The organism is Streptomyces sp. NPDC091387 (assembly GCF_044756945.1).
GTDB lineage: Bacteria > Actinomycetota > Actinomycetes > Streptomycetales > Streptomycetaceae > Streptomyces.
In genome coordinates this window covers 113,459-171,129 of sequence record NZ_JBIVTZ010000012.1, presented here as the reverse complement: position 1 = coordinate 171,129, position 57,671 = coordinate 113,459, and the positions used below count along the sequence as shown (strand labels likewise).

Sequence of the window (57,671 nt, the reverse complement as noted above, 5' to 3'; positions counted from 1 at the left end):
CCGCCGCATCGCCGCACTCCTGGAAACCCCCGTCATCGAGGCCGACCGGCGCCGCCAGGACATCCGGCTCGCCGAGAACATCGACCTCATCTGGCAGACCGACGAACTCCGTGTCGTCCGCCCGGAGCCCGCCGACGAGGCCCGCAACGCCATCTACTACCTCGACGAACTCCACGCCAACGCCGTGGGCGACGTCCTGGAGGACCTGGCCGCCGAACTGGAACGCGTCGGCGTCGAACTCCCCGCCGGCACCCGCCCGCTCACCTTCGGCACCTGGATCGGCGGCGACCGCGACGGCAACCCCAACGTGACGCCCGCCGTCACCTGGGACGTGCTGATCCTCCAGCACGAGCACGGCATCACCGACGCCCTCGAACTCGTCGACCAGCTCCGCGGACTCCTCTCCAACTCCATCCGCTACACCGGAGCCACCGACGAGCTCCTCGCCTCCCTCCAGGCCGACCTGGAACGCCTCCCCGAGATCAGCCCCCGCTACAAGCGGCTGAACGCAGAGGAGCCCTACCGGCTCAAGGCCACCTGCATCCGGCAGAAGCTCGTCAACACCCGCGAGCGCCTCGCCTCCGGCACCCCGCACCGCCCCGGCTGCGACTACCTCGGCACCTCCGAGCTCATCGCCGACCTGGCCCTCATCCAGACCTCGCTGCGCGAACACCGCGGCGGCATCGTCGCCGACGGCCGGATGGACCGCACCATCCGCACCCTCTCCGCGTTCGGCCTCCAGCTGGCCACCATGGACGTACGCGAGCACGCCGACGCCCACCACCACGCGCTCGGCCAGCTCTTCGACCGGCTCGGCGAGGAATCCTGGCGCTACGCGGACATGCCGCGCGACTACCGGCAGAAGCTCCTCGCCAAGGAACTCCGCTCGCGCCGCCCGCTCGCACCCACCCCGGCCCCGCTCGACGCCGCGGGCGAGAAGACCCTCGGCGTCTTCCACACCATCAAGGAAGCCTTCGAACGCTTCGGCCCCGAGGTCATCGAGTCCTACATCATCTCGATGTGCCAGGGCGCCGACGACGTCTTCGCCGCCGCAGTCCTCGCCCGCGAGGCAGGCCTCCTCGACCTCCACGGCGGCTGGGCCAAGATCGGCATCGTGCCGCTCCTGGAGACCACCGACGAGCTCAAGGCAGCCGACGTCATCCTCGACGAGATGCTCGCCGACCCCTCCTACCGCCGCCTCGTCTCACTCCGCGGCGACGTCCAGGAGGTCATGCTCGGATACTCCGACTCCTCCAAGTTCGGCGGCATCACCACCTCCCAGTGGGAGATCCACCGCGCCCAGCGCCGGCTGCGCGACGTCGCCCACCGCTACGGCGTCCGCCTGCGCCTCTTCCACGGCCGCGGCGGCACCGTCGGCCGCGGCGGCGGCCCCTCGCACGACGCGATCCTCGCGCAGCCCTGGGGCACGCTGGAGGGCGAGATCAAGGTGACCGAACAGGGCGAGGTCATCTCCGACAAGTACCTCATCCCCGCGCTCGCCCGCGAGAACCTGGAACTGACCGTCGCGGCCACCCTCCAGGCCTCCGCACTGCACACCGCGCCCCGCCAGTCCGACGAGGCCCTGGCCCGCTGGGACGCGGCCATGGACACCGTCTCCGACGCCGCCCACAGCGCCTACCGCAAGCTCGTCGAGGACCCCGACCTGCCGACGTACTTCCTCGCCTCCACCCCGGTGGACCAGCTCGCCGACCTGCACCTGGGATCGAGGCCCTCCCGCCGCCCCGGCTCCGGCGTCTCCCTCGACGGCCTGCGCGCCATCCCGTGGGTCTTCGGCTGGACCCAGTCACGGCAGATCGTCCCCGGCTGGTACGGCGTCGGATCCGGCCTCAAGGCCCTGCGCGAAGCCGGTCTCGACACCGTCCTCGAAGAGATGCACGAGCACTGGCACTTCTTCCAGAACTTCCTCTCCAACGTCGAGATGACCCTCGCCAAGACCGACCTGCGCATCGCCCGGCACTACGTCGACACCCTCGTCCCCGACGAGCTGAAGCACGTCTTCGACGCCATCGAGGCCGAGCACGCGCTCACCGTCAGCGAAGTCCTCAAGATCACCGGCAACACCGAACTGCTCGGCACCAGCCCGGTGCTCCAGCAGACCTTCGCCATCCGCGACGCCTACCTGGACCCGATCTCCTACCTCCAGGTGTCCCTGCTGGCCCGCCAGCGCCAGGCAGCTGAACGCGGCGAGGAACCCGACCCGCTGCTCGCCCGCGCCCTGCTGCTCACCGTCAACGGGGTCGCGGCCGGACTGCGCAACACCGGCTGATCACGCCGCCGCGGGTGCGGTCCCGTCACAGGGCGAAGAACGTCGCCACCAGCAGGACCGCACCCGCGATCCCGGCGCCCCACGCGATCCGGGGCAGCCGGAGACCGCCGCCGATCAGCAGCGCGGCGAGCACCAGCGCACCGCCCAGCGGCACCCACGCGTGCAGGAAACCCCCCGTCCCCGTCCGCACCACCTCGAAGGTGCCCGGCTTCACGACGACGGGGAAACGGTCCCCCTTCTTCGCCGCCACGGACTTCTCGACCGACACCCGGGAACGCCCGGACCCGTCGTCGGTCGGCGTGTAAGGCCCCGTGCAGACCTCGCTGCCGCACCCGGTGACCGTCATCGTTCCGTGCTCGCGGCCCTTGGCCAGCACGATGTGATGCGCCGTGTCCCACGAGGACAGCACACCCGCCACCAGCAGCAACAGGACGACACCGCCGAGCGCGGCGCCGCGGCCGAAATGCAGGGCACGTTGGGAGGAGCTGCGCTTCATGGGGGCCGATCCTTGGCCAGCGCCCCGCACCCGGTCAAGCCGTGGCCGAAAACAGCATGATTACCGGTGGGTTTGTCGGGGTTCGCGCCCGTCGGAGCTCAGGAGTTGTACGCGCTCTGCGCGCGCTCCAGACCCTCCGCCAACAGGCACTCCACCGAATCCGCCGCCCGGTCCACCAGGAAGCCCAGCTCCTTGCGCTCCGTGGACGAGAAGTCCTTCAGAACGAAATCGGCGACCTGCATCCGGCCCGGCGGACGCCCGATCCCGAACCGGATCCGGTGGTAGTCGGGACCCATCGACTTCGTCATCGACTTCAGCCCGTTGTGACCGTTGTCGCCACCGCCCAGCTTCAGCCGCAGCGACCCGTAGTCGATGTCCAGCTCGTCATGGACCGCCACGACATGGTCGAGCGGCACCTTGTAGAAATCGCGCAACGCCGTCACCGGGCCGCCCGACAGGTTCATGTACGACATCGGCTTCGCCAGCACCACCCGGCGGCTCAGCGGACCCGGCGGACCCATCCGGCCCTCCAGCACCTGCGCCTGGGCCTTCGGCGCCCGCTTGAACTTCCCGCCGATCCGCTCGGCGAGCAGGTCGGCGACCATGAAGCCCACGTTGTGCCGGTTCGCCGCGTACTCGGGGCCGGGATTGCCCAGGCCCACGATCAGCCAGGGGTCGGTGGCGTCGGACATCGCGCTGGGTCTCCTCGCGTACGGGTGGCTCGCAGACAGGGAAAACGGGGCGGCGGATCCCCCCGGAGGAAGACCGCCGCCCCGTCAGTCAAGCAGGTGGGGCGAGGCTCAGGCCTCGGTGCCCTCGGCGTCGCCCTCGGCGGACGGCTCCTCGGCCTGCGCGGCGACGACCGCGAGGACGACCGCCTCCGGGTCGGCCTCGGCCAGCACGGAACCGGCCGGCAGCGGGATGTCCTTGGCGAGGATCGAGGCACCGGCGTCCAGGCCCGCGATGGAGACCGTGACGGAGTTCGGGATGTGGGTGGCCTCGGCCTCGACGAGCAGGGTGTTCTGCACGTACTCCAGCAGGTTGCCGCCCGGGGCCAGCTCGCCCTCGACGTGCACCGCGACCTCGACGTTGACCTTCTCGCCGCGCTTCACGGTCAGCAGGTCGACGTGCTCGATGTTGCCCTTGATGGCGTTGCGCTGCACGGCCTTCGGGATGACCAGCGCGTCCTTGCCGTCGATCTCGAGACCGATCAGGACGTTGGCGGTACGCAGCGCGAGCTGAAGCTCGTGGGCCGGCAGCGTGATGTGGACCGCTTCGGCGCCGTGGCCGTAGATGACGGCGGGCACGAGGCTGGCGCGACGGGTGCGGCGGGCAGCGCCCTTGCCGAACTCGGTACGGACCTCGGCGTTGAGCTTGATCTCGGCCATGACTGCACTCCTCGTAAGGTGACAAAACTCCGGTTGGTCACCCGGCCCACGACAGGCCTGCTACGAAGAGCGCGTCGATAACGGACCGCCGTACCTATGAGTACGGCCTCCCTCGCCGAGCAACTCGCTGAGTCTACCCGGCGGGGAGGCCGCACCCCAAAGTGGATCTTCTGTGACGCTTTTCGGCTGCTGCCGGCGCCTACTGCTCCTCGAAGAGGCTCGTGACCGAACCGTCCTCGAAGACCTCGCGCACCGCGCGGGCGATCGTCGGCGCGATCGAGAGCACCGTGATCTTGTCGAGCTCCAGCTCACCCGGCGTCGGCAGGGTGTCCGTGAACACGAACTCGCTGACCTTCGAGTTCTTCAGCCGGTCGGCGGCCGGACCCGAGAGCACCCCGTGCGTGGCCGTCACTATGACGTCCTCCGCACCGTGGGCGAACAGGGCGTCGGCAGCGGCGCAGATCGTGCCGCCCGTGTCGATCATGTCGTCGACCAGGACACAGACCCGGCCCTCGACGTTGCCCACGACCTCGTGGACGCTGACCTGGTTCGGCACGTCCTTGTCGCGGCGCTTGTGCACGATCGCCAGCGGCGCGTCCAGACGGTCGCACCAGCGGTCGGCGACCCGGACCCGGCCGGCGTCCGGCGAGACGATCGTCAGCTTCGAGCGGTCGACCTTCGCACCGACGTAGTCGGCCAGGATCGGCAGCGCGAAGAGATGGTCGACCGGACCGTCGAAGAAGCCCTGGATCTGGTCGGTGTGCAGGTCGACGGTGAGGATGCGGTCCGCACCCGCCGTCTTCATCAGGTCCGCGATCAGACGGGCCGAGATCGGCTCACGGCCGCGGTGCTTCTTGTCCTGACGGGCGTAGCCGTAGAACGGCACGATCACCGTGATCGAACGGGCCGACGCGCGCTTCAGCGCGTCCAGCATGATCAGCTGCTCCATGATCCACTTGTTGATCGGAGCCGTGTGGCTCTGGATCAGGAAGCAGTCGGCGCCGCGGGCGGATTCCTGGAATCGGACGTAGATCTCACCGTTGGCGAAATCGAAGGCCTTCGTCGGCACGAGGCCGACACCCAGTTGGTGTGCAACCTCCTCGGCCAGCTCGGGGTGGGCGCGGCCGGAGAAGAACATCAGTTTCTTCTCGCCGGTCGTCTTGATCCCGGTCACAGCACAGTCTCCTCAGACGTGTTCCTGGCGCTGCACGCAGATGTCCCGATGTGCAACGAGCCAGCCGAAATGGGGTGAGCATCTATCACGGTACGCCGTGCGCGACGCGCCTGTTTCCGGTCAGCTTTCGCCGCCGGTCTCCTCCGTCGCGGCCTGGGCCGCCTGCGCGGCCGCGCTGCCCGGACGCTTGCGCGCCACCCAACCCTCGATATTCCTTTGCTGGCCACGGGCCACGGCCAGTGAACCGGACGGCACGTCCTTCGTGATGACCGACCCGGCCGCGGTGTAGACGCCGTCCCCGACCGTGACGGGAGCCACAAACATATTGTCCGACCCGGTACGGCAGTGCGAGCCGATCGTCGTGTGGTGCTTGGCCACACCGTCGTAGTTCACGAACACGCTCGCGGCACCGATGTTGGTGTGGTCGCCGATCGTCGCGTCACCGACGTACGACAGGTGGGGGACCTTCGTGCCCTCGCCGATCGTCGCGTTCTTCATCTCCACGTACGTACCGGCCTTGGCCTTCGCGCCCAGCCGCGTGCCCGGCCGCAGATACGCGTACGGACCGACCGTCGCGCCCGCACCGACCTCGGCCCCGTCCGCGACGGTGTTGTCCACCCGCGCGCCCGCACCGACGACGGTGTCCTTCAGCCGCGAGTTCGGGCCGACCTCGGCGTCCTCCGCGAGATGCGTCGTCCCCAGCAGCTGGGTACCCGGGTGCACGATCGCGTCCCGCTCGTACGTCACGGTGGCGTCGATCAGCGTCGACGCCGGGTCCACCACGGTCACGCCGGCCGTCATCGCCCGCTCCAGCAGCCGCTGGTTCAGCAGCCGGCGGGCCTCCGCGAGCTGCACCCGGTTGTTGATCCCGAGGATCTCCCGGTGGTCGCCGGCGACCGAGGCGCCGACCCGGTGCCCGGCCTCGCGCAGGATGGACAGCACATCGGTGAGGTACTCCTCGCCCTGGCTGTTGTCCGTGCGGACCTTGCCGAGCGCGTCCGTGAGGAGCTGCCCGTCGAACGCGAACACCCCGGAGTTGATCTCCCGGATCGCGCGCTGGGCCTCGGTGGCGTCCTTGTGCTCGACGATCTCGGTGACCGCGCCGGTCGCCGGGTCGCGGACGATCCGGCCGTAGCCGGTCGAGTCGGGAACCTCGGCGCTCAGCACGGTGACGGCGTTGCCGTCGGCGGTGTGGGTGGCGGCGAGCGCGGTGAGCGTCCCGCCGGACAGCAGCGGGGTGTCGCCGCAGACGACGATGACGGTGCCCGCGACGGTCCCGCCGAGCTCGTCGAGCCCGACGCGCACCGCGTTCCCGGTGCCCTTCTGCTCGGCCTGGTAGGCGGTGCGCACCTGGGCGTCCGCGGTGGTGAGGTGGGCGGTGACCTGCTCACTCGCGTGGCCGACGACCACGACGAGGTGCTGGGGCTCCAGCTCGCGGGAGGCCGCGACGACATGTCCGACGAGCGAGCGCCCGGAGATCTCGTGCAGAACCTTGGGGGTCTTCGACTTCATGCGGGTGCCCTCACCCGCTGCGAGGACGACGACGGCTGCCGGGCGTTCGGAGCTCACGGATATGCCCTTCGGCTTCGGGTGGTGGACATCCGCAGGATACCGGGGGGTGTTGGGCCGGACATGAGTGCGGGCCCCGACCGGTTGGTCGGGGCCCGCACGCCGAGCTCCCCCACCAGGACTTGAACCCGGACAAATAGCACCAAAAGCTACTGTGCTGCCAATTACACCATGGGGGAATAATTCCGACTTAACCGGACATTGGCCCGGGTCGCCGGATCGGCACCCAACACTATGCCGTACCAAGCCCCTTCTACGCGACGACAGATTTCGGCGCTCCCGCTCACGCGGATGACGAGGCGGGCACGGGAGGCATCGCGGGCGTTCTCGCGAACCGGTCTTCCGTGCGACGTGCTGTCCGGGTCACCCGAAAACGAGGTGCGCCCGCCCGTACGCTGGATGCCATGACCGCAACGGGGGCAGACCGGGAAGCGGCGGGACCGACCACCCGCGGCTACTGGTGGTGGGAACGGCGACGGAGTGTCGCACTGGATGTGGGGCTGGCGCTGTTCTCGGCGCTGGAGTGTGCGCTGGAAGGGGTGGAATTCGCGGGGGACACCGGGCTGCCGGTGCCTCTGGGCGTGGTTTTCGGGTTCTTCGCGGGGGCCGTGCTGCTGGTGCGCCGGCGGTGGCCGATCGCCGTGGTCCTGGTGTCGGTCGCGACGACACCGGCCGAGATGGGCTTCCTGATGGGCCTGGTCGGCCTGTACACGCTGGCCGCGTCCGACGTGCCGCGGCGGATCACCGTGGTGCTCATGAGCATGTCGCTGGTGGGCACGTTCATCGTCACGTACGTGCGGCTGCGCCAGGGCGTCTCGGCCAGCGCGGACTTCGGGCCGGGCGACTGGTACGTCCCGATGCTCTCCCTCTTCATGGCGGTGGGGCTCACCGCGCCGCCCGTGCTGTTCGGCCTCTACATAGGGGCCCGGCGCCGGCTGATGGAGAGCCTGCGGGAGCGGGCGGACTCGCTGGAGCGGGAGTTGTCGCTGCTCGCGGACCGGGCCGAGGAGCGGGCCGAGTGGGCGCGTACGGAGGAGCGGACGCGGATCGCCCGCGAGATGCACGACGTGGTCGCGCACCGGGTGAGCCTGATGGTGGTCCACGCCGCGGCGCTCCAGGCGGTCGCGCCCAAGGACCCGGCGAAGGCGGTGCGCAACGCGGCGCTCGTCGGGGACATGGGGCGCCAGGCGCTGACCGAGTTGCGCGAGATGCTCGGGGTGCTGCGCACGGGGGAGCCGATGGTGGCGCGGGTGACCAAGGTGCCGCTCGCCTCCGTCGGCCGGGTCGCCGCGGTCGTGCCGGAGGACGGGCCCCGGCTGCACGAGGTGGAGACGCTGGTCGGGGAGTCCCGGGCGGCGGGGATGACGGTGGAGCTCTCGGTGGAGGGCGAGACGCGTCCGTACGCGCCCGAGGTCGAGCAGACGGCGTACCGGGTCGTGCAGGAGGCCCTGACGAACGTGCACAAGCACGCGGCCGGCGCGAAGGCGTGGGTGCGGCTGGCGCACCGGGAGGCGGAGGTCGCCATGCAGGTGGAGAACGGCCCCTCGGACTCGGCCACCGCGGACGCCGGGCTGCCCAGTGGGGGCAACGGGCTCGTGGGGATGCGGGAACGGGTGCTGGGCCTGGGCGGGGTCTTCGTCTCCGGCCCGACGGACGCCGGTGGCTTCCGGGTCTCCGCGGTGCTGCCGGACGCCGACGGGGCCGGCGCCTGAGGGCACGTCCCGGCCCGGCACGTATCGGCAGGTCCCGGCCCGGCCCGTCCGGCGTTCGAGGCGGACGGGCGTGCGGGTGACCGGCTCTGAGGCGGGCTCAGCCCGAGGTCAGGCGTTCCGGCTGGGCGCCCGTGACCAGGGTGGACAGGGCCTGGTCGATGTCCGGCCCGAGGTACCAGTCACCGGTGTGGTCGACACTGTAGACGCGCCCCTCGGTGTCGATCGCGAGCACCGCCTGCCCGTCCCCCTCGTCTCCCAGCGGGGCGACCTCGGTCTCCAGGGCGCGTCCCAGGTCCGCCAGGGTCCGGGCCAGGTGCAGGCCGCGCAGGGGGTCGATCCGTACCGCAGCCGGTGCGATCTGGCGGCCGGGCGCGGTCGCGGTGAGGTGCAGGCCGCCGAATTCGGCCCAGGCCTCCACCGCTGCCGGGAAGACGGCGTGCTGGTGGCCGGCCGGCGAGGCGTGCGCACGCAGCGCGTCGGCCCACTCCTCGGCCTGCCGGATGTCCCAGCGGCCCGGCTGCCATCCGGCGGTGCGCAGGACCGCGTCGACGGCGACGGGGAAGCGGGTGGAGCCCTGGCGGTCGAGGTGCGCCGGGCCCGCCTGTTCGGGGAAGTCGTTTCTGTCGGCCATGGGGGGCGCGGTCAGCCCTTCTCGGCGGTGGTCGTGGTGAGGTCGACGGGGCGTACGCCGAAGTGGGCGAGCATCACAGAACAGGACCGGCAGGGCGGGGCGTAGCTGCCGTGCAGGGGGTCGCCGTCCTCGCGGATGCGGCGTGCGGTGAGCCGGGCGTGCTTGAGCGCGCGGCGGGCCTCGCCGTTGGTGAGGGGCTTGCGCTGGGCCCGCTTGGAACGGCCGGACTCCGCGGCGGTGAGGTGCCGGGAGAGCAGTATCGCTTCGGGGCAGCGGCCGGTGAAGCGTTCCCGCTGGCTGCTGGTGAGGGTGTCGAGGAAGTCCTGGACGAGGTGGTGCAGTACGGGCGCCTGGTCGCCCTTGCCCGCGGTGCAGGTGAGCGTCTCACCGCGTACGGACAGCGCTGCGGCCACGGCGGGCAGGATGCCGTCGCGGCGGTGGGTCAGACGGGGCGCGTGGCTGCTCTCGGTGCTGCTCCAGCTGAGTCGTGGGTCCCCGGATGTGACGGTGTGTGCAGAGTGTGCGGTGTGCATGGTGCGTTGTCCCTCCCGTGCCCGCAGCGGCTGCTGCCGAATGTGCACGCCCCCGTGTATGCGGTGACAGCCTGCCAAATGTGTCGGGTCGTGTGAAAGCTGGGTCGGGAAAACGTGTGCGCGTGTCGCCCGGGAGGGGCCCGTCCGTCGCTCATTCGGCACATCGTTGTGACGGTTCGTGACGGAAGTGGCGGGCGGCCGGTGGGGCGGGACCCCTTCTTGCGGCACCGCATAGGCTGTGCCTGGACCGCCCCCATGGGCAGGTCGGTCCTCATCAGCCAGACGCAGCAGGGGGCAACCGCCATGACGACAGGTCGGCTCGGGCAGCAAGCCGCGCCACCGAACGGGGCCTACGCCGGGCAGTTCGTGCACTTCCCGGATCCTGTCCGGGCGTCCCGCCACCCCAGAGGTGTGCGTATGGACGGGAACGGCTGTCCGGAGTTCGCGCCGTACGCGCGCGCCGTCGCCGAGATCGCCGAGCCCCCGCAGGGCTTCGGCGTCGACGAACTGCGGCTCACGGACTACGTGTCGGCGAACGCGGCACTGGCGGCCAGTGGCCATGAGCTGTGGGACACCATCCCGGCGGTGGCCACCCCGCACGGCTGGACCTGGCACCACGTGCCGGGCGGCCGGCGGATGGAGCTGGTCCCGGTCGAGGTGAAGGCGCTGCTGCGGCATCACGGCGGTCTCGCGACGACCGCGGTGGACCAGAACAAGCGGGGTACGCGTCCGCTCCAGGAGACGCGGCCCGCGCACTTCCGGCTCCCGAAGGGGGCCGTGGCGGTGAGCGAGCAGCAGGTCCAGGGTGTCGAGGAGGACCTCGGCTACCGGCTGCCCGGTGCCTACCGTTCGTTCCTGAAGGCGGCGGGCGGTTCGGCCCCGGTGGGTGCGGCGCTCGACGCGGAGCTCGGGCTGCTGGTCGACCAGCCGTTCTTCACGGTGCGCGACGAGGCCGCCGTGAACGACCTGGTGTACGTCAACAAGTGCCTGCGGGACCATCTGACCAAGGACTACCTGGGGGTCGGTTTCGTCCAGGGCGGCATCCTCGCGGTGAAGGTCCGGGGCCAGGGCATCGGTTCGGTCTGGTTCTGCGCGTACGACGACGCGCGGGATCAGGACGGCTGGAGCGTCCAGGAGCGGGTGGACCGGCTGCTGTTGCCGTGCGGTGCGGACTTCGATGCCTTTCTGCAGCGTCTCGCGGGCAATCCGCCGGAGCTGGAGACGGTGGCGAACCTGATGGTGGACGGTGGCTTCGCGCGCGCCGTCCCGGTGGAGGGGTGAGCGCGGTGGTGACCTTTGCGCAGGCGCAGGAGCGCGCGGACGAGTGGGTCAACGGTGACGTCGCGGCGTATCAGCACCGCGAGGTGCGGGTGCGTGAGTTCGAACTGGGTTTCGTGGTGTGGTCCGAGGACCGGGTCGACGGCCCGGTCTCGGACGGCGGCCGGCAGCGGCTGGTGATCGCCCGGGACAGCGGTGAGGCGACGTTGTGGCCGGGACTGCCGGTCGGTGAGGTGATCCGGCGGTACGAGGAGGAGTACGGCGCCCCGGATGTGGCGCCGGCCGCCCCGGAGCCGCCGCAGCGCATCGACCTGAATCAGACGTCGTTCCTGTTGAGCCCGCCCGAGTGGCTCCAGGAGGCGGCGGACAAGCTCGGTATTCCGGACCGGCGGGCGGACCGTGCCGGGGAGCGGGTGCCGCCGCAGGCGGCCGCCCCCGTCCCCGCCGCTCCTTCTCCTCTTCCGCCTCCTGCTCCCCTTCCCCCTTCGCCGTCTCCCTCCCTTCCTTCTCCTCCTTCTCCGTCGGGCGGGCCGGGTGCGTACGAGCCCACCGCGTACGAGGGGGTTCCGGCGTCCTCGCCGCAGCAGCCGGTCGGGGCCACGCCGTGGGCGGGGACCGATACCAACGCCGGTTCCGACGAGGGTGAGGTGGGGCTGCCCGCCACGGTGTTCGCGCCGCCGCTCTCGGGCGCGGACGACGAGGGTGCGCCGCCCAGGGTGGTGCCGGCCGACGCGCCGACCGCGCTGATGTCCGGCGGCAGCCAGCTGCCCCGGACGGCGATCGTGCCCGGTCTCGACTCGCGGGGTCCCGGTGCGGGGGACATCTCGCAGGAGGCCACCAGCAAGGCGGAGGTCTCGCCGCGGGGCGGGCGTGGTGGGGGTTCGACGACTCCGCCGCCGCCCGGTGCCCCCGGCATTCCGGGTGCGCAGCTGCCACCGCCGCCCTCGGGACCGGGTGCGCCCGGCGCCCCGGCGGGCGGGTACATGCCGACGCAGCAGGGCCCGCCCGGCGCGCCCCGGCCGCCCGGCCCGCCCGGCCCTCCCGGGGCGGCGCCGCCCGGTGGCGACGTGCACCAGGCGGCCACGATGTTCGCGGCTCCGGGCCAGGTCGGTCCGCCGATCCCCCAGCCGCCCGGTCCGCCCGGTGTCCCGGGTGCCCCGCAGCCTCCCGGCCCGCCCGGTCCTCCTGGTCCGCCCGGGGCCACGCCGCCTCCCGGCGTCGGTGCGCACCATGCGGCCACGATGCTCGCGGGTCCGGGCCAGGTCGGTCCGCCGGCTCCGCAGCCGCCCGGTCCGCCCGGTGTTCCGGGTGCTCCGCAGCCTCCCGGTCCGCCCGGTCCGCCCGGTCCTCCCGGCGCGACGCCGCCTCCCGGTGTCGGTGTGCACCACGCCGCGACGATGCTCGCGGGTCCGGGGCAGGTCGGTCCGCCGGCTCCGCAGCCTCCGGGTCCGCCCGGTCCGCCCGGTGCGCCGATGGGGGGCGCCCCGGGTCCGGTGCCGCCGCCCGGTCATACCCCGCCGCCCCCGGCGTACGGGTATCCGCAGGCGCCCGTCGGTCAGCCGACGGTCGGTCCCGGCTACCAGGCCGTGCTGCGCTACCGAGGCCCCGACGGCAGCGAGCAGCAGCTGATCCGCCGTTCGGCGCCCGGCACCCCGCACCCCGAGTGGCAGATGCTGCATGAGCTGCGGGCCATGAACGTGCCGCCGCAGCAGGTCATCGAGCTGCACACGGAGCTGGAGTCCTGTGAGCTTCCGGGTGGTTACTGCGCCCGGATGATCCGGGAGACCTGGCCGCAGGTGCGGATCACCAGCGTCGCCCCGTACGGCACCGATCACGCGAGCCGGCAGCAGGGCATGCAGCATCTGCTCACCCACCAGGGCGAGCTGCACCAGGTCGCGGACGGTCCGGCGCGTCCGGCGCCGGTCCGGGCGCCGCTGCCGCAGCTGCCGCCCGCGCTGCCGGTGCCGGCGGAGGCCGTCGCGGAGGAGCTGCTGCAGACCTTCGGTCCGCAGGGCGTGCTGCGCTTCGATCAGCGTGCGGTGTCCCGGCAGGGCGTGCCGGAGGTCGTGGCGCGGACCCTGGTGTGGGCGGGGCTGCCCGCCGACTTCGGGCCGTTCTTCTGGGCGCAGCCGGGGCAGCCGGTGGTGCCGACGCTGGCCGAGCTGGCCGCGCAGCGCCAGGTGCGGCCGGCGTCCGACGCGGGGTCGTACCTCGTGATGGGTTCGGACTTCGGCCGGGCGATCTGTGTGCAGTACGGGACGGCGAACATCGTGGCCGTACCGGTGGAGGCGGGGCCCGGCGGGCAGTCGGTGCCGCCGCAGTTCGTGAACACCGGGCTGCCGGAGTTCACCCGTTCGCTGGCCCTGCTGGGCCGGATGTGGCGGCTGCGGTACGGGCTGAACCCGGAACAGGCCGGCCGCTGGACGGTCGACTTCCAGGCGCAGCTCGTCGCGCTGGACCCGGCGGCGCTGGCGTCGCCGGAGAGCTGGTGGTCGGTGCTGCTGGAGCAGATGTGGGACGGCTTGATCTGATCGTCCGGCCTGCGTGGTACTTCCTCGGGCGTGGCGCCCTGTTCCCTGCTGGGGGACGGGGCGCCACGCCTTTGGCGTCTGTGATGCCCGTCGCTTCCGTCCGGAAAGCGCCGAAAGGATTCCGACTTCTCAGCCAATTGCCGCATCCTTGGCGTATTGCTCGATGCTCGGGTCGGGTCGGAGAGTCGGAAAGAGGCGTCAAGGATGAGTTCTGCACCGGTGCCCGCGCACGGCTTCGTGGGCGTGCGCGGACGGGGTTACCGTCCGGAGCAGGTGGACCGCAAGGTGGCCGAGCTGTCCGCCGAGCGGGACGGGGCCCAGGAGCAGGTGGCGCGGCTGACGGCGCTGGTGGAGACGCTGATCGCGGAGTCGGCCCGGCTGGACGAGGCCGTCGCCGTGCTGGCGCCGCAGGACTACGCGTCGCTGGGGGAGCGGGCGCAGCAGATCCTGGCGCTCGCGGAGGGCGAGGCGGAGACCGTGCGGGGTGCCGCGCTGGAGGACGCGCAGTCCTTGGGGGACGCGGCGGACGCGGCGGCGCGGGCCTTGCGCGAGTCGGCCCGTGCGGACGCGGAGGCGATGCGGGCGGCCGCGGTGGCCCATGCCGAGCGTGCGCTGGCCGCGGCGGAGGGCGCGGCCGGTGAGGCGCTGGCCGGGGCGCGGCAGGAGGCGGGGGCGGTGCGCGAGGAGGCGGACGCCGCGATGGAGGCGACGCGCAGCCGTACCGCGAGTGTGCTGGCGCATCAGGAGCAGGAGCACGCCGAGCGGTGGAAGGTGGCCGGTCAGGAGCTCGCGGACGCCGAGTCGGCGCAGTCCGCGGAGCACACGGAGCTGATCGGGCGGGCGGAGACCGCTCTGGCCGAGGCGCGCCGGGCGCTGGCCGAGGCCGAGGAGGCCGCGCGGCACGGCCAGGAGGACGCGGAGGCGCGGGGTGCGGAGCTGGTCGCCGCCGCCCGGGTGCGTGAGGAGCGGGTGGTCCGGGAGACGGAGCGGGTGCTGCGGGAGCACGAGGAGGGCCGCGAGGAGGTGCAGGCGCACATGGCGCATGTACGTAGTTCGCTGGCCGCGCTCACCGGTCGGGTGACCCCGGCGGAGGACTGAGGGGTCCCGCTCCGGCCCGTCAGGGGCGCGGCCAGGGCTTCTTGGAGAGCTGCTCGATGCCGCTGTTGAAGCGTTTGAGGTAGCCGGCGAAGGTGGCGATGTCCTCCTCCGGCCAGTCGTTCATGACCTGGTCCAGGGCGCGCACGACGCGTTCGCGTTCCTGGTCGAGGAGTGCGGCGCCCCGGTCGGTGATGCGGAATTTGCGGGCCATGCCGCCGTCGGGGTCGGGGATGCGTTCGGCCAGTCCGGCGCGGGTCGCCGCGGCGGTCTGCCGGTTGAGGGTGGAGGCGTCGAGGCCGAAGGCGGCGCTGAGTTCGCCGTTGGACATGGGGCCCTGGATCCGGATGCGGCTCAGCAGGATGTAGGCGCTTCGGTCCATGAGCGCGTACTTGTGCCGTCCGCCCCGGTGATGGGCGAGGTCGTGTCGCCCGAGCAGCATCTGCTCGTACTCCACTTCGTCCGTGGGCCTGGACATGTCCGCGGCCTCCTGCTCCTGCTCCGGGGGGCGATCGTGCGTCGGTTTCCGAACGCCGGCCCATGCTCTCATGCGGCGTGCATCAGCCATGTGGTGTGTATGACACATTAGGCATGTACGATGCACATCGCTATTCGGCGCACGAGACGACGACCCCAAGGAGTTCCACCTCATGGATGCCCCCCAGCCGACAGCCAGAACGGGCGGTGTGGTCGCGACTCTCGCCTTCGCCGGCACCGTGGCGGCGGTCATGCAGACCCTGGTCACCCCGCTCATCGCGGAGCTGCCGCAGCTCCTCAACACGACGTCCTCCAACGCCACTTGGGTGATCACGGTCACCCTGCTGGTCTCGGCCGTGTGCGTGCCGGTCTCCGGACGGCTGGGTGACCTGCTGGGCAAGCGCCGGATGCTGCTCGTGTGCGCGGTGCCGCTGTTCGTCGGTTCCGTGGTGTGCGCCCTCGCGTCCACCGTCGTCCCCATGATCATCGGACGCGGTCTGCAGGGCATGGGCATGGGCATGGTGCCGCTCGGCATCGCCCTGCTGCGTGACGTGGTGCCGAAGGAGAAGCTGAGCTCCTCCATCGCCCTGGTCAGCGCCTCCCTCGGCATCGGCGGCGCCCTCGGCCTGCCGATCGCCTCCGCGGTCGCCCAGTACGCGAGCTGGCGGGTGCTGTTCTGGGGCTCCGCCGTGCTGGCCCTCACCATCGCCGCACTGATCTGGTTCCTGATTCCGGACGTCCCGGCCGGTGCCAAGGGGCAGCGCTTCGACGTGCCCGGCGCCCTCGGTCTCGCCGTCGGTCTGGTCTGCCTGCTCCTCGCCGTGTCCAAGGGCGCCGAGTGGGGCTGGGGCTCCTCGACGACGGTCGGCCTGTTCGCCGCCTCCGTCGTGGTGCTGATCGGCTGGGGGTTCTGGGAGCTGCGGACCAAGGACCCGCTGGTCGACCTGCGCACCACGGCCCGCCCCCGGGTGCTCATCACCAACCTCGCGTCGCTCTTCGTCGGTTTCGGCATGTACGCCGGAATGCTGATCGCGCCGCAGCTGCTGCAGTTCCCCGAGGCCACCGGCTACGGCCTGGGGCAGTCGATGCTCGCGGCGGGCCTGTGGATGGCCCCCGGCGGCATCATGATGATGATCGTCTCCCCGTTCGGCGGAAAGCTCACCGACGCCCGCGGCCCGAAGTTCACGCTGATCTCCGGTGTGCTGGTCATCGCCGCCGCCTACGGCCTCGGCATCCTCCTGATGGGCTCCGCCTGGGGGCTGATGCTGTTCCTCATGGTCAGCAGCAGCGGCGTCGGCCTCGCCTACGGCGCGATGCCCGCCCTGATCATGAGCGCGGTCCCGGCGTCCGAGACGGCCGCCGCCAACGGGTTCAACACCCTCATGCGCGCGCTCGGCACCTCGATCGGCGCCGCCGTGATCGGTGCGGTCCTCTCGCAGATGACCACAGAGGCGGGTGGCTTCACCCTCACCTCGGAGGCCGGGTTCCGTACCGGCCTGATGTTCGGCTGCGCCGTCGCCGTCATCGCCGCGGCCATCTCGGCCTTCATCCCGGCCGTGCGCGGGTCCGGCGCCACGGGCGAGGAGACCGACGCTGCCGCCTCGCCGGAGGCCGTCGCGGTCAAGGCCTGACACCGGCACGCGTTCCCGCAGTACGACAACTGCCCGGCTCCGCACCCCTCGTGGGGGTGGAGCCGGGCAGTTCCGCGTACGGGGACGCCGACGCGGCCGAACGCGGAACCGCTGACGCGCTCGCCCTGAGGACGAAGTGCCGACGAGGGGTCCGGGGAACCCAATTCGGCACACCAGGCCCCGAACACCCGGACTCCTCAGCGCACGCAGGTCGAGGCCGGTATCGTCGACTCCTTCGCGTCGCAGTCCGGGCAGCCGATGCGCGGGTAAGGCCGGGGGAGCTGACAGTGAACCAAGTCATCGCCGCACGCTACGAGTTGATGGAACGCATTGGATCCGGTGGCATGGGCGTCGTATGGCGCGCGCATGATCGCACCCTGCACCGGACCGTGGCGGTCAAGGTCATCGCCGGCCCCGGCGTCAGCGCGGAGGCCGTATCGCGCTTGGAGCGAGAGGCGCGCGCGGCTGCGGGACTCTCCCGGAATCCGCACGTCGTCACCGTCCACGACTTCGGGCACGAGGGCGCGGGTGCCGACGGCGACGACTGCGCGTACGTCGTGATGGAACTCGTCGAAGGCCGCACCCTCGACAAGGTCCTCGCGCAGGACGGCCTCCCAGCCCCCGCCCGTGCCGTGGAGTGGGCGCGCCAAGTGTGCGTCGCCCTGGAGGCCGCGCACGCGATCGGCGTCGTGCACCGCGATATCAAGCCCTCCAACGTCATCCTCGGACCGGACGGCGTCATCCAGGTCCTGGATTTCGGACTGGCCTGGTTCCATCCGGAGCTGGGGCTTGGCAAGCTCAGCAGGAGCGATGCCGTGATGGGCAGCGCGCCATGGATGTCTCCCGAGCAGGCACAGGGGAAGACCGTCGACCACCGGTCGGACCTCTACTCGCTGGGCTGTCTGCTCTACGAACTGATCACTGGGGCGCCGCCGTTCGGCGGACGTGACGCGCTGGCACAGCTCATCGCCCACGTGATGGAAGAACCTCTCGCCCCCAGCGGCAGCAGCAACGCCGAAGGCTCCGCCGGCCGGGACATCACTCCCTCACTCGACCGACTGGTACTCGAACTGCTCGCCAAATCTCCGGACCACAGGCCGTTTTCGGCGTCCCTGGTGGCCGCGCGGCTCGGAGGAGTACGGGAGAGCCTCGGCGAAATGCCGACGGCGGCCGTACCGCCTGCACAGTCGCCCGAGATGGACCTGTCTGCTGTATTACCACCCGTTCCGGCGGAGGAGATGCGGAAGGTACAGCGCCGCCCCAGCCGTCGTCAGTTCCTGGTCATCGCCGTGGGTGTGGTGGTCCCGACAACGGCGGTGGTCGTGCCGTACGTACTGCCGGACTCCGGCGACGGGGGAGGCGCCGACGGCGGGTCGGGCGGCGGAAGCGAGGACGAGAAGTCTTCGCCGCCCCGTCGGCTGTGGAACGTACCCGTCGTTGCGAAAACCGGATTGCCCGTTGCGGCCGCCGGTCCCGTCGTCCTGGTGAATCTGCCGGGGAAGGGTGGTGATGGCTCCGGGGGATTCCAGGTCCGGGACGCCCGGAACGGAAATCTCCTGTGGGCCTTCAAGCCCGTGAAGGATGCCAACGGTGACCTGGAGTCGTTCGGCGTAGACCTTGATCCGCAGGGAACCACCGTGTATATCTCCCGGGCCGGCGGCGAGGTGGTCGCCCGGGACGCCACGACCGGGCGCACGAAATGGAACTACAAGATGGACAGGCCGGAAGGCGGCGGCGTTACGGCGGGCGGGTCCTCGCTTGCCTTCGCCGATGGCGTCGTCTACGTCACGGACCTGGGGAAGGCCTGTGCGGTCGCGTCGGGCGACGGTGACGAACTGTGGACCGTGCCCCTGGACGACACAACCATCACGACAGTGCTCGTTGGCCGGGTCCTGCTGGTCCGCGCCACGCTGCACCTGTATGCGGTCAGCGTCGACGAGAAGAGAGTCATCTGGCAGCAGCCCACCGAAGAGAGCGAGCTGACCATCGGTGGCGGAATCGTCTTCGTCACGCCGACCGGCACCGGAGACAGTGACACACCGTCTGTCACGCTCGCGATCAACATCGCCGACGGCGCCGAGCGCTGGTCCGATCCGTCCCGCCCTGAGGCCGTACTCGCGGAGCGCAACCTCGTGGCGTACGTGGGCAGCGACCGCGATCTGCTCCGCGCACGGTCGCTCGACTCGGGAAAGAAGCTCTACCAGAAGGCCATACCGAGTTCCATGGGGAATCCCCCACAGGTCGTCGGAGACATACTCGTCGAGTGGGTTCGCAGGGGTGAGGAATATTCCGTGGCCGGCATCGGGCTGAAAGACGGAACGGTCCGTTGGCACCAGACATTTGGCAACATCCAGAACGATGGCGGGACGCCGTACGGAAAGGTGCTCGTCACCAGCCCGACCGGCAAGTCGCTCAGGGCGCTGAGCCTCACCACGGGCGAGGCCCGCTGGACCGTGACTCCCGACGAGAAGCAGCTGGTTCTGGCGGCAAGCCGCGTGGGGAACCTGCTGTTCATCATCACCGGCCAGTCTCCCGCCGGAGGCTCTCCGAAGGCCGAACGCCTGCACTGCCTGAAGCTGACCGACGCCACATAGCACCGCCGGTCCGCAGTTGATTCTCTACCGTTGTTCGGATGCTTGACAGCCCACTGCCGTTTGGCCTGCCAGAGGCGACGGGCTGCAGGAACGTTGTGACGCCCCGAATTCCGGTCGGGGAAGAACTCGGGCCGCAAGGTGCACCACTGCTTCGCACAGCGCGTCCACCTGCTCCGGAGTCATGTCGAAGTCGTAGGCGATGTCCTCGACGGTCTCCCCGCCTCCCACGCGAGGTAGCTTGGCCGGCCTGCTGAAGCACACGCACTCCACGCCAAGGGCCCCAGCTGTCCTCTTCGGAGGTGGCGCGTTCGGTGGGTCGATGACGTTGTACCTGCTCCTGCTGACAGCGCTCGGAGCACTCTGAACACACCGCAGCCCTGAAGAGTCCGCCTCTCCAAGGCTGTTGGCTCGCTACGGGTCAGCGGGTGGTGCCGTGTCGTAGCGGTCTCCACCTTGTGGTCAAGGTCGATCTCGACGTCCATCCGGTCGGCCTGCTCTGTGACGTGAGTCCTGGCACGCCGCGCGTGAATCGCCGGCGCCCCACCGCCGACCGTGATGAATGCACCCGTCAGGCTCGTCACAAGAGGCAGGTAGCTGAGATCCGGGTTCCCCGCGTGCACCAGCGCCAGGACGCCACCACCCAGGATGACGGCCGTGCCACCGGTCATGAACCAGACGCTCAGCCGGAACGTCCACTCAGCTGCCGCTGATCATGCCAACGTTCACCACACCGTGATGCTTGGCCTGCCCCAATTCTTCGTCGTCCTCTGCTGGCACCGCGTGACTCGGATCGTCCATGTCGTCTCTGGACATGTCGTTTCCCCCTTCCAGCGCAGCTGACGCCACTCCGACTTCGGTCAGAGCAGCGTCAGGCGAGGATGGCGAGACGGAAGCGAATCGGAGCCGGAGCGGCACCCCAGGAAATAAGTGTGGGGGCGCCTCTTTGGGAGCGCAGACGGTACGCACGCGCACGGCGGCTGAAGAGGGAGTGCCTCCAACCCGACTCAGGTGAAGGCTAGTTGTCCGCTCATCCGGGCCCGGAAGCGCTGTCGGGCTCCTCGGCCAGGATCGGGAAGCGGCGCGGGGCCACGAAGACCAGGACCAGCAGGGCGACGACGGCGGCCGCGGCCGCCCCGAGGTAGACCCGGTCGACGGCGGCGTCGACGGCCCGCCGCAGATAGTCCGTCGCCGCCGCGCTCAGCGCCCCCGGGTCGTCCAGGGCGTGCGAGACGGAGTCCAGATCGCCGGGCAGGCCAGGGACGGGGGCGTCGGCGAGCCGGGAGGCGAGGACGCCGTTGGCGACGGCGCCGAACAGCGCGGCGCCGATGCTCTGGCCCAGCTGGCGGCAGAAGAGCACGGAGGCCGTCGTCGTACCGCGTTCGGCCCAGCCGACGGTCGACTGGACGCCGACGATCAGCGGGAGCTGGAACAGCCCGAGCGCGGCGCCGAGCAGCAGCATGATCAGGGCGGGCTGCCAGGCCCGGCCCGGGTAGGGCAGCAGCGGGAAGGCGAGCAGGACCAGCAGCGCGCCGGACATCCCGATGATCGCGGTGCGGCGGAAGCCGATGCGGTTGTAGACCCGGTTGGAGAACGCCGCCGACACCGGCCAGCTCAGCGTCATCACCGACAGCACGAAACCGGCGGCGATCGGCCCGAGGCCCAGCACCGACTGCGCGTACGTCGGCAGGAAGACGGTCGGCGCGACCATCAGCAGACCCATCGCGCCCAGGGCGAGGTTGACGGAGGCGATGGTGCGCCGCCGCCACACCCAGCCGGGGATGACCGGCTCCGCGGCGCGCCGTTCGATGAACACGGTCAGCGCGGCGAGCGCGGCGGTCGCCGCCAGCAGCCCGAGGGAGGGCGCGGACAGCCAGGGCCAGGCGACCCCGCCCTGGACGAGCGCGGTCAGCAGCAGGGCGCCGGTCGCGAAGACGGCGAGGGAGCCCGCCCAGTCGATCCGGGGACGGGGGGCGCCGGCCGCGCGGCGGACGCGGGACGGCTCGTGGAGGTGGCGGGCGACGAGCCAGAGGGCGACCGCCCCGATCGGCAGGTTGATCAGGAAGATCCAGCGCCAGTCCGCGTACACCGCGAACAGCCCGCCGAGCACCGGTCCGGTGACCGCCGACGTGGCCCAGACGGTGGACAGCTTCGCCTGGATCTTCGGGCGCTCCCTGAGCGGGTAGAGGTCCGCCGCGATGGTCTGGACGGTGCCCTGGAGCGCGCCGCCGCCGATCCCCTGCACGACCCGGAAGGCGATCAGCGCGGCCATGTTCCAGGCGGCGGCGCAGAGTACCGAGCCGAACAGGAAGAGGATCACGCCGGCGATCAGGACCGGCTTGCGGCCGAAGGTGTCGGAGAGTTTCCCGTACACCGGCAGGGTGACGGTCACGGCCAGCAGGTAGCCGGAGAAGAGCCAGGAGAAGACGGAGAACCCGCCCAGGTCGCCGACGATCTGCGGGATCGCGGTGGAGACGATGGTGCCGTCGATGGCGGACAGCGCCATGCAGAGCATCAGGGCCGCGACGACGGGACCTCGGCCGCGGGGTTTCGCGGGGGAGGGTGCGGGGCCGAGCCCCGACCCCGATATCGCTTCCGTACCGCCGCTCGCGCCGCTCACCAGGATTCCTTCCCCATGCACGTAATTTCGGACACTGTCTCACCTGCGGCTCTTCCGGGGCAGGGGGCAGCGGCGGCGGACGCCGGGCGCGGGGCGCTCCACCCGGCGCGTGCGCCTGGGGGACCAAGCCCCTCAGAGAGCCCTCCACCCGGGGGCCGAGACCCCTAGGGGGAGCTCCTTACTTCTGTCCAGGGGCCGTTCCTCCCGGCGGAGGAGGTGCCCGGCCGGGCCCTCTCCGTAGCGTGGTTCACACACCGCGATTGCGGCTGACCGCAGGGGACGGGGTGGGGAAAACCCCACCGGAAGACTGCGCTGGGCACCAGCGCGCCGGACCCCTCCAGCCGACAGACTTCCGAGCAGACAGCGACAACTCGGCGCTGCCCGACATAGGAGAGAGACCGTGACAACGGCTGTGACCATTCCCAGGCACGGGGGCACTGGAAGGCGTACGGCTGTTGCTGCGCGAGCGCGGCAGGTCGTCAAGTCATACGGGACGGGGGAGACCCGGGTCGTCGCGCTCGACCACGTCGATGTGGACATCGCACGCGGGCAGTTCACGGCCATCATGGGCCCGTCCGGCTCCGGCAAGTCGACGCTGATGCACTGCCTGGCCGGGCTGGACACCGTGACGTCCGGTCAGATCCACCTCGCCGAGACCGAGATCACCGGTCTCAAGGACAAGAAGCTGACGCAACTGCGCCGCGACCGCATCGGGTTCATCTTCCAGGCGTTCAACCTCCTGCCGACGCTCAACGCGTTGGAGAACATCACGCTGCCGATGGACATCGCCGGCCGCAAGCCGGACGCCGCCTGGCTGCGGCAGGTCGTGGAGACCGTGGGCCTCTCCGACCGGCTCAAGCACCGTCCGACCGAGCTCTCCGGCGGCCAGCAGCAGCGGGTCGCGGTCGCGCGGGCGCTCGCCGCCCAGCCCGAGATCATCTTCGGCGACGAGCCGACCGGGAACCTGGACTCGCGGGCCGGCGCCGAAGTGCTGGACTTCCTGCGCAAGTCCGTCGACGACCTCGGCCAGACCATCGTCATGGTCACCCACGACCCGGTCGCCGCCTCCTACGCGGACCGGGTGCTGTACCTCGCGGACGGGCGCATCGTCGACGAGATGCTCAACCCGACCGCGGACCAGGTGCTGGACCGGATGAAGGACTTCGACGCACGCGGGCGGACCTCATGACCGTCTGGAAGACCTCGATGCGCAACTTCTTCGCGCACAAGGGACGCATGGCGCTCTCCGCCGTCGCCGTCCTGCTGTCGGTGGCGTTCGTCTGCGGCACGCTCGTCTTCACCGACACGATGAACACCACGTTCGACAAGCTCTTCGCCGCGACCTCGGCCGACGTCACCGTCAGCCCGAAGGCCGCGACGATCGAGGACAACCCCCAGAACGGCAAGCCCGAGTCGCTGCCCGCCTCCGTCATCGCACAGGTCGAGAAGGCCGACGGGGTGAAGAGGGCCGAGGGTGCCATCTCCAGCATGGCCGTCACCGTCGTCGACCGCCACAACGAGAACATGGGCTCCGAGACCGGCGCCCCCACGATCGCCGGCAACTGGACGCAGAACGAACTCCGTTCGATGGAGATCACCTCCGGCCACGCACCGCGGGGTCCCACCGAGGTGATGGTCGACGCCGACACCGCGGACAAGCACCACCTGAAGCTCGGTGACGAACTGCGCACCATCGCCGTCACCGGCGACATCCGGGCCAGGATCAGCGGCATCGCCGCCTTCAAGGTCACCAACCCCGGCGCGGCGATCGTCTACCTCGACACCGCCACCGCCCAGCAGAAGCTGCTCGGCGCCCCCGACCTCTTCACCCAGATCTCCGTCACCGCCGAACCGGGCGTGGACGACGCACAGTTGAAGCGGAACGTCGCCACCGCACTCGACGGCTCGTCCGCGTACAAGCTCCAGACCCAGAAGGAGGCCGCGGACGCCAACAAGGACTCCATGGGCTCGTTCCTCGACGTCATGAAGTACGCGATGCTCGGCTTCGCCGGGATCGCCTTCCTCGTCGGCATCTTCCTCATCGTCAACACCTTCTCGATGCTGGTCGCCCAGCGCACCCGCGAGATCGGCCTGATGCGGGCCATCGGCTCCAGCCGCAAGCAGGTCAACCGGTCCGTGCTGCTGGAGGCGGTACTCCTCGGCATCGTCGGATCGGTCCTCGGCGTCGCCGCCGGGGTCGGACTCGCCGTCGGCCTGATGAAGGTCATGGGCGCCGTGGGCATGGAGCTGTCCACCGAGGACCTCACCATCGCCTGGACGACTCCGGTGCTCGGACTCGCGCTCGGCATCATCGTGACCGTCCTCGCCGCCTACGTCCCGGCCCGCCGGGCCGGCAAGGTCTCCCCGATGGCCGCCCTGCGCGACTCGGGCACCCCGGCCGACGCCAAGTCGGGCTGGATCCGGGCCGGCCTCGGCCTGGTCCTCACCGGCGCCGGCGTGGCCGCGCTGTGGACGACGGCCCAGGCGGACAAGGCGAGCGAGGGCTCGCTTTTCCTCGGCCTGGGCGTGGTCCTCACCCTCCTCGGCTTCATCGTGATCGGCCCGCTGCTCGCCAGTGTCGTCGTGCGGGCGCTCAGCGTCGTCGTCCTGCGCCTGTTCGGCCCGGTCGGCCGGCTCGCGGAGCGCAACGCCCTGCGCAACCCGCGCCGCACCGGGGCGACCGGCGCCGCCCTGATGATCGGCCTGGCCCTGGTGGCCTGCCTCTCGGTGGTGGGCTCCTCGATGGTCGCCTCGGCCACCGACGAGCTGGACAAGTCGGTGGGCGCCGACTTCATCGTGCAGGTGGGCAGCGGCGACAGCGGGAGGCCGGTCAGCCGGCAGGCCTCCGCAGCGGTCGAGGGCGCACCCCACCTGGCCCACGTCACACATCTCAAGGAGGTGCGCGCCAAGCTGACGCTGCCGGGAGGCGGCACCGAGAAGGTGGGCCTGACCGCCGCCGATCCGACGTACGCGCAGGATCTCAGGCGCGACACGCTGTCGGGCGAGCTCTCCGCCGCCTACGGCAAGGACGCGATGTCCGTCGGTTCGAAGTTCGCGAAGCGCCACGGGACCAAGGTCGGGGACCGGCTGAAGGTCGCCTTCGAGCACGGCTCGACAGCGACGCTGAAGATCGCCGCCATCACCTCCGACGACTCCGCCCTCGACAGCGGGGCGATGTACACGAACATCACCACGGCGGCGCGCCACGTCCCGGCCGACCGCATGCCTCTGGACGCGATCGTGTTCGCGAAGGCGGCGCCGGACCAGCAGGACCAGGCGTACAAGTCGCTCAAGGCCGCGGTGGCCACGGACCCGACCATCAAGGTGTTCGACCAGACCGATTTCAAGCAGGAGCTGAAGGACCAGATCGGTCAGCTGCTGAAGATCGTCTACGGGCTGCTCGCCCTGGCCATCATCGTCGCGGTGCTCGGCGTGGTGAACACCCTCGCGCTCTCGGTGGTGGAGCGCACCCGGGAGATCGGCCTCATTCGCGCCATCGGCCTCTCCCGCCGGCAACTCCGTCGCATGATCCGGCTGGAATCCGTTGTGATCGCCGTCTTCGGCGCGCTGCTCGGACTCGTCCTCGGAATGGGCTGGGGAGCGGTGGCGCACAAGCTGCTCGCGCTGGAGGGGATGAAGATCCTCGAAATCCCCTGGCCGACCATCATCGCGGTATTCGTCGGTTCGGCCTTCGTCGGACTGTTCGCGGCTCTGGTCCCGGCATTCCGGGCCGGCCGGATGAACGTCCTGAACGCCATCGCGACGGAATAGAGAAGGGCCGGCGCGGGGCCGGAAAGAGATAGCGCGCAGCCGGTGGCCAGAAATGGTCACCGGCTGCGCGCTATCTCCTGGGGAGGAATGGTGCGTCAGCGGTCCGCTACTTGAAGGACTGGACGGTGTCGTAGTAGGTCTTGGCGGTCTTGTTGCAGGCCGCCTTCAGTTTCTTGCGCTGGGACTTGGTGTAGGGGTCGGCCCAGAAAGTCCGCCCGCAGACACGATTCATGTCGTGCAGGAACGCCTTGTCGATGCGCTTCTTGTGCGAGGCCCGGAACGCCTTCGCGCCCACGGTCTTCTTGTAGTTTCGGTCACACGGACAGCAGCGGGGGGCGGGGTTGACGGGGACGGTGGGCAGCGGGCGCCGCGAGCCGGCGTTGGAGGAGCGCTTCGGCCGTGCGGTGCGCGACCGGCGCCAGGAGATCGGGATGACACAGGCCGGGCTCGCCGCACTCGCCGGGATGTCGCAGGCGGCGATATCCCGGCTGGAGCGCGGCCGGTGCCTGCCGACCCTGCATCTGCTGGAGCGGGTGGCGGTGGCGCTGGACTCCGTTCTCCTCGTGGCGATCGAGCCCGGCCGGGTGGTCGTCGACTTCCGGGCACGGCCCGGGTCCCGCGCGGACGGCACCAGGAGCGTGGCCGCCACGGACGGGTGAGGGGGCGCTCACCGTAGACTGGCGATTCCGGCCCCGGGGCGTTCCTCCAAACGCCCCGGGGCCGGATCGCGTCCCTGCGCCGCCCCGGATGTCCGTTGCGGAAGCGGCTGTCCGACCGGAGTCGTACGCTGGAGACCCCGGCCCGTACGACGTGTCGGGCCCTTCGCGTTGCCCCCTGGCAGCAGCCGGCTGCCAGGCCCCACCCTCGTTACCCCCCCCGGACGGAAGCCCTTCATGAGCCTGCACGGTCTGCTGGATGTCGTCGTACGTGACCCGGCACTGTCCGAAGCGGTGAAGGCCGCCGGAGACGGCCACCGGACGCACATCGACCTGGTCGGCCCGCCCGCCGCCAGGCCCTTCGCCGTGGCGGCGCTGGCCAGGGACGCCGGGCGGACCGTGCTCGCCGTCACCGCGACCGGACGCGAGGCCGAGGACCTGGCGGCGGCGCTGCGCACGCTGCTGCCGCCCGACACGGTCGCGGAGTTCCCGTCCTGGGAGACGCTGCCGCACGAGCGGCTCTCGCCCCGCTCCGACACCGTGGGCCGCCGCCTGGCCGTGCTGCGCCGTCTCGCGCACCCGAGGCAGGACGACCCGGAGACCGGGCCGGTCTCCGTCGTCGTCGCGCCGGTCCGCTCCGTGCTCCAGCCGCAGGTCAAGGGGCTCGGCGACCTGGAACCCGTGGCGCTGCGGATCGGGCAGAGCGCCGATCTCGGGGAGACGGTCGAGGCCCTCGCGGCAGCCGCGTACTCCCGGGTCGAGCTGGTCGAGAAGCGCGGCGAGTTCGCGGTGCGCGGCGGCATCCTGGACGTCTTCCCGCCGACCGAGGAGCACCCCCTTCGGGTGGAGTTCTGGGGCGACGACGTCGAGGAGATCCGCTACTTCAAGATCGCTGACCAGCGGTCCCTGGAGATCGCCGCCCACGGGCTGTGGGCGCCGCCCTGCCGCGAGCTGCTGCTGACCGACGAGGTCCGCGAGCGGGCCGCCGCGCTCGCGGAGGAACACCCCGAGCTGGGCGAACTCCTCAACAAGATCGCCGAGGGCATCGCGGTGGAGGGCATGGAGTCCCTCGCACCCGTCCTCGTCGACGACATGGAGCTGCTGATCGACGTGCTGCCCCGGGGCTCGATGGCCGTGGTCTGCGACCCCGAGCGGGTCCGGACCCGGGCCGCGGACCTGGTCGCCACCAGCCAGGAGTTCCTGGAGGCGTCGTGGGCGGCCACCGCGGGCGGCGGCGTGGCCCCGATCGATGTCGGCGCGGCCTCGCTGCGGGGCATCGCGGACGTCCGCGACCGGGCCCGCGAGCTGGAGATGATGTGGTGGTCGGTCTCCCCGTTCGCCGCCGACGCGGAGCTCGACGAGGACACCCTCAAGCTCCGGATGCACGCCCCGGAGGCGTACCGCGGCGACACCGCCCGCGCGCTCGCCGACACCAAGGGCTGGCTGGCCGACGGCTGGCGCACGGTGTACGTCACCGAGGGCCAGGGCCTCGCCTCCCGCACCGTCGAGGTGCTGGGCGGCGAGGGCATCCCGGCCCGTCTCGACCAGAACCTGGCGGAGATCTCGCCGTCCCTGGTCCACGTCTCCTGCGGCGCCATCGACCACGGCTTCGTCGACGCGGAACTCAAGCTCGCCGTCCTGACCGAGACGGACCTGACCGGTCAGCGCACCGCCATCAAGGACCTGGGCCGGATGCCGGCCCGCCGCCGCAAGAGCATCGACCCGCTGACACTGGAGACGGGCGACTACATCGTCCACGAGCAGCACGGCGTGGGCCGCTACATCGAGATGGTGCAGCGCACGGTGCAGGGCGCCACCCGCGAGTACCTCCTCGTCGAGTACGCCCCCGCCAAGCGCGGCCAGCCCGGCGACCGGCTCTACATCCCGACCGACCAGCTGGAACAGGTCACCAAGTACGTCGGCGGCGAGGCACCCACCCTGCACCGCCTCGGCGGCGCCGACTGGACCAAGACGAAGGCGCGCGCCAAGAAGGCCGTCAAGGAGATCGCCGGCGACCTGATCAAGCTCTACGCCGCCCGGATGGCGGCCCCCGGCCATGTATTCGGCCCGGACACGCCCTGGCAGCGCGAACTGGAGGACGCCTTCCCGCACGCGGAGACGCCCGACCAGCTCACCACCATCGCCGAGGTCAAGGAGGACATGGAGAAGTCCGTCCCCATGGACCGGCTGATCTGCGGCGACGTCGGCTACGGCAAGACGGAGATCGCGGTGCGCGCGGCCTTCAAGGCGGTCCAGGACGGCAAGCAGGTCGCCGTCCTCGTCCCCACGACCCTCCTGGTCCAGCAGCACTTCGGCACGTTCTCCGAGCGGTACGCCCAGTTCCCCGTCAACGTGCGGGCGCTGAGCCGCTTCCAGTCCGAGTCCGACTCCAAGGCGACCCTCGAAGGGCTCCGCGAGGGCTCCGTCGACCTGGTCATCGGCACCCACCGCCTCTTCTCCTCCGAGACGCGGTTCAAGGACCTGGGCCTGGTCATCGTCGACGAGGAACAGCGCTTCGGCGTCGAGCACAAGGAGCAGCTGAAGAAGCTCCGCGCCAACGTGGACGTCCTCACCATGTCCGCGACGCCCATCCCCCGTACGCTCGAAATGGCCGTCACCGGCATCCGCGAGATGTCGACGATCACCACCCCGCCCGAGGAGCGCCACCCCGTCCTCACCTTCGTCGGCCCGTACGAGGAGAAGCAGATCGGCGCGGCCATCCGCCGTGAACTGCTCCGCGAGGGCCAGGCGTTCTACATCCACAACCGCGTCGAGTCCATCGACCGCGCCGCCGCCCGGCTGCGGGAGATCGTCCCGGAGGCGCGGATCGCCACCGCCCACGGCCAGATGTCCGAACAGGCCCTGGAACAGGTGGTGGTGGACTTCTGGGAGAAGAGGTTCGACGTCCTGGTCTCGACGACGATCGTCGAGTCCGGCATCGACATCTCCAACGCCAACACCCTGATCGTGGAGCGCGGCGACAACTTCGGCCTCTCCCAGCTCCACCAGCTGCGCGGCCGCGTGGGCCGTGGCCGCGACCGCGGTTACGCCTACTTCCTCTACCCGCCGGAGAAGCCGCTCACCGAGACGGCCCACGAGCGGCTCGCCACGATCGCCCAGCACACCGAGATGGGCGCGGGCATGTACGTGGCCATGAAGGACCTGGAGATCCGCGGCGCGGGCAACCTCCTGGGCGGCGAACAGTCCGGCCACATCGCGGGCGTCGGCTTCGACCTGTACATCCGCATGGTCGGCGAGGCGGTCGCCGGCTACCGGGCCTCCCTCGAAGGCGGCGTGGAGGAGGAACCGCCGCTGGACGTCAAGATCGAGCTCCCGGTCGACGCGCACATCCCGCACGACTACGCCCCCGGCGAGCGGCTCCGCCTCCAGGCGTACCGCTCCATGGCCTCGGCCAACTCGGAGGAGGACATCAGGGCGGTCCGCGAGGAGCTCACCGACCGCTACGGCAAGCTCCCGGAACCGGTCGAGAACCTCCTCCTGGTGGCCGGCCTGCGCATGCTGGCCCGCGCCTGCGGTGTCGGCGACATCGTCCTCCAGGGCTCGAACATCCGCTTCGCCCCGGTGGAGCTGCGCGAGTCCCAGGAACTCCGCCTGAAGCGCCTGCACCCCAAGACGATCATCAAGCCGGCCCTCCACCAGATCCTGGTCCCGCGCCCCACGGCCGGCCGGATCGGCGGCAAGCCGGTGGTGGGCCGCGAACTCCTGGCGTGGACGGGGGAGTTCCTCACCACGATCCTGGGGTCGTAGGGAGGGGCGAAGGGGGGAGGAGAAGGTCATGGGTGAAGTCGAGCGGGCCGGCACGTCCGCCCGGTACCTGACGCCACCTGTCCGGGGCGGGGGTGATGCCTGGGGAGCCGAGGCGGCGGCCGCCGGGCGAAGCGGTACGCAGAGGATCGTGCGGGCCGGAGAGGTGGTCGCTCCCGACCGGGTGGCCGATCTGCTCCGGCTGGAGCGGGGGAGTCACGTGGTCGAGCGTCGCCGCATCATGTATCTCGACGGTGAGGCGTGCGAGTTGACCGACACCTATTACCCGGTGGAGATCGCCCGGGGCACGGGCCTGGCCGGCACGGGAAAGATCCGGGGAGGGGCCATCCGGCTGCTGGCCGATCTGGGCTTCGCCGGTGTCCGGGCACAGGAGGCCGTGGTGGCCCGCATGCCGTCCGGGAGCGAGCGGGCGGCGCTGTCCCTGGCGGCGGGCGAGCCGGTGCTCGAACTGACGCGGCTCACACTGGACGGCGACGACCGGCCCATTCAGGCCGACGTGATGGTGATGCCGCCGCGAGGTCAGGAGCTGCGGTACGAGATCAGGATCGCCGTACCACCGGCTGACGGAGACCGCGAAGAACGGCTCCCGCGCCCGCGTCCCACTCCTCGAAGTCGCTGAGCCCGGCCGGGCCGTGTGATCCGGGACGCATCCGCGGCGAACATCGGTCATGGATGCGTCAGGGCGGGGCAGACGTCCGTAGGATTCCCGGGTTGGTTCGGCTTTCTCCCCGTCAGGACGGCTTCGAGTGATATCTCCCCGCGCTTATCGAGTGATGGTGCCCGCCCTCGGCATGGCCGCCGTGCTGGCCCTGGCCGGCTGCGACCCCGAGAAGATCACGTCCGGGGCCGAGTCCCCGGGCACCGGCTCGAACGGTGGCGGGGGGCCGGTCACCGGCTTCGGTGCCAGTCCGCTCGACAACGCCGACGGCACGAAGCCGGGCCTGGCGCCCCTGACCTCCGACGCGGACCGGGCGGCGGCCCGGAAGGTCATCGCGAAGGTGGCCACCAAGGGGCGTGGTCCCAAGACCGGTTACGAGCGGGACAAGTTCGGTTACGCGTGGAAGGACTCCGTCGACGGCATACCGCTCTCCCGCAACGGGTGCGACACCCGCAACGACCTGCTGGCCAGGGACGGGAAGAAGGTCGAGCTCCGGTCGGGGTCCGACTGTGTGGTCGTCGCCATGTCGCTCAAGGACCCGTACACCGGCTCGACCATCGAGTGGCGCAAGAAGCAGGCCACCAAGGTCCAGATCGACCACGTCATGCCGCTGTCGTACGACTGGCAGATGGGCGCCGCCCGCTGGAACGAGGCGAAGCGGCAGCAGATCGCCAACGACCCGCTCAACCTGCTCCCGGTGGACGGCCCGGCCAACAACGCCAAGCGCGACTCGGGCCCCGCGTCCTGGCTGCCGCCGTACAAGCCGGTCCGGTGCTCGTACGCGCTGCGGTTCGCCCAGGTCTCGCTGAAGTACGCACTCCCGGTCACGACGGCGGACAAGAAGGTCATGCTGGAGCTGTGCGGCGGCTGACCGCGCGAGGAACCACGCGGGCGGGGCCGTCCGGCAAGGCGCCTGGTGTGCCGAACCTGTGAAGGAACGGTGTACTGTACGGCGTCCGATTCTGTCGGGCGTCTGTGCGAACGGCCCCGGCCGATCCGAGCCGGCCGCCCGCTTCCTCCGTAAGGAGCAGCGCGTGAAATCAGGTGGGTCCTCGGCCGCCGGGCCGGATCCCTCGGCGGGCTCGGCGGGCTCGGTCGTGAGGGCGGTGACGCCTCGCGTTCTGCTGGCGGCGGTGCCGGTGGTCACCCTCGGCATGCTGTCCTTCGTGCCGTCCCTCGTCGTCGCCGCGCGGCGGCGACGGGCCTTCGACTGGCTGGTGTGCGCCGGGTTCGCGGCGGCCAACGCGGCCTGGGTGGCCTGGGCCGTCCTCACCCCGGCGCAGACGCGGGGAGCGGAGTTCGCGGTGGATCTGCTGCTGATGCTGGTCACCACGCTCGGGGCGGCGGCGCACGCCCTGTTCGCCGGGCCGGGGCGGCGGGCGGCCGGCGCTGTCACCGCGGGTGCCGAGTGAAGACCCGGCGCACCTGGCGGGGCGGCCGGCCGGAGCCGCGCCGGCGTTCCGGGGTAAGGCAGTTGCTCGACCGCTCGGCCGGACTGCTGCGCGGGCGCCGGGGCGCCTGGGCGGGAGCCGGGCTGCTGCTGGTGGTCTGCGCGGCCGGCGCCGCGTGGCTGTTCGGCGGCGACGGCGAGGCGGCGAGCCCGCCGGACGCCAGGGCGCGGCAGTACCGGGACTTCGACGCGTGCCTGCTCACCGGGGAGGACGGCATCACGGCCGGGACCCCCGCCGCCGCGGTCTGGCAGGGCATGGAGCGTGCCTCCGGCGACACCCGGGTCCGGGTCACTCATGTTCCGGTCATGGGCGAGCAGTCGGCCGCGAACGCGCTGCCGCATCTGAACGGCCTCATCCAGCGGGACTGCGAAGTCGTCCTGGCTGTCGGCCCGGCCCAGACGGGGACCGTGCGGAAGGCGGCGAGCGGCCACCCCCGGGTGGAGTTCGTGGTCGTCGGGTCCGCGGCGGACGGCGGGGGCGGGTCGGCCGGCAACCTCACCGTCGTCGCCCCGGGCGACGGGCTGCCGGACCGGGTCGCGGAGGCGGTCCGACGGGTCGTCAAGAACCGTCAGCCGTAGGCGGGTCGGGGACATACGAGCAATGAGATAAACATCGCATAAGTTCCCACCGGAATGAGTGGATCTTGTGTGCGCGGTTGGGGCAATCTCGCGAGGCCATATGTAGGCCTCGTGAAGAGAAAGCAGTCCCCATGCGTGCTCGATGGCGAAGACCATCATCGTTGTTCCCTCCGGGCCCCGTCGGGCGTCGCAGGGCGCGAGGCACGGCACTCGCCGTACTCGTCTCGTTCTCGTGCATGCTCACCACCGAGACGGCGTCCGCCACGGATCAGACGCTTCCGGCGCTCTCGATGCCCCGGATGTCCCTGTCCGGTCTGTGGAAGTGGCTGGACGACTCGCCCCTGCACACCCCTGACCAGGAGGGCGGAACCGCCCGCGGCAGGAGCCACACCGCCACCGCCGACCAGACCCGCGGCAAGCTCGCGGTGGGCCACCGCGCCGGCAAGGGCAAGGGCGAACTCGACGCCTACTCCCGGACGACGGAGCGCCCCGGCACGGCCGTCACCGACCCCGCCGCGGGCAACGCCAAGAGCTTCGACGCGAAGACCAGCAAGCGGAACGCGAAGAAGTCCACCGCGACCTCCGACTACTTCGTCAACACCGACGGATCGACCACCGTCCGGCACTACGCGAGCCGGTCCAACTTCAAGGCTGCCGACGGCACCTGGAAGCCGATCGACACCGATCTGACCCGGGACGGGAACGGCAGGCTCCAGCAGGCCGCCAACTCGCTCGACGTCGAGTTCGCCCCGGACGCGGGCGACCAGCAGCTCGCCTCCGTCGACTTCGGCGCGGGCCGCAGCCTCGCCTACTCGCTCCGCGGTGCGCGCAAGGCCGTCGCCGTCGTCGACGCCGACAACACGGCGACGTACGCCGACGTCCTGCCGGACACCGACCTGCTGCTCTCACCGCTCGCCGAGGGCCTCAAGGAACGACTGGTCCTGCGGTCGCCCGACGCACCCAACTCCTGGCTGTTCCCGCTCGATGCCCAGGGGCTCACCCCGCGCGTGGCGGACAACGGCGACGTCCGGTTCACCGACGGGGACGGGGAGGTGACCGCCACCATCCCCCACGCCTTCATGGAGGACTCCAGGATCGACCCCCGCTCCGGCGACGCGGCGATCTCCCGCGCGCTGAGCTACGAACTGACCACCGCGGACGGCAAGCCCGCCCTGCGCCTGACCGCCGACCGCGCGTGGCTGGACGACCCCGCCCGTGCCTACCCCGTCACCGTGGACCCGACGATCACCGCCGGCAACTCGACGTACGCGCAGAACACGATCGGTGGTGACCACTCCACCGAGAACCAGCTCAAGGTCGGCAGCTACGACTCCGGCACCAACAAGGCGAACTCCTTCCTCCAGTTCTCCTCGCTGGGCACCACGCTCAAGGGCCAGCGGGTCACCGCCGCGACGCTGAACGTGTACGCGATCTGGTCCGCGACCTGCACCGCGGAACCGTTCTCGGTGAGCCCGGTGACGAAGTCCTGGACGCCGGCCGGTGTCACCTCCTATCCGGGCCCGGCATACGGCGCCGCGATCGGCACCGCCACGGTCGCGCCCGGAGCCTCCTGCAGCAACAGCGCCAACAGCCTGAGTGTCGGCGTGAAGATGCCGGTCAAGCTGTCCACGGGTTGGTTCGACGGCGTCGCCACCGGCAGCGCCCAGTACGGTCTGGCCCTGACCGCGCCGACCGGCGACGGGCTGCACTGGAAGAAGTTCCACTCCGACAACAGCACCACGGCGGCCTTCCGGCCCGCCCTGGATCTGACGTACACGGCCAACAAGGCCCCGCAGATCAACGCCCAGTACCCGCCGGAGAACCACCAGTCGAACACCCTCCAGCCGGAGCTGCTGGTCTACGCGAGCGACGCCGACAAGTGGCCGATGCCGTCGCTGACGTACGCCTTCGAGGTGTACGACGCGGACAGTGACAGCACCACGCCCGTCGCCACCTCCGGGATCGTCACCAAGAGCAGCTGGAAGATACCCGCCGGCAAGCTCAAGTGGAGCAAGAACTACGCCTGGTACGTCAGCGTCACCGACGGATACGACTCGGTGATGTACTCGGCGAGCCGGTTCGCCACCGCCGTTCCCCAGCCACCGGTCACCTCCGGCCTCGCCCAGAACACCGACGGCCACGAATTCGACCCGAGCGACGCGAACTACACCACCGAGGACACCGACGCAGAGGTCGAGGTCGTCGGCCCGTCGCTGTCCGTCGAGCGCTCGTACAACAGCCGCGACCCGCGCACCGACGGGGCCTTCGGCGCCGGCTGGGCGACGGTCACCGACATGACGGCCGCCGAGGTGAAGGACGGCTCCGGCACGCTCACCAGCGTCGTGATCACCTACCCGGGCGGCGAACAGGTCGCCTTCGGCCGCAACGCCGACGGCACCTTCGTACCGCCGATGGGACGGTACGCACGACTCGCGCCCGCCACGTCCGGCGGCGGATACACGCTGACCGACAAGGACTTCACCGCCTACCACTTCCAGCAGGCGGTGACGGGCCGCACCGGCACGTTCGCGATCTCCTCGATCAAGGACTACGCGGGCCGCGCGGAGACCTTCACCTACACGAGCGGCAAGCTCGGCAAGGTCACCAACACCACCTCCAACCGCTCCCTGTCCTTCGCCTGGCAGACACCGGCCGGGGCCACCGCCCCGCACGTGTCGACCGTGACCACGGACCCCGCCAAGGCCGGGGACGCGAGCACCGCCCAGGTCTGGAGCTACGGCTACACCGGTGACCAGCTCACCAAGGTCTGCCCGCCCGCCGACCCCACCAAGTGCACGGTCTACGGCTACGCCACGGGCAACCACTACCGCACCACCGTCATGGACGCGGACCCGTTCGCGTACTGGCGGCTCGGGGAGACCGGCGGCACGGTCGCGAGCGACGCGGTCGACCTCAACCAGGGCAAGTTCAACGGCCTCTACCGCGATGTGACCCTCGGCGGGACCGGCCCGCTGACCGGCTCCACACAGAAGGCCGCCACCTTCAACGGCACCACGTCGTACGTCGAGATCCCGAGCGCCCCCGGCGCCACGCCCTCGTACACGACGGTGTCGCTGTGGTTCAGGACCACGCAGGCGGGCGGTGTCCTCTTCTACTACGGGGACAAGCCGCTCAGCGACGCCGACCCGGTCGCGAACACGAAGAAGAACACCCCGGCGGTGTACGTCGGCACGGACGGCAAGCTCCGCGGCTGCCTCGCCATGTCACCGGGGTGCATGACCACGACCGCGTCCACGGCCACCGTCACCGACGGCAAGTGGCACAACGTCGCCCTCACCGGCGCGGCCACCAGCCAGACGCTCTACCTCGACGGCGCCAAGCAGGGCAGCCTCGCGGGCACCATCAACGACTGGGAGCAGCCCTACATCTCCTTCGGCGCCGGGGTGAACACCGACGGCTGGCCCGCCATGAACACCTCCGACAAGCTGGGGCACTACGCGGGCCAGCTCGCCGAGGTCGCGGTCTACACCGAGGCGCTCGACCCGTCGGTCATCACCGCGCAGTACCGGGCGGCCACCCGGTCCGCGGGACTGCTCGACAAGATCACCACGCCGAACGGCAAGACCCAGTCGGCCGTCACCTACGGCACCACGGACGACCTGGTCGTCCAGGCCACCGACGGCGACGGCGGCACCTGGAAGCTGAACCCGGCCACGGTCACCGGCTCGTCCCAGGTCTACCGCTCGGCGGTGATGGGTTCGGCACCGGCCGGCTACTGGCGCCTGGACGACACCCAGGGCGCGGCGCAGGCCGCCAACGAGCTGCACACCGGCTTCGGCACGTACAACAGCGTCACCCAGGGCGTGGCCGGACCCTTCGGGGCCGGTGACGTCACGGCGGCGCAGTTCGACGGCACCAGCTCGTACGCGGAGATCCCGTACGCGTCCTGGCACGGCAAGGGCGACCGCTCCGTCGAGCTGTGGTTCAAGACCGCCAAGCCCGGTGTGCTGGTCGCCGACCAGGCCAAGGCCGTGACCGACGTGGCCGGTGCGGGCGGCAACTACAGCCCTGTCCTGTACGTCGGCTCCGACGGCAAGCTGCGGGGCCACTGGTACAGCGCGGCCGGTTCGGCGGCCACGGAGTTCGGCTCCAAGGACAAGGTCGACAACAACGCCTGGCACCACGCGGTGCTCTCCGCGACCGGCACCACGCAGACGCTGTACGTCGACGGCGTCAAGCAGGGCGACTACAGCGGGGCGCCGAACGACCAGGCCAACACCCGGACCTTCATCGGCGCGGGCTTCGCCAAGGGCTGGAACAACCCCCCGGCCGACGTCAGCTACTTCACCGGCTCCATCGCCGAGGTCGCCGTGCACGCGGCCGGCCTCACCGAGGAGCAGGTCGAGCAGCACTGGTCGGCGTACAAGGCCTCCGCGGGCGTCGCGCCGGTCCGGACGGTGAAGCTCACCGACCCCACCGAGAAGACGCTCACCTACGTGTACGACGCGGAGATGGGCAACCGTCTGCTGACCGCGATCGACACCAACGGCAAGCGGACCACGTACGGCTACGACACGGCGGGCTTCCTGCACACCGTGACCGACGCCAACGGCAACCGCTCGATCACCGGCCACGACATCCGCGGCAACACGGTCTCCCAGACCATGTGCCAGGACACGGCCGCGGGCAAGTGCGCCACCGACTACTACACGTACTACCCGGACTCGACCACGGCGTTCCCGCCGATGGACCCGCGCAACGACCTGGTGCTCACCGAGCGCGACGGCCGTTCCTCGGGGCCGACGGACAACACGTACCTGACCGGCTACGCGTACGACACGGCGGGCAACCTCACCTCGGTGACGACGCCACCGGTGCCGGGCCACCCCAACGGGCGGACCGCCACCACCGCGTACACGACCGCCACCACCGCGGCGGCCGAGGGCGGCACCGCGAAGGCGCCGGCCGGGCTGGTCGCCGAAGTGGTCACTCCGGGCGGCAGACGGACCGGGTACTCCTACTTCGCCAACGGTGACGTCGCCGAGGTGACCGACGCCAACGGCGCCAAGGAGAGGAGCACCTACGACAACCTGGGGCGGCAGCTCACCAGGACCGAGGTGACCGACGCGCAGCCGGCCGGCCTCACCACGACCCTGACGTACGACAAGGACGACCAGGTCCTCACCGAGACCGACCCGCCGGTCACCAACCGGGTCACCGGCGCCGTCCACACCGGGCGCACGAGCACGGTGTACGACCCCGACGGCAACGTCTCCTCGCAGACGGTCGCCGACCTGACCGGCGGTGACGCCTCCCGCGCCACCTCGATCACGTACGACGCGTACAACCGCATGGCGTCGCGGACCGACCCGGGCGGCGACACCACGTCGTTCGAGTACGACGTGTACGGCAACAAGGTCAAGGAGACCGACCCGGCCGGCAACGTCAACACGTACACCTTCGACGGCGAGGGCAGGCCCCTCACCACCAACCTGCTGAACTACACGGGCGACCCGGCGAACCCGTCGCCGCCCACGACCCTCGTGCAGGAGTCCCGGGCCTACGACCCGGCGGGCCGGCTCGCGTCGATCGCCGACGCGATGGGCCACGTCACGGCGTACACGTACACCGACGACGGACTCGCCGCCTCGGTCGTGCGCAAGGACCCGGCCAACGGCCTCTCCTTCACCGAGGAGGCCAACACCTACGACGCGGCCGGAAACCTGGTCAAGCAGGTCACCAACGACGGCCAGACCGTCTCCGCCTTCACGGTGGACGCGTCCGACCGCACCACGTCGTCGGTCCTGGACCCGGGCGGGCTCGCCCGGACCACGAAGGTGAGCTACGACCCGGACGACAACGTCGTCTCGGAGACCGACCTCGACCCGGCCGACGGCCGTACCAGCACCGAGGACACGCTCTACGACAACCTCGGCAACGTCACCGGATCCACCCTCCACGACGGCACCACCGCACCGGTGGCCCGCTGGAAGCTGGCCGAGACCAGCGGTCCCACGGCCGCGGACTCCTCCGGCGGCAACAACACCGCCACCTTCGGCAGCGGGGTCACCCGTTCCACCGAGCGGGGCGGCGCCACCGTCTTCGACGGCACGGCGAACGCCTACGGCGAGACGAAGGGCGCGGTGGTCAACACCGGCGGCTCCTTCACCGTCTCGACGTGGGTGAAGCTGAACTCCACGGCGGCCAACAACACCTTCCTGGCCCAGTCCGGGGAGTCCGCCAGCGGGTTCCAGCTGTACTACTCCACGGCGTACGGCTGGACGTTCAACCGGCACAGCTCGGACATGGCGAGCCCGGTCATCGTGCGGGCCAGTTCCGGCACCGCGGCGGTGACCACGGGCACCTGGACCCACCTGACCGGTGTGTACGACAAGGAAGCGGCCCAGATCCGGCTGTACGTCAACGGCGCCCAGGCCGGCACCTCGACGGCGTTCACCACACCCTGGGACGCCACGGGCCCGCTCCAGATCGGCCGCAGGATCCCCGGTAAGGAGAACACCAACGGCGCGCTCAGCGACATCCAGGTCTACGGCGAGGCGCTGACCGCCCCCCAGGTGGCCGCGCTCAAGGGCGGCACCCTCCCGGCAGCGGGCAGCTCCGTCCGCACCAACGCCTGGAAGCTGGACCAGCGCGGCCTGCCGCTGTCCATGACCGACGAGAACGGAGTCACCACCGACTACGGCTACGACGAGGCGGGTCAGCAGACCAGCGTCACCGAGCCGGCGGTCAGCAGCGAGACCGGCGGTGGCACCCCGGTGTCGGTCCGTCCGGTGTCGATGACCGGCTACAACACGTTCGGCGAGGACACCGAGTCCTCCGACGCACTGGGCAACGTGGTGACGACGGCGTACGACGCCGAGGGCCAGGAGTCCTCGACGACGATGCCGGACTACACCCCGCCGGGGGCCTCGGCCCCGATCACGGCCGCGACCTGGAACGAGTACAACAAGCTCGGTCAGGTCACCGCCGAGGTCGACCCGCTGGGCAAGCGCACCGAGTACACCTACACCCAGCTCGGCGACCTGGCCTCCGTCCGGGAGCCCGGCGGCGCCACGACGCGGTACACGTACACCGCCAACGGCGACCAGCTCTCGGCCGTACGGCCCGGGGGCGCCCGCCAGGAGACCACCTGGGACTACCTCGGCCGCCCGGTCACGGACACGGACATCGTGCGCCAGCCGACCGAGCGGGCGTACACCTCCATCAACGAGTACAAGGCGCCGGGAGGTGAACTCTCCCGGACGGTCAGCCCGACCGGGGTGAGCGAGTCCTACAAGTACAACGTCCTCGGCGAGACGACGGAGGTGACCGACGCCGCGGGCGCCACCAGCCGCTTCACGTACGACATGGACGGCCGGCCGCTCACGTCGGTGGACGCCGACAGCACCAGTACCGCCAACACCTACGACGGCTACGGCCAGCTGACCGCCACGAAGGACCTGGACGCGACGGGCAAGGTGCTGCGCACCAGCAGCTCCACCTACGACCGTGCGGGCAACCCGACGTCGGTGACGGACTACCGGGGCCACACCGTCACGCTCACCAGCGATGCGACGGGCCTGATCACCAAGGCGGTCCAGCCGGTCTCGGCGACCGAGTCGATCACCACGACCTTCGGCTACGACGCGGCGGGCAACCGTACGCGCTTCACCGACGGCCGCGGCAACGCCTTCCTCACCACGTACAACACGTGGGGCATGGCGGAGAAGACGATCGAACCGGCCACCCCGGCCCACCCCGACCTCGCGGACCGCACGTTCACGATGGTCTACGACGCGGCGGGCCGCCCCCAGGAGCAGCGCTCCCCGGGCGGGGTCGTCGTCAGCAACGAGTACGACGACCGGAGCCGGCTGGTCCGCCAGCACGGCACGGGCGCGGAGGCGGAGACCACCGACCACACCTACACCTACGACGATGACGACCAGGTCACCTCGGTGGCGGGTACGGACGAGGAGAAGAACACCTTCTCCTACGACGACCGCGGCCTGCTCCTGAGCGCCAACGGCCCCTCCGGCACCTCCTCGTTCGCCTACGACGGCAACGGGGCGATGACCTCGCGCAAGGACGCGTCGGGCACGTCGACCTTCGGGTACGACACGGCGGGCCGTCTGAAGTCGGCGGTGGACGGTGCGTCGGGTACGTCGATGACGTACGGCTATGACACCGAGTCCAACGTGACGTCGATCGAGTACGGCCAGGGCAAGGGGAGGCGTGACTTCTCGTACGACTCCCTGGGCCAGCTCACGACGGACAGGCTGACCTCGCCGACGGGCAAGTCGCTGGCGTCGTTCGCCTACGGCTACGACCTCAACGGCAACGAGACGTCGAAGACGACGGCCGGTGTCGCCGGGGCGGGCACGAACACCTACACCTACGACTGGGCGAACCGCCTGTCGTCCTGGAACAACGGGAGCGCGACTGAGCAGTACGGCTACGACGCGTCCGGCAACCGGACCCGGGTGGGCGGTGACACCTACACCTACGACGCCCGTAACCGCCTCAGCTCGGACGGGCAGAGCACGTACACGTACACCGCGCGCGGCACGATGAGTTCGGTCACCGACGAGGGCGGTGTGCAGACGTCGGTGAAGGCGGACGCCTTCAACCGGGTGATCAGCGAGGGCGAGCGGACGTACTCGTACGACGGTCTGGACCGGACGCTGAAGGCGAGCGACGGTTCGGGTGGCACGGTGTACGACTTCGCGTACAGCGGGGCCGGCAACGATGTGGCGTCGGATGGCGGTACGTCGTACAGCCGCAACGTCGACGGTTCGCTGATGGGCATCAAGTCGGCGATGGGTTCGGTGCTCGCGCTGACGGACATCCACGACGACGTGGTGGGTCAGTTCACCGCGGACGGCGAGGCACTGTCCGGCTCGACGACGTACTCCCCGTTCGGGAAGGTCGAGGAGTCGACGGGGATGGTCGGCCGGCTCGGCTATCAGTCGGGGTGGACGGATCCGGAGACCGACAAGGTCAATATGGCGGCGCGCTGGTACTCGCCGGAGACCGGCCAGTTCAACAGCCGGGACACGGTGGGCATGAACCCGCTGCCGACGTCGGTGTCGGCGAACCGTTACGCGTACGCGGACCAGAACCCGATGACGGCGACGGACCCGACGGGTCACTGGCCGAGCTTCGTCGACAAGGCCATCAAGAAGGTCAAGAAGAAGGTCAAGAAGGTCGTCAAGTCGGCCTACAAGAAGACCAAGAAGGCCGTCAAGAAGGTCGCGAAGAAGGTCAAGGCCGCGGCGAAGAAGGTCAAGAAGGCGGTCAAGAAGGCCGTCAAGAAGGCCAAGCGTGTGGTGCGGAAGGCCGTGCACTATGTGGCCGACAGTGTCAAAAAGGTCAAGAGATACGTCAAACGCACGTATAAGCGCGTAAAGAAATACGTTCACAAGGTCGTCAAGCAGGTCAAGAAGACGGTCCACAAGGTCGCCAAGGCCGTCAAGAGCGTCGCGCACAAGGTGGTGAAGGCCGCTAAGAAGGTCGGCAAGGCCGTCAAGAAGGCGGCGAAGGCCACAGCCAACTTTGTGAAGCAGCACGCTTCGACGATTGCCTCGGTGGCGACCGGAATCGTGGTCTTCGCGGGCTGCACGGCGGCGACGGCCGGTGCGGGCGTCGTCGGTTGCGGCATGCTCGCGGGTGCCGCGGCGAACGCGGTCGGCTACGCGATGAGTGACGGTCCGAAGTCCCTGGCGGGTTTCGCGACGGCGGTAGGTGTGGGGGCCCTGACGGGCGCCCTCGGTGGCGCGGCCGGCGGTGCGGCCTCCGGCGCGGTGGGCCGTCTGCTCGCCGGTGTCGGCGGCAAGGCGCTGAACGGCGCGGCGATGGGCGCGGCGGGCGGCGCTGCGGAAGGCGCGGTCGGCTACGGCATCTCCTGCGTGAACAGCGAGGAAGGCTGCAGCGTCTCCGGTGCGGCGAAGGCCTCGGCGGTCGGCGCGGCAACGGGTGGTGTGTTCGGTGCGGCGGCCGGCAGGTTCGGCCGCAAGTCGACGGCGAAGCAGGAGCCGGACGGCCAGCCGTCCTCTCCGGGTTGCCGGACCGGCGTTCCGCACAGCTTCACCGGTCTGACCGGGGTGCTGATGGCGAACGGCACGACCAAGCCCATCTCCGAGGTGAAGGTCGGGGACTACGTCCTGACGGCCGAACCCGGCAAGAAGAAGAAGGAAAAGCACAAGGTCAAGGCGGTCATCGTCACCAAGACGGACCGTGACTACGTCGACGTCGTCGTCGATACGAAGTCCGGCCCGAAGACGATCCAGACCACCGAGCACCACCAGTTCTACGAGTCCACCAAGGACGCCTGGACCCAGGCCGCCGACCTCAAGGCCGGCCAGAAACTCCAGAACGACACCGGCGGCCCCACGGTGGTGATCGACACCAAGGCCTACACCGCGCAGCGCACCACGTACGACCTCAGCATCGACGGCCTCCACACGTACTATGTGCTCGCAGGGACGACTCCGGTACTCGTTCACAACTGCGGGACTGGGGCCGTCTCGGATAAGGTGATGGATAAACATATCCTCCCGAGGCATGACGCGAATCATGCGGACTCCTGGAAATGGGCGGAGAAGTCAAAATTCGAGGACTGGGTTACGCCAGGCCATATCCGCAACTGGTCCAAGCTGGCGATGAGAAAGCCGATGGATAACATGAACCTCGGCACCGGTTCCGCCCACCGCCACATTCTCGACATTAGAAGCCGTCACCCGATCGGCTACGACGCGGACGGGAACGATCTGTTCTCGGTTGCGGTATGGGTGCGGAACGGTGCGGTCGAGAGCGTTCACCCGAACTGACGAGGTGGTGGCTGATGATCAATGCCCAGGTACGCACGGAGAGCGGCGAAATCGTGCTACGCGGATCTTGCAGACTGGATTGGATGGAAACCGTCCAGCGCATTGATGAAGACAAGTTTCCGTTCTTGAGCAGCCTGCTGCCTTACGCGGATACAATGTTCAATTCGCGACAGGTCGAGAGGCTTCGACGGGAAATCGCTCACCAGTCTGTCCGCGAGATTATTGGACAGGAATCAGCAGCGGAGATCGAAACGCTCTGTCTGCAGGTGGAGAATGGATCACATCTCTATCTGTGGTTTCTGGGAGACTAGTGCGTGAGTGCTGCAGCTACGCGTAGCTGCAGCAAACTGAAGCCCCGTCGGGTGTGTCCCGGCGGGGCTTCTGCGTGGGGTGACGGCAGTAGTTGACGGCAACGTCAGTGGACGAGGGCGGCTACTGCTGGCGGGTCGTCGCCGTCGCCGCTGGCTGTCGCGGTGGTCTCTGGGCTGCTGAGCGCGGTGCCGAGGGCGTCGATGGCGTCTCGCTGGAGGCGGAGTCGGACGTGGGCGTAGACGGTAGCGGTAACGCCGATGTGGGAGTGGCCGAGGATTTCCTTGATCACGACGAGTTCAACGCCTTGTTCCAGGAGCAGGGTGGCGGTGGAGTGTCGGAGGTCGTGGAAGCGGATGCGGCGGAGGCCGGCCGTGCGGAGGAGCCTGGTGAAGGCGCGGGTGAGGTTGGTCGGGTCCAGCGGTCCGCCCTGTGCAGTGGTGAAGACGTGCCTGTTGGGCTGCCACGCGTTGCCTGCTGCCTCGCGCTCACGCTGTTGCTGTTCATGGTGGCGCTCCAGTGACTGGACGCAGCGGTCGGGGATAGCGATGCGGCGTTCGGAGGCCCGGGTCTTGGTGGGCAGTGTGGTGAGCCCGCCTGTGACGGTGCGCTGCAAGGTGCGGTGAATGGCGGCGGTGCCCGCGTCGAGGTCGAGGTCTTCCCAGCGCAGGCCGAGGAGTTCGCCCTTGCGGAGGCCGGTGTGGAGGGCGAGTTCGAACAGCGCGTGCAGCCGGTGGCCCTGAGTGGCGGTGAGGAGCTCGCGGGCTTCGTCGGCGGTGAGGGGTTCGAAGCGCCGGGGCCGTGGGGTGCTGGTGCGGACGTTGCGGGCGACGTTGCGCGGGATCTCTTCCTCCCGTACGGCGTGCTCCAAGGCGGATTTGAGCACGGAGTGGAGGTAGGTGAGCGTCAGAGGGGAGAGCAGCCTGTGGCAGCACTGGCCGACTGCGCAGCAGAGGGGCTGGTCGCGTCGGGCGTTGATGCCGCGCGAGCAGCACTGGCAGGTGGTGCGGAGCTGGGTAAGCCAGGTGCGGACGTCCTTGGCGGTGAGCTTGGTGAGCTTCTTCTTGCCGAGGCCGGGGATGAGGTACCGGTGGACGCAGGTGGTGTAGCGGGTGTGGGTGTTCTCGCGGAGGTGGTGGATGGCGACGTTCTCCAGCCAGTACGTCAGGTACGCGGCCACGCTGCCCTGTGCGGAGGGAAGAGGAACGCCGCGGTTGCTGGCGGCGATCTTCTCGGTCAGCTTGGCCAGAGCTTCCTTCCTACTTGCGCCGTAGACGCGGACACGGCGGCGCGTGTTGCCGGGGGCCAGGACGTATCCGGCGGCTTCCCAGCGGCTGTCCTTGCGCTGGTAGACGGTCCCGTCACCGTTGGCGCGGACGCGGCGGGATGCGGGCGTGTCGCGGGGTGTGGTCATCAGGCGGCGGCTTCCTGTTCGAGGCGGGTGTGAATGAAGTCGGCGAGGGCGTGGTTGGGGATGCGGCGGGCGCGGCCGAGGGTGATCGAGGCGAGCTGTCCGGTGCGGAGCAGGTCGTAGACGGCGGAGCGGCCGAGCTGGAGGCGGGCCATGACCTGGGGGACCGTCAGCAACTCCAGCGTCCGGCCCGGCTCTGTCTGCAGGGCGGCGGGCGGGAGCGAGGCCATCAGCAGCCCCCTTCGGCTGTGAACTGCCGTTGAAGTTCCTTGCGATGCCAGACACCCGCGGCTAGGAGGGCCGCGCCCAGGCTGTAGCCCGAGCCGAGGTAGTCCCAGCGGCCGACGACGAGGGTGGTCGTCAGGTCGGGCTCGGGCAGGCCGGCGTGGGCGCGGGCCTGTTCGGTGCGCCATGCGCGGCGGGCCTCGCGCAGGGTGCCGAGGGTGGTGGAGTAGGCGCGGGACTTGGTGGAGAAGTGGCCGCGGAAGCCGAGCATGTACGCCCACTTCCAGAGCTTGAGATCGGCGAACTCCGGCAGGCGGCCCAGCTCCCAGCAGGTGCGGATCATCTGCCGCACGTGCCGGGCGACGGCGAGGCGGGGTAGCGGCCGGGCCTGTCCGGTGCCGTCGCAGGCGGTGCACGGGAGCGGGGTTCCGTGGGGCAGGAGGGTTGCGCCGCGTCCCTGGCAGGGGCGGCAGAACAGTGCGCGGTCGAGGGCACCGGACGCGTCGGCGGACTTCGTGGCGTACTTCGCCACGTAGGCGGCCACGGCCTGATCGGTGAGTTCGGCGTCAGCGCCGAAGGAGGCGACCTCGCGCACGTCGAGCTGTTGGCCCCAGGTGAGTTCGCGCTCCCCGATCGCGTCCGACACGACGGCCACTCGGACGCGGAGAGCAGCGGCCCGGATGGCGTCCGCGAGCACAGTGACGGTGGCAGACGGGGGCGGAGGCGTGGTGCTGCCCTCGGGGCCGTCGAGCCGGATGACGGCGTGGAAGTGGACCAGGCCGCGCTTCTGGTACTCGGCGACCTTGGCGAAGGAGACCCGCAGCACGGCACGGGCGGCCTTCTGCGTGAGGCCGAGCCGCGCCGCGAGCTCGCGGCGCAGGTAGATGGTGAAGCGGGCCCACAGCGTGGAGGCGTGGGCGTTGAACAGGACCGCGCCCGCGTAGTCGTACGTCGCCGGGTTCAGCGGCGTGCCCAGCAGCGGGTCCGTGGGGTCGTGGAGCTTGCGGCAGCGGCAGGGCCTGATGTCGCCGCCGGGGGTGGTGGGGCGGTTGTGGACGGGGCCGAAGGAGGGTGCTGTGAGGGTGGCGAAGACGCGGGGGTGGGTGCGGACGGTGTTTGGGACAGTCTTGCCGCCGGAGAGGCCGGCGCGGATGAGGTGATAGGTGTCGGCAGCGTAGAGGCGGGCGCAGGCCGGGCAGCGGGAGGCGCGGCGGTTGCCGCAGGTGGTGAGCAGGCTGCCGGTGGGCTCGGTTTCGGTGGTGTAGGAGCGAAGGACTTCACCGGTCGCGGTGTCGACGGTGGTGGTGCGGCCGGTGAGGCGGACGGGTTCGGTGCAGCCGCCGAGGTGTTCGATCTGCTGCTGTGCGCGGTCGAAGTCGGGGTGGTTGACGAGGCGGAGCAGGTCCCGTACGGCGGGGCTTGCCACGTGGCGCAGGTCCAGGGTGACCATTCGGGGCGTGTCCCTTCAGTTCGGGTGGGTGGCCCCGAGCAACAACCAGGCGTGGTGGTGCCGCTCGGGGCATGACGAACCAGGCCCGTCGGGTGGGCGTGGGGTTCAGCGAGGGGGATGCGGCCGGTGCGGGCCGGGGCTCAGAGCTGAGCGAGTGCGGTGGTGGCCACCGGCAGGGCGACGCCCATGCGGGTTCCCAGGTGGGCGGCGGTGATCGGTGTTCCGTGCTCGGCGCGGTGGGTGTCCGCGATGCGCCGGGCCGCGTCCAGCAGGGCGGCCGGAAGGGCAGGGCCGGAAGCGGGTCGGCCCGTCGTGGTGACAGCGACCGGCGGAGCAGCGGCCGGAGCGGGCTCCAGCTCCTCGACCAGGGAAGCGGCGATGTCCGGGGCGGGAGTCGGGGGTGCCGAGTCGGGTGATGGTGCGACGTCGGGCACCGGATCGGTGGCAAGGGCGGCGGCGGCCTCCAGGCGCGGGTTGGGGCGGGTGAGGGCGTGGAACTGGGCGAGGAAGGCGGGGCCGACGTGGCCCCAGCCGAGGAGCAGGAGCGGGGCGACAGTGTCCAGGCAGGCCCGTCCGTAGCGTCCGGCCAACAGCGGTTCGGCGGTGTTCAGCGCGAGGGTGAGCAGGCCGCACAGGTGCAGCAGCCGGGTGCCGGCCTTCAGCTCCGCCTTGGGGACGCCGCGCAGGGCCAGGAAGCGCAGGGCGACCAGAAGCCCGACGACGGACAAGTCGACCATGGGGGCGATCAGTGGCGCGATCGGGCGGGGCACGCCGAGCCGCAGGGCGAGGGCCCAGACGTTGCCGAAGGAGAAGACGAAGGCCAGGGCCGCGATGACCGCCATGACCACGGTCACGGTGCGCCGGGTGAACCGTTCCTCCGCCATGTCCTCAACCTCCTTTCCGGTGTGGGCTTTCGGGGCTACTTGGCGAGTGACGGCAGGGGTGCCGTGGTCCGGCCGGTCGAGGCGAGAAGGGCGTCCAGGCACAGGTCCGGATCGGCGGTCAGGTGCGAGGTGGCTTCGGCGACGCGGGCGGCGTCGGCGTCGGAGACGTAGGGGGTGCGGATGCGGGTGTAGCCGGGCCGGCCCTGCATCGCCATCACCGCGACGCCGACGTAGGCGGGGTCCTGCAAGGTGACGGGGCTGGCATCGGGCCAGTTGCGGATGTCGTCACCGAGTGCGGCCACCGCGGCTTCCACGGTCTTCTGCGCGAAGGACAGCCCGATGGGGCACACGTCACGGATGAACGTGGGGATGGCGTCGCCGGTGGTCTTCTGGCTGATCAGGATCACCAGGATGCCGACGTTGCGGCCCTTCTTGCCCAAATCCTCCACCAGCCGGGCGTTCTCCGCCGTCAGCGCGGCCAGCCGTTTGGTGGTGGCATCGCTCCCCTTGTAATCGCGGAAGTACGTGTGCGCCTCATCGATGATCAGGACCGTGAGCGGCCACTGCGGCGAGGGCCCGACGTGCCACATGTTCTTCACGCCCAGCACGTCCCGGATGGTCGCCGAACGCCGCTTGCGCAGCTCCACCAGGCGCTTGAACAGCGCGTTCGCCTCATCGAGGTCATCCCCGCAGAACGCGAACATCCGCTTCACCAGATCGGCGTAGTCGCCCTCCGAAGCCCGCGACACCTTGCCATCCGCCGTCACGAACTGCACGGACGGAGACGGCGCGAAGTCACAGACGAACTTGTTGACCCCCGAGGTCTTGCCCGCACCCGGAACGCCGGCCAAGGTCACCCCGGGCACGTTGGCCAAGGACACGCACACCTGCGCGGCGTACTCGTCAATGCCCAGCTCCCAGCGCGTCAGGTCCACCGGCGGGAGGCCGGTGGGCCGGTGCGTGGTCGGCGTGGTCAGCGGGTCGGAGCGCACGCCCCGGATCACCACCCTGCCGGGGCCGTCCGGCAGGACGGACACCCGCGTGCACCGCCAGGCGTCCGCCAGGAACCGCGCCGACTTCTGGTACTCCTCCAACCCGACCTTCGGCAGCGTGCGCGCCTGGACGATCACGCCGAACGGGTCGGGCTTGACCTTGATCCGGGGCGTCAGCACTCGGGGTGCGGGGGTGGGGCCGTCCTTCTGTGCGGTGATCTGTGCGAGCAGGCCCGGGGTCTTGTCGGTGACCGTCAGCCCCGCCATCCGCGCGAGCCGAACCCAGCCCCAGCGGACCCGGACGGCCTGCCGCATGCTGACCCGCGTGCCCCGGTCGGCCCGCACGTAGCGCACCACCGTCACCAGCAGCCACACACCCACCAGCATGACCACGACCAGCAGCGCGTTCAGCGCGTATTCCGGCCCGGAATTTTCGAAGCGGATCACTGGGCCGCCTCCACCGTCACCAGCTCCAGGCGGGCGGCCCGGTAGGCGACGCCGTCGGAGAGCTGACCGTTGAAGATCCGCGCCCACGGAGTCGCGAACAGCTCCACGGGCCGCACCATCACACCCGGCTTGAGCCCGGCGGCCAGGCCGGTTTCCGGGACGGTGATCTTCAGGACCTCGGCCCGGCCGTCCTCCATGAGCATCACGGTCACCGTGTACAGCGACGCCCCGGTCTCCCGGTCGGTGGCGACCTCCCCAGTCTGCTGGTCCTTGATCTTCAGCGCCGGGTCGGTGCCCGCGATGCACACCGCCGACGGCAGCAGGGCAACACGGATTCGAGTCATGGCCATGCCATCACACCCTTTGTTCGATGGAGCCGCTTGATCGGCTCGACATGGATCATAAGGAGATGATCGCTCAACTTGCAAGGTCGATTAGGTTGTGACCTCGATCAGGTTGGTAGGCGGTCAGGTGTGGAACCCGGGGATGTGTCTGTATCGCTACGGCTTGCTGGCGATACCGTGGGGGCATGACCCTGCCCTTGGACGAGGACTCCCGGCCGCCGTACCTCCAGGCCGCCGAGGCCCTGCGGGACGCGATCCTGAACGGTGAGTACCGCTCCGGCGAGCGCCTGCCCTCGGCCAACGTGCTGGGTGATCGGTTCGGGGTGTCCAGCTCCACCGTCCAGAACGCTCTGCGCGTGCTTAAGCAGGAAGGCTTGGTCTACTCCCAGCTCGGCCGGGGCAGCTACGTCAGCGACTCCGTCGGCGGGAGCACCGAAGAGGTCGACGGTGATCATGAGGAAGCCGATGCCGAGGGGCCGGACTGGCCAGTCGACGTCATCTACAACGGTGATCCCCGACCGCCGTACGCCCAGGTCGCCGACATCCTCCGCCGGGAAATCCTGGAGGGCACCTACCCTCCAGGCTCCCAGCTCCCTCCCGCCCGGGAGATCCAAGAGCGATTCAAAGTCGCCAACTCCACGGCGCAGAACGCCTATCGGCGCCTTAAGCAGGACGGGCTGGTGTACGCGGTCAAGGGACGTGGTGTTTTCGTCCGCCAGGAACCGGAGCCGGGCAAGCACCATGGGACGATCACGAACTACCTGCTGCGCGATGACATCGCCCGCGAGGCACGTGTGGCCGCCACCGAGTTCGCCGACCTCAGCGACGAGGAGCTGCTGGCGCGGGAAGCAGAGCTCGACCGACGATGGGACGTGGTTCGGGAGGAGCATCAGCGGCTTTACGGCGAGCGCCGGAAGGTCAAGCGGGAGAAGAGCCGACGCGGCCTGTTCCTGCCACCCCTCCATGACGACGACGCCGAGCCGGACATGTCGCCGAGCGAGAAGCTGAACACCGCGCTGGCCGAATCGAAGAAGCGCCGGCAACAGCGGCCCTGACCATCGACCGGGCAACTCGATCAGTGGGTGAGCTGTTCAGAGTTTCTTTACTTGATCAAGGCGGTCCGCTGGCGCGGCCCGCGCGCGCTCCGGCCCTGCGGGGCCGCCGCCCGCTCCTGTCTCCGCCCCGCTGGCGACGGCCCCGCCGGTCCGGGCGCGCAACAGCCAGCACAGCGAGCCACCTGGGGCTCCGCCCCAGACCCCGGCCCTTCCTCCGAGGGGCAGGGGGCCGAGTCAAGGTGCGGCTTCGTCGTGGTGTGGGGTCGTGGGTCGCGCGAAGGGCCCCTCGCCGCCCGGTCACCGGAGGCGTACCAGGAACCCCCGGGGGCCGCCAAGGCCGAGCGCACGCGTCACGGTGTGAGCCTTGGCGGCCCCCGGGGAACCCTGGCACGGCGAAGCTGCCCGACCGACGAGGGACCCCTCCCGCTCAGGCCCCGATTCTGCCGGAGTTCCGGCGCGCCAGGTGGTGGGGTAGCCCCTGTGGGTGGGTGTCTGCCGGATCGTCCCCGGGTGATGTGGCGGGCGTACCGTGGAGTGGGAGGTGGTGAGTTGATGATTACGGAGCTGGGCGACAACGTCCGCAAGTACCGGCGTCGCGCGGGGATGAGCCAGGAGGAACTGGCCCATGCCGCAGGCGTATCGCCGGGCACGGTTCGCAAGGCCGAGCAGGGCGGCACTCTCCGCATGGAGACCCTGCACACGCTCGCCCGAGCGCTTGGGGTGACCACCGCCGCGTTGATGGCGTCCGATGCCCCGGAGCCCGTCGGGCAGACCGAGGAGCCGAACCGCGTCAATCTGATCCAGCTCCGCGCCGCCCTCACTCCAGCCGTCGGACTTGTGGACCAGGACGCCGAAGCCGTGGGCGAGGAACCGAACCTGCGCACCTTCCGACGGACCCTGCAAGACGCACGGGTGCTGTACTTCTCCGACAGCTACAAGAGCGTCGCCGCCCAACTGCCGGTCCTGCTGCGTGATGCCGGGAGGGCCGTCGCCTACTACGACAGCGGGGACGAGCACCGGCAAGCCCTGCTCGCCCGCGCCGAGGCGCTGCGTCTGGCCGGCACCTACCTCACCCAGGTACGGCAATACGACATCGCGTACGCCGCCGTGCGCGGCGCCATCGTGGACGCCCGTCAGGCCGGAGACATGCTTGCGGCGGGCTCAGGTGTCGGTTGCATGTGCTGGCTGCTGGTGCGCCAGGGCCGCTTGGACGAGGCGGAACAGGTCGCTGCCCGGAGCATGGACGCGGTGGAGCCGAAGATCACCGGCGCCGAGCCGGACCACTACGCGGTGTGGGGCGGCCTGGCTATGGAGGCCGCCGCCGCAGCCGCGAGGAACAACCGTCCCGACGAGGCGAAGGCGTACCGTCAGGCCGCCCGGGTCGCGGCAACTGCGGTCGGCACAGCGCATCGCAACGTCTCCCGGCACTGGTCCGTCTTCGGGCCGGTCACCGTCGCGGTCAAGGCACTCGAAGACTCCCTGGTCATCGGCGACGCCCGCGCGGTGGTGCGCAAGGCAGGCGAGCAGGAGGAGTTGTCGCCCAAGGCGTGGAAGCGCCTGGGCAGGCCCAGCACCAACGACGGGAACCGCTTCACCCTCGATGTGGCGCGCGCCCACACCCGGACCGGCGACCTGTCCGCCGCCATGGAGGAGTTGACCCGTGCCAGGGAAGCCGCCCCGCAGTGGCTGCGGCACCAGAACGGGGCCGCCGAGACCATGCAGGAGATCCTCGGCAAACGCAAGCGCACCCTCACGACAGAGATGCGCGAAATGGCCGACTACCTGGGCGTCGTCGGGTAGCTGCCACGCAGCGTGGCAGTTCGCGAACCAAGAGTCGCTAACTGCCATGGTGCCCATCTGGGGTGACAGTCAGTCAGTACCTACGGTCGGTGTGTCCACCATCAGTGACCCAAGCCGGGGGTGCCCAGTGAGCCAGCCCAGGAGCAATGCCGACCGCATGCGTCGCAGAGAGCTGTACGACGCCGCGTCGGGCGGGGGAGGTCCCCGCTTACTGCCGTGGACCAGCCCGGAGGGCAAGCCCTGCTACCTCAGCACCGACGGCCGGGGCTACCTCTCCACCCTCGCCGACAGCATCGAGACGGTACAGCTCACCATGGGCCAGGAGCTGCTGGAGCACGCCCGAGAAGCCACGGCACCCGGAGTGCCAACTCTGTCGGCCACCGAATACCGTTGGCTGGCCCGCCGATTGACTGAAGCCCTGGCGGACGCGCTCCGAGTAGCCGACTCGCGCGGGCAGCGCCTCCCGGAGGAGGAAGAGGTGGACGAGGGTGCCTGACTCTGCGGACACCGACGCACCGGTCCGCGATGCCTCTCGGGGGCGCTACCGCTTCCGCGAGTACCGCGTGACCACCGTCCCCGACCCCCTGGCACTGCCGGCCTTCACGGCGCTCTGCGTCACCGGCGAGGAACACAACTGCGGTGCCACATCCCGCACCCTGCACGCCCCGGACGAGCTGACGCGCTGGATCGCCGAACACTGCGCCCAGACCGGCCACCAGCACTACGAGCAGACCGTCCGAGCCATACTCCGTGCCGAGCCCGGCGCGTGGCAGTAAAGTCCGTCCGCGCCGACACCGCGTCAGCGGCAGTACCACCGTGCGCCCCGCGCTCCTGACGGCAGTAGCGACGGCAACACCCGCGGATTCCCCCGTACAACCACGGACACCAGCGGAACCCGAAACCGGCGCTGATCTGCGAATACGCAGATAGAGAGGGGTCGCGTAGCACACGTACTATGTGCTGGCGGGTACCATGCCGGTCCTCGTCCATAACTGCACCGTAATTTCTCCAGAAGCTCGTGAACACGTGCTGGATGGTGTTATTACAAGTGACAACCGGTTTGCCGGTTGGCACCTTCATCCCGAACAGGCTGGCGGAATTCCCGAAAATCGATTCATTAACGGTGAATTGGTTGCCAACGCTGATGGCACGGCCACAGTGAATGGGACGGTCGGGGCTCGTCTTCGCGGTGGTGGAACTCTGGCAAAGGTAGCCAATGCTGGCCACACATTTTTTCCGTCCGGCTGGACCTCTGGGGATGTGATGGCGGCTGGTCAGCACCTATTTAGCAACGGTGCATACAAGCGTGGAGGGACCATGGTCACCGGATCTTTCCGCGGCGTGAAGATGACAGGGTTCTTGCAGAAAATGGCAGATGGGTCGTATACGCCGTCGACCTTCTTCCCGGTGGGGAAGTAATGAAATGATGGAGGGTGCAGTGTGGTCTTTCACGATTGATCAGGATGACCTCGTTATTCCGGAGGGGCCAACTGGCACCCGGGAGAACGCAAGGCTCGCCCTTGAGACTCTGATCATTCCATTCGGGACTAGGATGGAAAGTGTAGAGATCTACCTTCGAGAATGGCGCAGGATGTGGAGAGACTTCGAATCTGAGTACGTTCTCGGGACATCCAGTGCGACCGTGAAGAGAGTCGATTCCGACCGGGTTGAGATCGGAGACTTGTACGGGCAATTTGATACGTGCGTGATGAGCGCGGAGGAATTCGAGTGCGCATTGGAATGCGTGATTCGTTTCTTGGAGTGTCGACGCTCGTGATCACCTGATTCCGGGGAAATGGAATACCGGTGATGCCGGTCGATGCGATTGACGCGCACGGTTTAGTAAACGCTCGGCCGGGGATTCCTCGGTCGAGCGTTTGCGTGCGTGCAACAAGAATCAGGGTATCTACGAGTATCCGGATCAGTGGAACCCTGGGAAGACGTACGTCGGTAAGACGCTGAATTTCAAGAACAGGCTCAAGGATCACCTTGATAGCGTCCACCTATTCAATCCTGAGACGGCTGCTCTGTCGAAGTTTTCCGACGACATCGAGGGATGGCAGCGCAACGTCATCGCGGACTGGGACTATGTCACCGGGTACTCGGTGGCGCATGAGTGGCAGACGCAGAACGGGGCACTCCCTCCTGGGCACCGCCTCGCCCCCAGGATCCCCTTCTCCGTCGGCGGTGAATTCTCTGCCGCCAACATGGTGCCCGTGGAATCCGTTGCGGCATTGAAGTATTGGGGTGCCTTCGCACTCTCGATTTCGGAGACACCGGACGGTGACCAATTCACATTCAATCCGACAGCGATCGATGCATTGAGATGCGGGATATGGTCGCTGGGGCGCGAGTCCGTCTGTCGTTGCCCCGAGTGATTCCACTCAGCCGTGCATGACAGGGAGTGATTCCAAGTAGGTCGCCGAGTCCTCATCGACAGTGATGTCGATGAGGGCTCGGTGGCAGGGGCCCCGGCCGTTCAAGGAGACGCAGGTCCCGCACCACCCCCTCGCGTCCGGTCGACATCGAGAGGATCTTTCCGGACCTCGCTGTCCATCGCCGCACCATGACGCGCCTGCACCCGCGCCCAGGCGCTCCGGAGGCCGACGACAGCTCGGTGGGCGGACCGCTCCTCCGCCCGGACTCAAAGAGGAGACGCAGGCGCCCCGCTGGAGCCGCCGGCCGGGCGTTTTCGCGCAGCGGCGTCGGCCCGAGGCCGTACCCCCTACCCCCCGGCCGGCGCGGTCCGGAGGCTCTGCGCGGTGTGGCCCGCCGCCGCCTCCCTGATCGCCGCTTCCCTGATCGCGGTCACCGCGTCGGCGGTCCGGCGCGGTGACGCCCGGACCGTACGGCTGAACTCGACGTGCAGGAAGGGGAGTTCGGCCGCCGCCGCGGCCCGGCCCTGGACGTTCGTGCGGCCCTCCAGGGAGCAGCGGCGCACCCAGACGCGGCAGACCTCGAAGCCCTCCCGCCGCAGCGCCGTCGCCAGTCCCTCGCCCCAGGCGCGGCCGTGGTCGCCCTTCCCGGTGGAGACGATCACGTCGTAGTCCGGTTCGGTGGAGTCGGCGTAGCCGTGGAGCTGGATGCCGGGCAGCCGGCGGGTGACCAGCTCGGCGCAGACCGCGTGGAAGACGGTGTCCCTGCGGTGGGCGACATCCGCCGCGTCGCCCTCGCCCGCTCTGCGGTTCGCGCCCGCCAGGACCATCACCCCGCCCGGCGTGGCCCGCCAGGCGCCCACGCCCAGTTTCTCGCTGTCGGCGTCGGCGACCGGGTGCGGGACCTGGACCGACCAGGTCGGGGTGGGGCGGGACAGGTCGATGTACACGCGTCCCCAGCCCCGGGCGGACTCCCGGGCGCGGTCGGCGATCTCGGCGAAGCGCCGGCCGGTGGCCGTGTCCGTGAACGTGGCCACCCCGAAGTCGACCTCGGCGAGGCGCCGTGCGGCGTCCTTGTGGCGGCCCTCGAGGTAGAGGCCGACGCCGTCGGCGACGGTGCGGCGGTCCAGGGCCGTCGGCGGGTGGAAGCCGCTGCGGCTGATCGTGTCCCGGGTGTACGCGTCGATCCGCGCTGCCAGGTCGACGCCGTCACGGGGCCGGGCACGCTGCGGCCGGTCCTCGTCGGAACCCCCTCCACCGGGGGAGGTGACGAGCACCACAACAGCCGCTACGACGGCTGTGACCAGCAATGTTGCAGAGATCGCCGAGTTTTTGGCCCATTTGCTCGTCATATTCAAGTAAAAATACATGGGTGACCCGACGTCTTTATGTTCCCTTCACCTCTCGCGCCGCCCTGGTGGGGCTCCTCGCGCTGGCCCTCAGCGGCTGCTCCCTCCTGGGCGGTGACACCGAGTCCGACGGGAGGGGTCCGGCCAAGGGCGGAGGGCCGTCGTTCACCGTCGCCGCGGCCGGCGACATCCTGATCCACCCGCCGCTGATCGAGCAGGCCCGCAAGGACGCGAAGGCCGAGGGGAAGCAGGGGCTGGACTTCTACCGGCTCATGGCCGGGGTGCAGCCCGTCATCTCCCGTGCCGACCTGGCGATCTGCCACTTCGAGCCGGTGGTGGGCAAGCCGAACGGACCGTTCCGCAGCCTCCCGGACTTCCTGGTGCCGCCGCAGATCACCACCGCGGTGAAGCAGGTCGGCTACGACACCTGCTCGACCGCGTCGAACCACACGCTCGACCACGGCCGGTCCGGAGTGAAGCGCACCCTCGACGCCCTCGACAAGGCCGGGCTGAAGCACACCGGCTCCGCGCGCAGCAAGGCCGAGGCCGACAAGCCGCTGATCATGGACGTCAAGGGCGTCAAGGTGGCGCAGCTCTCGTACGCCTTCGGCTTCAACGGCCGCGAGGTCCCGGCCGGCACGCCCTGGGTCGTCAACCAGAACGACTTCGCCCGGATCAAGGAAGCCGAGAAGGGTGCCCGCGCGGCCGGCGCCGATGTGGTCATCCTGAGCATCCACTGGGGGCGCGAGCACCACCCGGAGCCCAGCTCGGGGCAGATCAAGCTGGCGCGCAGGATCGCCCGGGAGACCGGCATCAACCTGGTCATCGGCCATCACGCCCATGTCGTGCAGCCGATGGAGAAGGTCGACGGGACCTGGATCGCGTACGGGCTGGGCAATCAGGTCGCCCGGCACGAGGTGCCCTCCGGGCTGACCGAGGAAGGCATCGTCGGCTGGTTCGAGTTCCGCAAGCGCGGCGGGTCGTGGGACGTGCAGGCGCGGTACGTGCCGACGCTCGTCTCCATTCCGCCCGAGGCGGACGCGGCGAACCCGGCGCCCGCCGACGCGGTGCAGGACCACCGGCTCATCGATGTGGCCGCGGCGCTGCGCGATGACAAGAAGCTGACGCCGGAGGAACGCGCCCGCTACCGGCTGGCGTTCGAGCGCACCCAGGGCACGATGCTCAACCGCGGAGCGGCGCAGGACGGCCTGAAACCGCTGGAGGGCCTCCCCGGCTGACGGTGAGCCAGCACGGGCCGTCAACGCGCGGCGTCATCGCGGTCGGTGAGGGTGCTCGGAGTGAACGCGGTTGGTGGTGGCGGTCGGTGACG

The 57,671-nt window shown here is 70.1% G+C and carries 42 protein-coding genes and 1 tRNA gene (1 of these 43 cut by a window edge); 24 read left to right on the top strand and 19 right to left on the bottom strand.

Annotation, left to right across the window (positions count from 1 at the left end; all coding sequences use genetic code 11):
- Positions 1–2,287, top strand: partial view of a phosphoenolpyruvate carboxylase gene (ppc, locus tag ACIQM0_RS25315; RefSeq protein WP_363023965.1) — the 3' portion only. 443 nt of this gene lie to the left of the window's left edge; only the last 2,287 of its 2,730 coding nucleotides appear in the window; the start codon falls outside the window, past its left edge; the stop codon is at positions 2,285–2,287.
- Positions 2,288–2,312: 25 nt separating this feature from the next.
- Here the strand turns inward: ppc and ACIQM0_RS25310 are convergent, their stop codons facing one another.
- From ACIQM0_RS25310 to ACIQM0_RS25285, 6 genes are all read right to left on the bottom strand, one after another.
- A complete protein-coding gene (locus tag ACIQM0_RS25310) occupies positions 2,313–2,783 on the bottom strand; it encodes a hypothetical protein (protein WP_401290521.1) in 471 nt (156 codons plus the stop codon).
- A gap of 98 nt (positions 2,784–2,881) precedes the next feature.
- Positions 2,882–3,475, bottom strand: coding sequence for an aminoacyl-tRNA hydrolase (gene pth, locus ACIQM0_RS25305; RefSeq protein ID WP_401290518.1), 594 nt, complete (start codon positions 3,473–3,475; stop codon positions 2,882–2,884).
- 108 nt (positions 3,476–3,583) lie between these two features.
- Entirely contained in the window at positions 3,584–4,171 is a 588-nt protein-coding gene (locus ACIQM0_RS25300) for a 50S ribosomal protein L25/general stress protein Ctc (protein WP_363023959.1), read from the bottom strand.
- A 199-nt stretch (positions 4,172–4,370) separates the two neighbouring features.
- Positions 4,371–5,345 (bottom strand): ribose-phosphate diphosphokinase, encoded by a 975-nt coding sequence (locus ACIQM0_RS25295; protein WP_024490433.1) that lies wholly within the window; start codon positions 5,343–5,345, stop codon positions 4,371–4,373.
- Between the two features lie 120 nt (positions 5,346–5,465).
- Complete coding sequence (glmU, locus tag ACIQM0_RS25290) at positions 5,466–6,914, bottom strand: bifunctional UDP-N-acetylglucosamine diphosphorylase/glucosamine-1-phosphate N-acetyltransferase GlmU (RefSeq protein ID WP_401290513.1); 1,449 nt, start codon at positions 6,912–6,914, stop codon at positions 5,466–5,468.
- Positions 6,915–7,021: 107 nt separating this feature from the next.
- Positions 7,022–7,093 (bottom strand) — tRNA-Gln (locus ACIQM0_RS25285).
- A gap of 225 nt (positions 7,094–7,318) precedes the next feature.
- On the opposite strand from ACIQM0_RS25285, the gene ACIQM0_RS25280 reads away from it, so the two are divergent.
- On the top strand, positions 7,319–8,626 hold the full coding sequence (locus ACIQM0_RS25280; RefSeq protein ID WP_401290510.1) for a sensor histidine kinase: 1,308 nt from the start codon (positions 7,319–7,321) through the stop codon (positions 8,624–8,626).
- Between the two features lie 97 nt (positions 8,627–8,723).
- Here ACIQM0_RS25280 and ACIQM0_RS25275 read toward each other — a convergent pair whose 3' ends face one another.
- Entirely contained in the window at positions 8,724–9,257 is a 534-nt protein-coding gene (locus tag ACIQM0_RS25275) for an SUKH-3 domain-containing protein (RefSeq protein ID WP_401290508.1), read from the bottom strand.
- An 11-nt stretch (positions 9,258–9,268) separates the two neighbouring features.
- Positions 9,269–9,790, bottom strand: a complete 522-nt coding sequence (locus ACIQM0_RS25270; RefSeq protein ID WP_401290507.1) for a YwqJ-related putative deaminase — start codon at positions 9,788–9,790, stop codon at positions 9,269–9,271.
- 303 nt (positions 9,791–10,093) lie between these two features.
- Between ACIQM0_RS25270 and ACIQM0_RS25265 the strand changes: the two genes are divergently transcribed.
- The 3 genes from ACIQM0_RS25265 (at position 10,094) to ACIQM0_RS25255 (ending at position 14,697) form a co-directional block, all read left to right on the top strand.
- On the top strand, positions 10,094–11,071 hold the full coding sequence (locus ACIQM0_RS25265) for an SMI1/KNR4 family protein (RefSeq protein WP_401290504.1): 978 nt from the start codon (positions 10,094–10,096) through the stop codon (positions 11,069–11,071).
- A 5-nt stretch (positions 11,072–11,076) separates the two neighbouring features.
- The gene (locus tag ACIQM0_RS25260; protein ID WP_401290502.1) at positions 11,077–13,599 is read left to right on the top strand and encodes an SUKH-4 family immunity protein; all 2,523 of its coding nucleotides are present in this window, start codon (positions 11,077–11,079) and stop codon (positions 13,597–13,599) included.
- 204 nt (positions 13,600–13,803) lie between these two features.
- A complete protein-coding gene (locus ACIQM0_RS25255; RefSeq protein WP_401290499.1) occupies positions 13,804–14,697 on the top strand; it encodes a cellulose-binding protein in 894 nt (297 codons plus the stop codon).
- Between the two features lie 19 nt (positions 14,698–14,716).
- Here ACIQM0_RS25255 and ACIQM0_RS25250 read toward each other — a convergent pair whose 3' ends face one another.
- Entirely contained in the window at positions 14,717–15,172 is a 456-nt protein-coding gene (locus ACIQM0_RS25250; RefSeq protein WP_401290496.1) for a MarR family winged helix-turn-helix transcriptional regulator, read from the bottom strand.
- A 172-nt stretch (positions 15,173–15,344) separates the two neighbouring features.
- Between ACIQM0_RS25250 and ACIQM0_RS25245 the strand changes: the two genes are divergently transcribed.
- Together ACIQM0_RS25245 and ACIQM0_RS25240 are read left to right on the top strand one after the other, a co-directional pair.
- Positions 15,345–16,802, top strand: coding sequence for an MFS transporter (locus ACIQM0_RS25245; RefSeq protein ID WP_401290493.1), 1,458 nt, complete (start codon positions 15,345–15,347; stop codon positions 16,800–16,802).
- A gap of 50 nt (positions 16,803–16,852) precedes the next feature.
- The gene (locus ACIQM0_RS25240) at positions 16,853–19,396 is read left to right on the top strand and encodes a protein kinase (protein ID WP_401290490.1); all 2,544 of its coding nucleotides are present in this window, start codon (positions 16,853–16,855) and stop codon (positions 19,394–19,396) included.
- A 179-nt stretch (positions 19,397–19,575) separates the two neighbouring features.
- On the opposite strand, the gene ACIQM0_RS25235 is transcribed toward ACIQM0_RS25240, so the two are convergent.
- Positions 19,576–20,064, bottom strand: a complete 489-nt coding sequence (locus tag ACIQM0_RS25235; protein ID WP_401290487.1) for a hypothetical protein — start codon at positions 20,062–20,064, stop codon at positions 19,576–19,578.
- A gap of 359 nt (positions 20,065–20,423) precedes the next feature.
- A complete protein-coding gene (locus ACIQM0_RS25230) occupies positions 20,424–22,013 on the bottom strand; it encodes an MDR family MFS transporter (RefSeq protein WP_401290484.1) in 1,590 nt (529 codons plus the stop codon).
- Positions 22,014–22,413: 400 nt separating this feature from the next.
- Between ACIQM0_RS25230 and ACIQM0_RS25225 the strand changes: the two genes are divergently transcribed.
- Both ACIQM0_RS25225 and ACIQM0_RS25220 read left to right on the top strand, forming a co-directional pair.
- Positions 22,414–23,202 carry an ABC transporter ATP-binding protein gene (locus ACIQM0_RS25225; protein WP_401290481.1) on the top strand — a complete coding sequence of 263 codons (789 nt, stop codon included), beginning with the start codon at positions 22,414–22,416 and terminating at the stop codon, positions 23,200–23,202.
- Positions 23,199–25,784 (top strand): ABC transporter permease, encoded by a 2,586-nt coding sequence (locus ACIQM0_RS25220; RefSeq protein WP_401290477.1) that lies wholly within the window; start codon positions 23,199–23,201, stop codon positions 25,782–25,784. Before ACIQM0_RS25225 ends, ACIQM0_RS25220 begins: the two co-directional genes overlap by 4 nt.
- 106 nt (positions 25,785–25,890) lie before the next feature.
- Here ACIQM0_RS25220 and ACIQM0_RS25215 read toward each other — a convergent pair whose 3' ends face one another.
- Positions 25,891–26,079 (bottom strand): phospholipase A2, encoded by a 189-nt coding sequence (locus tag ACIQM0_RS25215; RefSeq protein WP_401290475.1) that lies wholly within the window; start codon positions 26,077–26,079, stop codon positions 25,891–25,893.
- A gap of 46 nt (positions 26,080–26,125) precedes the next feature.
- Here ACIQM0_RS25215 and ACIQM0_RS25210 point away from each other — a divergent pair, with 46 nt between their 5' ends.
- The 8 genes from ACIQM0_RS25210 (at position 26,126) to ACIQM0_RS25175 (ending at position 44,011) form a co-directional block, all read left to right on the top strand.
- Positions 26,126–26,443, top strand: a complete 318-nt coding sequence (locus tag ACIQM0_RS25210; protein WP_401290472.1) for a helix-turn-helix transcriptional regulator — start codon at positions 26,126–26,128, stop codon at positions 26,441–26,443.
- 234 nt (positions 26,444–26,677) lie between these two features.
- Complete coding sequence (gene mfd, locus ACIQM0_RS25205) at positions 26,678–30,208, top strand: transcription-repair coupling factor (protein ID WP_401290469.1); 3,531 nt, start codon at positions 26,678–26,680, stop codon at positions 30,206–30,208.
- Between the two features lie 28 nt (positions 30,209–30,236).
- On the top strand, positions 30,237–30,845 hold the full coding sequence (locus ACIQM0_RS25200) for a UTRA domain-containing protein (RefSeq protein ID WP_401290466.1): 609 nt from the start codon (positions 30,237–30,239) through the stop codon (positions 30,843–30,845).
- A 154-nt stretch (positions 30,846–30,999) separates the two neighbouring features.
- Positions 31,000–31,755 (top strand): HNH endonuclease family protein, encoded by a 756-nt coding sequence (locus ACIQM0_RS25195; RefSeq protein ID WP_401290463.1) that lies wholly within the window; start codon positions 31,000–31,002, stop codon positions 31,753–31,755.
- Positions 31,756–31,918: 163 nt separating this feature from the next.
- Entirely contained in the window at positions 31,919–32,296 is a 378-nt protein-coding gene (locus ACIQM0_RS25190; protein ID WP_401290460.1) for a hypothetical protein, read from the top strand.
- Complete coding sequence (locus ACIQM0_RS25185; protein WP_401290457.1) at positions 32,293–32,913, top strand: BMP family ABC transporter substrate-binding protein; 621 nt, start codon at positions 32,293–32,295, stop codon at positions 32,911–32,913. The genes ACIQM0_RS25190 and ACIQM0_RS25185 overlap by 4 nt, the downstream gene beginning before the upstream one ends.
- 236 nt (positions 32,914–33,149) lie before the next feature.
- Complete coding sequence (locus ACIQM0_RS25180) at positions 33,150–43,700, top strand: LamG-like jellyroll fold domain-containing protein (RefSeq protein WP_401290455.1); 10,551 nt, start codon at positions 33,150–33,152, stop codon at positions 43,698–43,700.
- A 14-nt stretch (positions 43,701–43,714) separates the two neighbouring features.
- Positions 43,715–44,011: a hypothetical protein gene (locus ACIQM0_RS25175; RefSeq protein WP_393332116.1), complete on the top strand. Its 297-nt coding sequence runs from the start codon at positions 43,715–43,717 to the stop codon at positions 44,009–44,011.
- A 104-nt stretch (positions 44,012–44,115) separates the two neighbouring features.
- On the opposite strand, the gene ACIQM0_RS25170 is transcribed toward ACIQM0_RS25175, so the two are convergent.
- The 6 genes from ACIQM0_RS25170 to ACIQM0_RS25145 form a co-directional block, all read right to left on the bottom strand.
- Positions 44,116–45,423: a tyrosine-type recombinase/integrase gene (locus ACIQM0_RS25170; protein WP_401290452.1), complete on the bottom strand. Its 1,308-nt coding sequence runs from the start codon at positions 45,421–45,423 to the stop codon at positions 44,116–44,118.
- Positions 45,423–45,650, bottom strand: coding sequence for a helix-turn-helix domain-containing protein (locus ACIQM0_RS25165; RefSeq protein ID WP_401290449.1), 228 nt, complete (start codon positions 45,648–45,650; stop codon positions 45,423–45,425). Before ACIQM0_RS25165 ends, ACIQM0_RS25170 begins: the two co-directional genes overlap by 1 nt.
- On the bottom strand, positions 45,650–47,095 hold the full coding sequence (locus ACIQM0_RS25160) for a replication initiator (RefSeq protein ID WP_393332111.1): 1,446 nt from the start codon (positions 47,093–47,095) through the stop codon (positions 45,650–45,652). Before ACIQM0_RS25160 ends, ACIQM0_RS25165 begins: the two co-directional genes overlap by 1 nt.
- 140 nt (positions 47,096–47,235) lie before the next feature.
- On the bottom strand, positions 47,236–47,979 hold the full coding sequence (locus tag ACIQM0_RS25155) for a DUF2637 domain-containing protein (RefSeq protein ID WP_401290446.1): 744 nt from the start codon (positions 47,977–47,979) through the stop codon (positions 47,236–47,238).
- A gap of 35 nt (positions 47,980–48,014) precedes the next feature.
- Positions 48,015–49,418, bottom strand: a complete 1,404-nt coding sequence (locus tag ACIQM0_RS25150) for a cell division protein FtsK (RefSeq protein WP_401290443.1) — start codon at positions 49,416–49,418, stop codon at positions 48,015–48,017.
- Positions 49,415–49,768: a hypothetical protein gene (locus ACIQM0_RS25145; protein ID WP_093854933.1), complete on the bottom strand. Its 354-nt coding sequence runs from the start codon at positions 49,766–49,768 to the stop codon at positions 49,415–49,417. The genes ACIQM0_RS25150 and ACIQM0_RS25145 overlap by 4 nt, the downstream gene beginning before the upstream one ends.
- Positions 49,769–49,959: 191 nt before the next feature.
- On the opposite strand from ACIQM0_RS25145, the gene ACIQM0_RS25140 reads away from it, so the two are divergent.
- The 6 genes from ACIQM0_RS25140 to ACIQM0_RS25115 all read left to right on the top strand — a co-directional run bounded on the left by ACIQM0_RS25140 (position 49,960) and on the right by ACIQM0_RS25115 (position 54,995).
- Positions 49,960–50,817 (top strand): GntR family transcriptional regulator, encoded by an 858-nt coding sequence (locus ACIQM0_RS25140; protein ID WP_401290441.1) that lies wholly within the window; start codon positions 49,960–49,962, stop codon positions 50,815–50,817.
- A gap of 552 nt (positions 50,818–51,369) precedes the next feature.
- Entirely contained in the window at positions 51,370–52,617 is a 1,248-nt protein-coding gene (locus ACIQM0_RS25135; RefSeq protein ID WP_393332101.1) for a helix-turn-helix domain-containing protein, read from the top strand.
- 157 nt (positions 52,618–52,774) lie between these two features.
- Positions 52,775–53,113 (top strand): hypothetical protein, encoded by a 339-nt coding sequence (locus ACIQM0_RS25130; protein WP_393332099.1) that lies wholly within the window; start codon positions 52,775–52,777, stop codon positions 53,111–53,113.
- Positions 53,106–53,393: a hypothetical protein gene (locus ACIQM0_RS25125; RefSeq protein ID WP_393332097.1), complete on the top strand. Its 288-nt coding sequence runs from the start codon at positions 53,106–53,108 to the stop codon at positions 53,391–53,393. Before ACIQM0_RS25130 ends, ACIQM0_RS25125 begins: the two co-directional genes overlap by 8 nt.
- Before the next feature lie 196 nt (positions 53,394–53,589).
- Positions 53,590–54,036: an EndoU domain-containing protein gene (locus ACIQM0_RS25120; protein WP_401290437.1), complete on the top strand. Its 447-nt coding sequence runs from the start codon at positions 53,590–53,592 to the stop codon at positions 54,034–54,036.
- A 458-nt stretch (positions 54,037–54,494) separates the two neighbouring features.
- A complete protein-coding gene (locus ACIQM0_RS25115; protein ID WP_401290435.1) occupies positions 54,495–54,995 on the top strand; it encodes a GIY-YIG nuclease family protein in 501 nt (166 codons plus the stop codon).
- Between the two features lie 347 nt (positions 54,996–55,342).
- On the opposite strand, the gene ACIQM0_RS25110 is transcribed toward ACIQM0_RS25115, so the two are convergent.
- Entirely contained in the window at positions 55,343–56,344 is a 1,002-nt protein-coding gene (locus ACIQM0_RS25110) for a hypothetical protein (protein ID WP_401290432.1), read from the bottom strand.
- Positions 56,345–56,364: 20 nt separating this feature from the next.
- On the opposite strand from ACIQM0_RS25110, the gene ACIQM0_RS25105 reads away from it, so the two are divergent.
- On the top strand, positions 56,365–57,579 hold the full coding sequence (locus ACIQM0_RS25105; protein ID WP_401290429.1) for a CapA family protein: 1,215 nt from the start codon (positions 56,365–56,367) through the stop codon (positions 57,577–57,579).
- Positions 57,580–57,671: the final 92 nt, after the last annotated feature.

Excerpts from the sequence above, each read along its gene's own strand:
- ACIQM0_RS25310 (WP_401290521.1), bottom strand. The coding sequence starts at position 2,783 with ATGAAGCGCAGCTCCTCCCAACGTGCCCTGCATTTCGGCCGCGGCGCC.
- pth (WP_401290518.1), bottom strand. The coding sequence starts at position 3,475 with ATGTCCGACGCCACCGACCCCTGGCTGATCGTGGGCCTGGGCAATCCC.
- ACIQM0_RS25300 (WP_363023959.1), bottom strand. The coding sequence starts at position 4,171 with ATGGCCGAGATCAAGCTCAACGCCGAGGTCCGTACCGAGTTCGGCAAG.
- ACIQM0_RS25280 (WP_401290510.1), top strand. The coding sequence starts at position 7,319 with ATGACCGCAACGGGGGCAGACCGGGAAGCGGCGGGACCGACCACCCGC.
- ACIQM0_RS25275 (WP_401290508.1), bottom strand. The coding sequence starts at position 9,257 with ATGGCCGACAGAAACGACTTCCCCGAACAGGCGGGCCCGGCGCACCTC.
- ACIQM0_RS25270 (WP_401290507.1), bottom strand. The coding sequence starts at position 9,790 with ATGCACACCGCACACTCTGCACACACCGTCACATCCGGGGACCCACGA.
- ACIQM0_RS25265 (WP_401290504.1), top strand. The coding sequence starts at position 10,094 with ATGACGACAGGTCGGCTCGGGCAGCAAGCCGCGCCACCGAACGGGGCC.
- ACIQM0_RS25255 (WP_401290499.1), top strand. The coding sequence starts at position 13,804 with ATGAGTTCTGCACCGGTGCCCGCGCACGGCTTCGTGGGCGTGCGCGGA.
- ACIQM0_RS25250 (WP_401290496.1), bottom strand. The coding sequence starts at position 15,172 with ATGTCCAGGCCCACGGACGAAGTGGAGTACGAGCAGATGCTGCTCGGG.
- ACIQM0_RS25245 (WP_401290493.1), top strand. The coding sequence starts at position 15,345 with ATGGATGCCCCCCAGCCGACAGCCAGAACGGGCGGTGTGGTCGCGACT.
- ACIQM0_RS25235 (WP_401290487.1), bottom strand. The coding sequence starts at position 20,064 with ATGACCGGTGGCACGGCCGTCATCCTGGGTGGTGGCGTCCTGGCGCTG.
- ACIQM0_RS25220 (WP_401290477.1), top strand. The coding sequence starts at position 23,199 with ATGACCGTCTGGAAGACCTCGATGCGCAACTTCTTCGCGCACAAGGGA.
- mfd (WP_401290469.1), top strand. The coding sequence starts at position 26,678 with ATGAGCCTGCACGGTCTGCTGGATGTCGTCGTACGTGACCCGGCACTG.
- ACIQM0_RS25200 (WP_401290466.1), top strand. The coding sequence starts at position 30,237 with ATGGGTGAAGTCGAGCGGGCCGGCACGTCCGCCCGGTACCTGACGCCA.
- ACIQM0_RS25195 (WP_401290463.1), top strand. The coding sequence starts at position 31,000 with ATGGTGCCCGCCCTCGGCATGGCCGCCGTGCTGGCCCTGGCCGGCTGC.
- ACIQM0_RS25180 (WP_401290455.1), top strand. The coding sequence starts at position 33,150 with ATGCTCACCACCGAGACGGCGTCCGCCACGGATCAGACGCTTCCGGCG.
- ACIQM0_RS25175 (WP_393332116.1), top strand. The coding sequence starts at position 43,715 with ATGATCAATGCCCAGGTACGCACGGAGAGCGGCGAAATCGTGCTACGC.
- ACIQM0_RS25170 (WP_401290452.1), bottom strand. The coding sequence starts at position 45,423 with ATGACCACACCCCGCGACACGCCCGCATCCCGCCGCGTCCGCGCCAAC.
- ACIQM0_RS25165 (WP_401290449.1), bottom strand. The coding sequence starts at position 45,650 with ATGGCCTCGCTCCCGCCCGCCGCCCTGCAGACAGAGCCGGGCCGGACG.
- ACIQM0_RS25160 (WP_393332111.1), bottom strand. The coding sequence starts at position 47,095 with ATGGTCACCCTGGACCTGCGCCACGTGGCAAGCCCCGCCGTACGGGAC.
- ACIQM0_RS25155 (WP_401290446.1), bottom strand. The coding sequence starts at position 47,979 with ATGGCGGAGGAACGGTTCACCCGGCGCACCGTGACCGTGGTCATGGCG.
- ACIQM0_RS25145 (WP_093854933.1), bottom strand. The coding sequence starts at position 49,768 with ATGGCCATGACTCGAATCCGTGTTGCCCTGCTGCCGTCGGCGGTGTGC.
- ACIQM0_RS25135 (WP_393332101.1), top strand. The coding sequence starts at position 51,370 with ATGATTACGGAGCTGGGCGACAACGTCCGCAAGTACCGGCGTCGCGCG.
- ACIQM0_RS25130 (WP_393332099.1), top strand. The coding sequence starts at position 52,775 with ATGCGTCGCAGAGAGCTGTACGACGCCGCGTCGGGCGGGGGAGGTCCC.
- ACIQM0_RS25120 (WP_401290437.1), top strand. The coding sequence starts at position 53,590 with ATGCCGGTCCTCGTCCATAACTGCACCGTAATTTCTCCAGAAGCTCGT.
- ACIQM0_RS25110 (WP_401290432.1), bottom strand. The coding sequence starts at position 56,344 with ATGACGAGCAAATGGGCCAAAAACTCGGCGATCTCTGCAACATTGCTG.